We start from the raw sequence: 57,442 nt of genomic DNA, 5'->3' as shown, positions 1-57,442 counted from the left end.
CTAAAAACAATATCTTTGCTGTACCAAACTGGTTTATCAGCACGCCGCCCAGCGCTGCACCTGCCAGCGTCATGATGACACCATAGACTTTTGAGATGCTGGCCACTTCCTCTTTGCTGTAGCCCATATCGACGTAAAAGGCATTGGCCATCACGCCCATCACGATATCTGTTAACCGGTAGCAGGCAATCAGCGCCAGGATCAGTAGTGCCTGCCATTTATAGCGTTGGAAAAAGTCTATAAAAGGTGCGACCACGGCTTGGCGCAACCAGCCGAGCAAGCGCTGCCATGCTGAGCCCTGCTTGCTAATGTGCTGCTGCAGCTGTGTCACCGGCTCCTGACACACTAAGGTGGTGATAATACCCGGCACCATGCATAGTGCCATGACGAGATAAGCGTGCTGCCAGCCAGTCAGATCATAGCCCTCGGTGGCAGAAAACAGCGCTGCCAGCCACAAGGTGCCAGCCGATGCCAGGATCATTGCCAGCCGGTAGCCGGTTAAATAGGCGGCTGCCAGCGCGGCTTGCAGTTTTTCGGGTGCGCTTTCTATACGAAAAGCATCAACGTTAATATCCTGAGTCGCTGAAGCAAAGGCTAGCAGCACAGCAAAGGCTGCCATCAAGGCCAGGTTTTGTTGCGGATCAGTCATCGCCATACACATCACTGCCAGTAATACCGCCAGTTGTGAACTGAATAGCCAACTGCGCCGGCGTCCAAATTTGGCGTGCAACAGCGGAATTTTTAACTGGTCACACAGGGGGGACCACAACCACTTTACTGCGTAGGCCAGTGCTACCCAACTAAAATAGCCAATATCAGCACGGGAAACGCCAGCCTCGCGCAGCCAAAACGATAATACACCAAACACCAACATCAGCGGCAGGCCGCTGGAGAAACCCAATATGAAGATAGCCAGCACTCTGCGCTGGAAGTAAATCGTCAGGCTGCTAAGCCAGGAGAGGGCGTGTGACAAAATCGTATCTTATAAAGAATAATAATAACCGTAGCTTACCTGGCGTTGGCGCGCAGTCAACCGATTATGGCCGGATACCAACGCAGTCGGGTGGTGCAATACCCAAACCTTTAAGATAACAAATGCAGTCCTGAATGCTGCGTCTTAGCTTTTTGTCTTGCCGTAGCCGTTGCTCAGGCCAATATTCCAACTGGTGAATTAGATGCCAGAACACCTGCTCGCGCCGGCTACAAGGTTGCTGTGTGGTAATATGAAGCTGCGCCCATTCTTCCAGGGTGTCCCAGACAAACAGATGCAGTTCGCTGTGAGGTAAACGCCCGCGCAGATAACGCGAGATATAAAAAACCAGCTGCTGCGATTTATGCTCAATAAACATCTCTGACATAGTATGGCTTAACAGCACCCTATGGTTTGTTGTTAAGCCAAGTATAGCCGGTTTTATTGCTCTGGCAGGACGATAGCGGTTTTTAACAGCACCTTTTCTACAGGTACATTAGGCCAGCCTAATTCGACAGAAGTATCTGTTTGAATTGCCCTGATTTTTTCAATCACCTCTGTGCCTTCGGTGACGTAGCCAAATACCGCATATCCCCAGGTCCGGCCCGGATCTAAATGCGGATTATCTTTTAAATTAAAGTAGAACTGGCTGGTCGCGCTGTGCGGATCATTCAACCTGGCCATGGCAACTGTGTACAGCTGATTTTTCAGGCCATTACCTGACTCGTTAAAGATAGGCTTTAGCTCTTCTATTGGCTTGTAGTTGGCATCATAGCCTCCGCCCTGCAACACAAACTCCGGTTCCAGCCGGTGAAACAGCGTATTGTCATAGCGCTTATTCTTCACATAGCTTAAGAAATTATTCACGCTAATAGGCGCACGGCTGCGGTCCAGTTCAATAACGATATCGCCCTGCGATGTCATCAGTTTTACTTTGGGAAATAAATTGTTTGGCTGTACAAACTGGTCTGCCTGGCTGCAAAAAGCAGCCAGCGTCAGCAGCAGCGTAATAGCAAAACGCATATTACCCCCTAACTGCTGCGTGCCAGCTGGTATCTTGCAGTAGCTGCGCCAGTACCTGTTCGGTTAATACCCGCAGTTCGCGCTCTACAGCGGCAACATCCATTTTAAACGGAGCAGTAAAGCTGCTGTCACCCGAGTAAGTTTTGCTAAAGGTGCCCTGGTTGCTTTGAATAAACACGGTTAATGCCACCTGATTGGTTACCGCATGTTCCAGGGTGCGTTGCTCAACCAGCGCCTGCAGCTGAGCAATACGCACTGTCATTTGGGTGCTGCTGTTTGGGTTCAGACGTGCGCCTTGCTCCGTCAGCGCTGCGCTCAGCGTTTGCTCCAGCTGGGCGCGTACATCGTTACTGGTTTTAATTTGCTCTACTTTATCTGCGTTACGTAAGCGCAGCGTATAGCCTAACGGGCGCTCGTCCGACACGTTAAAAGCAAAACTGCTTTGTTGCAGCTGGTTAGACTGTGGCCAAAACACCTGAGGCGCCAGGATAAAGCCTGGGGTAGGGCTGCTGCAGCCGGTCAACAGCAATACAGCAATAAGTAAAGCGCGCATGGTTAACTCCTTTTTATCGTTTCTAGAATAACAAATTTCGGATCAGCAGCCAGTTGGCGACAATTACCAAACAAACGTTTCAGGCTGTCCTGATAGGCCAGATGCCGGTTAGCGACAATACGCAAGCGACCACCGGGCTTTAATACCCGCTTGGCGTCTATAAACATCTGGCTGGCAACGTGGCTGGTAATGGCCTGCTGCTGATGAAACGGCGGGTTACACAATACCCAGTCACAACTGTTGTCTGAGTGGCGGGTTAAACAATCATCCACCACAAAATGGCATTGGCTCAGCTGCTGTGGCAGGTTGTGCCCTATGCTCAATTTGGCCGACTCAACGGCCATATAAGACTCATCATAGCACCACAGCGACACGGCTTTTGTCTGGTTTAGCAGGGCAAGAGACAACACACCGTTACCACAGCCAAGATCTATTACGGTTTGGCCAGCCTGCAACGTCGGTAAATGCTGTAGGAAAAAGCGGGCACCCTGATCCAGCTTTTCCCGGCTAAACACATTGGCATGGTTAACTAGCGTAAACTGGCTCTGCTCCAGCGGCCATTGCAGCGGGAAGCTTTCCAGCTGGCGAGTTAATGCTGGGTCGAACTGACACTGAATTAAGCGACACTTTTTTACCGTCAGTGATGCTGACGCCGGCCCCAGCGTGTGATTAAAACGAGCTAGCACGTTACGGTTGATATCTTTGGCCTTGGCGCTGGCCAGGATAAGTGTTTGGGGGCTTACCACCTGTGCCAGTTGCTGCAAAACATACTGCAGGTAACTGTGGTTGTTTGGCAGTTTCAACAGCACGATATCGGGCTTGTCCGGATACGCCGCCAGGCTGGATTGCTGCTTAAAATGGCTGTTACCCAGCTGATTTTGTGCCCTGTTATGCTGGCTTGCCAGTTCGGCCAGCCAGGAATCGTTTACCTGCACCTGTGGATAATCTGACAGCGCGCAAGACAGCGCGCCAAAACTGTCGTTTATGATCAGTAACACGGGTTTGCGCTGGTGACAGTTACTAAACTGTGCCGCCGCCTCAAGCGTATGTGCTATTAACAGCTCGTCGGCGGCATCCCAGGCTTGTAAACTGCCGTTTGGCTGATTTAGCGGCCAGCGTTGTAATTGCCAGGTGCCGCTGGCACAGGTAAAAGTTGTATTCATCAGAACAAGGCCAAAGCAAGAAGATGTGCATTTTGACACGCCAGACCGATAGGGACAACCGACAAAGCCCAGCGCAGCAATTTAACCTGCCGGATGCGCGTATTCGTTTCTGGCCAAACTGGCTAGACGTGACTGAGGCGCAGCAGTTGCTTGACCAGCTACAACAGCAACTGGATTGGCAGCAAGACAGTATTATGATGTTTGGTAAACCGGTACTGATCCCCAGACGGCAGGTCTGGATGGGCGATGCGCACTGTGCCTACACCTACTCGGGTACCCGCTTTGAGCCGCAGCCATGGCAGCCAGAGCTGAAACAACTGGCGGCGCAGCTCAGTATGTTTTTGCAACAACCGTTTAATTGTGTGCTGCTGAATTTATACGCAGACGGGCAGCAGCATATGGGCTGGCATGCTGACAATGAACCTGAACTGGGGCATGATCCTGTTATTGCTTCGCTAAGCCTGGGCGCTAGCCGCCGCTTCGACCTTAAACATCGCCGGCAAGACTGGCAGCTGCAGTTGGCGTTGGCTGGTGGCAGCTTGCTGGTGATGGACGGCGGTTGTCAGCAACATTGGCTGCACCGCTTACCGAAACAAACTAAGGTACAGGATGCCCGGCTGAATCTGACCTTTCGTTATATTGCAGCGCCGTCTTAGACAAATTTATTTTTTACAGCAGTGCCAGCTCCTTAGCGTTGTTTATTTTGCTTGACAGCAAAACGGGCTGGCAACTTTAACCGGCCCATCTAGAGTTAAAAACAGGGATAAAAAAAGGATTAGGACTATGTTGATTCATACCGCTATTGAACAGAAGTTACTTAGTGCATTTGATCCTGTGTTCCTGGAGGTGGTAAACGAGAGCCACCTGCACAATGTAGCACCGGGCTCAGAGTCTCACTTTAAAGTGGTGATCGTTACCAAGCAATTTGACGGTATGCGCCTGTTGCAGCGTCATCGCGCCGTCAACGCTGTAGTGGCCTCAGAGCTAGCAGAGAAAATTCACGCACTAGCTCTGCACACCTACACGCCATCAGAATGGTACGAGTACTACGCCGAAAAACCGCCGGTATCGCCGCGCTGCTACGGTGGCAGCAAATTAGATAAAGCAGAAAAAGCGTCGGTATGACGCTTTTTTTTCGCACTAACGTCGCAAAATAACTGCGTATTCTCCGATAAAACCGCTGATCAGACCTGTTTTCTGCGGTAAAGTTTTACACTATCGCCAATTTTGTTCAGACAACAGCAGGAGCTGTCATGGTTATCCAACCGAAAATTCGTGGTTTTATTTGTACTAACGCCCATCCTGTCGGCTGTGCCGAACATGTAAAAGAACAAATTGAATACGTAAAACAGTTAGGTCCGGTAGCAAATGGGCCAAAAAACGTGTTAGTGATTGGTGCCTCTACCGGTTATGGTCTGGCTTCGCGTATTACCGCAGCTTTTGGCTCAGGCGCGAAAACTTTAGGTATCTTCTTTGAAAAAGAGCCTAGCGATAACAAAACCGCCTCAGCCGGTTGGTACAATACGGCAGCCTTCGAGCAGGCAGCAGATGCCGCGGGTCTGTGGAATAAGCACATCAATGGTGATGCGTTCACAGACGAGCTAAAAGCTCAGGCCATCGATATTATCCGTAGCGAAATGGGTAAAATTGACCTAGTGGTTTACAGCCTGGCAGCGCCACGGCGTAAAGATCCTGTTACCGGTGAGGTTTTCAGCTCGGTGCTAAAACCGATTGGTCAGGCCTACACGGCACGTACCTTAAACACCAGCAAACGCGAAATTGAAGAAGTATCAGTAGAGCCCGCCAACGATGAAGAAATTTACCACACGGTAAAAGTTATGGGCGGTGAAGACTGGGAACGCTGGCTGGATCAGTTAAACGCCGCCGGTGTACTGGCGGATAATTGCCAGACCGTCGCCTATACCTATATCGGCAAAGAGTTAACCTGGCCTATATACGGTAAAGCCACTATCGGTCGGGCAAAAGAAGATTTAGACCGCGCGGCTGCAGCGATCACCGCTAAATTAGTTGATAAAAAAGGCAAAGCCTATGTCGCATCGCTCAAGGCGCTGGTTACTCAGGCCAGTTCGGCCATTCCTATTATGCCGCTTTACATATCGCTACTGTATCGTGTGATGAAAGAAGAGGGCAGTCATGAGGGCTGTATCGAGCAGATCAACGGCTTGTTCCGTCAGGGGCTGTATAGCGCCAATCCGGTGATGGATGAGGCTGGCCGTTTACGCCAGGATGGTAAAGAGTTAAGCGAGCATATTCAGCAGGCGGTAAAAGATTTGTGGGGTCAGGTGACAACCGACACTATTGACAGCCTGACCGATTACAAAGGCTATCATAATGAATTTTTAAGATTATTTGGCTTTGGCTACAGCCATGTTGATTATGATGCCGATGTGTCACCTATGGTGCCACTGCGTCATATCGCCGGATAAAAATTTAAGCCGCCAACAGGCGGCTTTTGTTTAGCTGAAAATGGACTAAAGTTGACTACACTTTGTGCTAAAAGTTCGTTACAGTCGCGCCGTTTTTTATTCACGCCCGGTGGAGGTTATCACGGGGTAGATTGTTGGAAAATTTAGCTAACAGCATAGATAGCTAGCGGGTTTAATGCTAGAATCCGCGACTTTAATACGTGTATCTGGTGTAAAAATAACCAGCTGTGATGGCTGATAAAATAATACCGGATGCGCTGCGCACTAAGCAGCTGAAAAACTAGGCCCTGTTTCTTCCCAAAATAGTAGTGCAAGTACGTATGATAAAACTCAAAAAAGGCTTGGACATTCCCCTCGCGGGCAGTCCTAAACAAGAGATCAGTGCGGGCAATGCCATTACAACTGTCGCCGTTTTAGGCGAAGAGTTTCATGGTATGCGGCCGACAATGGCGGTTGAAGTTGGTGATACGGTAAAAAAAGGTCAGGTACTTTTCGAAGATAAGAAAAATCCGGGCGTTAAATTTACCGCGCCACTGGCTGGAACTGTGACTGAAATTAACCGCGGTGCTAAGCGTGTGCTGCAGTCAGTGGTGATTAAAGCGGCCGGCACGGATGCAGTGCAGTTTGCTAAATACTCTGCTGATCAGTTAGCCGGTTTAAGCCGCGAACAGCGGGTACAAAACCTCGTCGACTCTGGTCTGTGGGTCGCACTGCGTACCCGTCCATTCAGCCAGACGCCAGCCATTGACAGCACACCACGTGCCATTTTCGTTAACGCCATGGACACTAACCCGCTAGCGGCTGACCCGGCAGTGGTGATTGCGGCTGACAGCGAAGCCTTTACCCAGGGCTTAACAGTATTAGCTGGCTTAACAGACGGTAAGTTATACCTGAGCAAAAAAGCCGGCGTTGCCATTCCGACTGTAGCGCAGGCGCAAGTTGCTGAGTTTGATGGCCCTCACCCAGCAGGTCTGGTAGGTACGCATATCCATATGCTTGAGCCTGTCAGTGCGAAAAAAGTGGTGTGGCACATTGGTTACCAGGACGTTATTGCCATTGGTAAATTGTTTACTACAGGCGAACTTCACAGCGAGCGCGTTATCGCTTTAGCCGGCCCGGCAGTGAAAAACCCTCGTCTGGTGAAAACAGTGCTGGGCGCCTCTACGCAGGAGCTCACCGCAGGTGAACTGCAAGATGGCACCAACCGTATTATTTCAGGCTCTGTACTGGCTGGTGCTACGGCGCATGGTGTACACGGTTATGTTGGCCGTTACCACAATCAGGTGTCGGTACTGGCAGAAGGTACAGAGAAAGAGTTTATGGGCTGGATTGCACCAGGTGCCAAGAAGTTCTCGGTAACCCGCGCTTACTTGTCACATTTAAGCCCTAAACGCTTATTTAACATGACCACAACCACTAACGGCTCTGCCCGTGCCATGGTACCCATTGGTAACTATGAGCGCGTAATGCCACTGGATATCCTGCCAACCTTATTACTGCGTGACATGGTATCCGGAGACACTGACAGTGCGGTTTCGCTGGGTGTGCTGGAGCTGGATGAAGAAGATCTGGCGCTATGTACCTTTGTCTGTCCGGGTAAGTACGACTATGGCACGATCTTGCGCAACTGCCTGACGACCATTCAGAAGGAAGGCTAATCATGAGTTTAAAGCATTTTTTAGAGCGCATTGAGCCGTCATTCGAGAAAGGCGGCAAATATGAGAAGTGGTATGCGCTATATGAAGCTATTGCCACTGTACTTTATACGCCTGGTCTGGTGACGAAAAACGGTACTCACGTACGCGACAGTATCGATTTAAAGCGTATCATGATCTTCGTGTGGCTGGCGCTATTCCCGGCCCTGTTTTTCGGTATGTACAACATCGGTCATCAAGCGGTTATCGCGCTGCAGGCAGGTTTTGGTACACCAGACACCTGGCAGGTTGCCGTATATCACGCTTTGGGCGGTGAATTAACCGTTGACTCCGGCTGGGGCAGCAAAATGTGGTACGGCGCCGTCTGGTTCCTGCCTATTTATGCGGTGACCTTTATTGTCGGTGGCTTCTGGGAAGTGTTGTTTGCTTCAGTACGCAAGCATGAAGTTAACGAAGGTTTCTTTGTCAGCTCTATTCTGTTTGCCTTAATACTGCCAGCCACTATTCCGTTGTGGCAAGTGGCTTTGGGTATCACCTTCGGCGTGGTTGTGGCGAAGGAAGTGTTCGGCGGTACTGGCCGTAACTTCTTGAACCCAGCGTTAGCTGGCCGCGCTTTCCTGTTCTTCGCTTATCCGGCGCAAATCTCTGGTGATTCAGTATGGACAGTGGCTGACGGTTATTCAGGTGCGACTTGGCTAAGTAAAGCCGCCTCTGGCGATCTGGACTACAGTGCCAACATGGACCTGTGGTGGGATGCGTTCTACGGCTTTATTCCGGGTTCAGTGGGTGAAACCTCGGTGCTTGCGCTGTTAATCGGTGGCTTGGCACTGATTTATTTCCGCATTGCATCATGGCGTATTGTTGCCGGTGTGATGGTGGGTATGGTTCTGACAGCCTATCTGTTCAACGGTATTGGCTCTGAGTCTAATGCTATGTTCGCTATGCCGTGGCACTGGCATCTGGTACTGGGCGGTTTTGCTATCGGTATGTTCTTTATGGCAACCGATCCGGTATCAGCGTCTTTTACCAATCAGGGTAAGTGGGCTTACGGTATTTTAATTGGCTTTATGGTGGTGATGATCCGTGTGGCTAACCCGGCATACCCTGAGGGTATGATGTTAGCAATACTGTTCGCTAACCTGTTTGCGCCATTGTTCGATTTCTTCGTGGCTCAGGCCAATATCAAGCGGAGGCTGGCACGTAATGTCTAGTAATAACGATAGCATCAGCAAAACGCTGATTGTAGTCATCTCTTTATGTTTAGTGTGTGCGGTTATCGTATCCACTGCTGCCGTACAGTTGCGGCCGCAGCAAACGGCTAATAAGCTGCTCGACTCGCAGAAGAACGTGTTAGCGGTAACGGGCCTGTTAAGTGGCGGTAATGTGGCACAGCTATACAGCAAGCACATTGTTGAGCGGTTCGTTGATCTGGATAGCGGTGAATTTGTCGAAAAACCGGCAAATTACGATTACCGCAAGTTTATGAAAGATCCCAAAGAAAGTACCCGTTTAAGCGGAGAAGAGGATTTAGCTTCAATCAAGAGTCGGGCCAACGTAGCGCCAGTGTATCTGGCCTATGCCAACGGCGTTGAATCAGGTGAGCTTACTTCTATCGTACTGCCAATCCATGGTTACGGCTTATGGTCTACCATGCACGCCTTTTTAGCGTTAGGGCCGGATGGTACAACCATCCAGGGGCTGAACTACTATGAGCAGGGCGAAACAGCTGGCTTAGGCGGCGAAGTGCAAAACCCTAACTGGGTGAAGCAGTTTGAAGGTAAAAAGTTGTTAGATGCCTCTGGTGAACCTGCTATTAAAGTGCGTAAACCTGGTAATGCCAGCCCTGATTCAACTTACGAGGTTGATGGTTTATCAGGCGCCACCTTAACGGCTAATGGTGTGCAAAACACTTTTGATTTCTGGGCGGGTTCTAAAGGGTTTGCCCCTTTCCTGGCCAAAGTGCGTGACGGAGCATTAAACAATGGCTAATGCAAAAGAAATTAAAACCGTACTGTTTGGGCCGGTTTTTGCCAACAACCCTATCGCATTGCAGGTACTGGGTATTTGTTCTGCGCTGGCGGTAACCACTAAGATGGATAAAGCGCTGGTAATGTGTATTGCACTTACCCTGGTAACCGCGTTTTCCAACTTCTTTATTTCGTTAATCCGTAATCACATTCCATCCAGTGTGCGGATTATCGTACAAATGACCATTATTGCGTCCTTGGTAATCGTGGTAGACCAGCTGTTAAAAGCCTTCGCCTACGATGTTGCCAAAGAGCTGTCAGTATTCGTTGGTCTGATTATTACCAACTGTATCGTTATGGGCCGCGCTGAAGCCTTTGCTATGAAGAGCAAGCCTGGTATCAGCTTCCTGGACGGTATCGGTAATGGCTTGGGTTATAGCGTGGTACTGATGACAGTAGCCTTTATCCGTGAACTGGGCGGTTCCGGTACGGTGTTTGGCGTAGAAATACTGCCACTGGTAAAAGACGGTGGCTGGTATCAGCCAATGGGCCTGCTATTAATGCCGCCGAGCGCCTTTATTATCATCGCCGCCTTTATCTGGATACTGCGCACCTTCCGTACTGAACAAGTCGAGAAGGCATAAGGAGCTATAGATGGAACATTATTTAAGCTTGTTTGTTCGCGCCGTATTTATTGAAAACCTGGCGCTGTCGTTTTTCCTCGGTATGTGTACTTTCCTGGCCGTGTCCAAGAAAGTAACTACAGCCTTCGGTTTAGGCGTTGCCGTTATCGTGGTATTAGGTATTTCGGTACCGGTGAACAATCTGGTTTACCAAAACTTACTGGCACCGGGTGCACTGGCTTGGGCTGGTTTTCCTGAAGCCGATTTAAGTTTCCTTGGTTTCTTAACCTATATCGGTGTTATTGCAGCCTTGGTACAAATCCTGGAAATGACGCTGGATAAGTTTTTCCCGGCACTGTACAACGCTTTAGGTATCTTCCTGCCGTTAATTACGGTGAACTGCGCCATCTTCGGTGCCGTAGCCTTTATGGTTGAGCGGGATTACAACTTTGGCGAGAGCGTGGTGTTTGGCCTGGGCAGTGGTATTGGCTGGGCACTGGCAATTACCTTGCTGGCAGCTGTACGTGAGAAGTTAAAATATGCAGACATTCCACACGGTTTACGTGGTCTGGGTATTACCTTCTTAATAGTGGGTTTGATGGGCTTTGGCTTTATGTCATTCTCTGGTGTATCACTGTAAGGGGGAAGGGAACACAAGATGGAAAATCTAGATATTATTCTTGGCGTTGCTATGTTCACTCTGGTGGTGCTGGCCCTGGTTATCATTATTTTGGTGGCCAAATCTAAGCTGGTAGCATCAGGCGACATTACGATCAGCATCAATGGCGATCCTAGCAAAGCCATCAAAACCAAAGCCGGCGGCAAACTGTTGGGCGCCTTAGCTGACAACGGTATCTTCTTATCGTCAGCCTGTGGTGGTGGTGGTTCTTGCGGCCAGTGTCGTGTGCATGTGCACTCAGGTGGCGGTGAAATTCTGCCGACTGAATTGGGCCACATTACCAAAGGCGAAGCCCGCGAAGGTTGCCGCCTATCCTGTCAGGTAAACGTAAAATCTGACATGGAAATTGAAGTTGAAGAAGAAATCTTCGGCATCAAAAAGTGGGACTGTACTGTTATCTCTAATGATAACAAAGCGACCTTTATTAAAGAGCTGAAGCTGCAAATTCCTGACGGCGAGTCAGTACCGTTCCGTGCTGGTGGCTACATTCAGATTGAAGCACCGGCGCACCATGTGAAGTACAAGGACTTTGATATCCCTGCGCAATTCCGTGGTGACTGGGAGCGCTTTAACTTCTTTAGCCTTGAGTCTAAAGTAGACGAGGAGACCATCCGCGCTTACTCAATGGCCAACTATCCGGAAGAAGAAGGCATTATTATGCTGAACGTGCGTATTGCTACGCCGCCGCCAAATAACCTGAGCCTGCCTTGCGGTAAAATGTCCTCCTTTATCTGGAGCCTGAAAGAAGGCGATAAAGTAACCATTTCAGGCCCGTTTGGTGAGTTCTTCGCTAAAGATACTGATGCAGAGATGGTATTTATCGGTGGTGGTGCTGGTATGGCGCCCATGCGCTCACACATTTTCGACCAGCTGCGCCGGTTAAAATCAAAGCGTAAAATCACCTTCTGGTACGGTGCCCGCTCTAAACGCGAAATGTTCTATGTTGAAGATTTCGACATGCTGGCAGCAGAGAATGAAAACTTTGAGTGGCATGTAGCACTGTCGGACCCTCAGCCAGAGGACAACTGGACAGGTTACACTGGTTTTATTCATAACGTGATTTATGAAAACTACCTGAAGAACCACAAAGCACCGGAAGACTGCGAGTTCTATATGTGCGGTCCACCGATGATGAACAAAGCGGTTATCAATATGCTCAAAGACTTAGGCGTAGAAGATGACAACATCCTGTTAGACGACTTCGGCGGCTAACATAGTAAAACACCGCAGGGGCTCCTAACAGGCGCCCCTGCTGCTATCAGGAACCGCTATGCACGTTGTTTCTTTCCTGAAAATCTGGCTGGCCAATATTGCGCTGGCCGTTTTAGTTTCCTGTACCCCGGCGAAACCGGCTAACCAGCAATATCAGTTGGACGGTAACACCATGGGCACTTACTACGTAGTGAAGTTTTATAGCGACACTGCACCGGATTTAACCGCGCTTAGGCAGCGCATCGATACCGAGCTGGAGCTGGTTAACAATTTAATGTCGACCTACCGGCCAGAGTCTGAATTGATGCGCTTTAACCGTCACACGGACAACAGTGCCTTCGCTATTTCAGCGCAAACCCGTACTGTGATTGCCGAAGCGCTGCGAATTGCCGAGCAAACCGGCGGGGTGCTGGATGTTACGGTCGGCCCTTTGGTTGAACTGTGGGGTTTTGGTGCACGTGGCCGTATTGAGCATGCACCTGATGACGCTGTAATTGCACAAACCCGTACCTGGGTCGGCTATGACAAGTTACACCTGACCGAGGCCGGTTTAAGCAAAGACATTGCCCAATTGGCAGTCGATTTATCACCGATCGCTAAAGGTTATGGTGTCGATCAGGTCGCTGAAGTACTGGAGCAGCAGGGCATTACTGATTATCTGGTGGAAATTGGCGGTGAAATGCGCTTAAAAGGCGTAAAAGCTGAAAAGCAACCATGGAAGATCGCCATAGAGAAACCGGTAAGCGCCGAGCGAGCCGTGCAGCGTATACTGCTGCCGGGCGATATGGGCGTGGCAACATCGGGTGATTATCGCAACTATTTTGAAGAAGATGGCGTGCGCTACTCGCATTTGCTCGACCCGCGTACCGGTAAGCCGATTACAAATCGCACCGTATCTGTCACAGTATTACATCCGTCCTGTATGACAGCAGATGGTTACGCCACTGCATTAAATGTTATGGCTGCGCAGGAAGCACTGGCTTTTGCTGAGCAGCATCAACTGGCGGTGTTAATCGTGACAAAAACTGATGAAGGTTTTAACGAGTTAACCTCTTCAGCCATGCTGCCTTATCTGGCCGAATAACGGAGTTGTTATGAGTATTTTCTTACTAACCTTTGGTTTGTTTTTGCTGGTCGTGGTTGCTATGGCAATTGGCTATCTGGTGCAGCGTAAAACCATTGCAGGTAGTTGCGGCGGCTTGGGCGAGATGGGCATAGAGAAAGCCTGTGACTGTGATAAGCCGTGCGAAAAACGGCAAAAGCGTCTTGAGAAAGAAAAATTTTGGCAACAGAACAAAATTATCTAAGCTCACCGGGTTACTTTCTTTATCCAAAGCTGGCGTCTTGCCAGCTTTTCACTTTTCAGGAGACAGGCGTTGCTGGATAAATGGTTTTTACTGAGTGCACGCGGCAGTTCGGTCAAACGCGAGATGATGGCCGGGCTGACGACCTTTATGGCGATGTCTTATGTACTGTTTGTTAACCCTGCTATGCTGGCACAAACGGGTATGGATCAGGGTGCCGTCTTTGTTGCTACTTGCTTAGCGGCGGCGCTCGGCTGTTTGTTAATGGGTTTGTTGGCTAACCTGCCAGTAGCACTGGCACCGGGCATGGGGCTAAACGCGTTTTTTACTTATGTTATCGTGCTGGAGCAAGGGCATAGCTGGCAAACGGCGCTGGCCTGTGTGTTTTTTTCTGGCTGTCTGTTTTTATTGCTGAGCATTTTTAAAATACGCGAGTGGATTATTAACAGCATCCCATTGCCGCTGAAAATGGGTATTGCCGCCGGTATTGGTATGTTTCTGGCACTGATAGCGCTTAAAACCGCCAATATTATTGTCGCCAGCCCGGCCACACTGGTGACTTTGGGCGACTTACATAACCCGCAAGTGGTGCTGGCACTTTTTGGCTTTTTCGTTATTTTTGCACTGGTCCACCGTGGCTGGCATGCCGCAGTGCTAATCAGTATCGGGCTGGTGACCCTAGGTGCCTGGTATCTGGGTGACACCCGCTTTAGCGGCATTATTGCCACACCGCCATCCCTGGCACCCACGTTTATGCAGCTAGATTTTGCCGCTGCGCTGCAACTTAGCATGTTGCCGGTGATCTTAAGTTTGCTGTTTCTTGACCTGTTCGATACTTCGGGCACTCTGGTGGCGGTAAGTCATAAAGCTGGCTTAATGCAACAAGATGGCAAAGTGCCTGATTTAAACAAAGCCCTGATTGCCGATAGCAGCGCCACTATCACTGGCGCCATGTTAGGCACATCAACCACCACCAGCTATGTTGAGAGTACCAGTGGTGTTGCAGCGGGCGGCCGTACTGGCTTAATGGCGGTGGTTACCGGTTTGTTATTTCTGGCAGCATTATGGTTTTCGCCGCTGGCCGCTATGGTGCCAACTTATGCCACCGCCGGCGCGCTATTGTATGTGGCGACGCTGATGCTGGGTAGTTTACAGCATGTCGAGTGGGACGAAGTGATCCAGGCGGTACCGGTCAGCGTTGTGTTGGTGATGATGCCACTGACCTTTTCCATCTCTGATGGTATAGGCATGGGGTTTATCAGTTACGCTGTGCTATGTTTAGTCACCGGTAACCTACACCGCACCACGCTCAGCGTTTGGTTGCTGACCCTGGTGTTTCTGGCCAAATTTATTTGGGGATAAGCTGAATGAAATTACAACTGTTTACTACGCTGGCGTTGCTATTGGCTGTGGCACCGCTGCACGCTGATCGCTTTAAAGACGTGCAGGTGCAAGACACCAAACTGACGGAAAACCTGTATATGCTGACCGGTGCTGGCGGCAATATGGCTACCGTTATTGCCGGTGAAAAGGTGCTGTTGGTCGATAGCCAGTATGCTGAACTGGCCGATAAAATTAAAGCCAAGCTTACTGAGCTGGGGGCAGGCTCTGGCGTTACTACCCTGGTCAACACACACCTGCACGGTGACCATGTTGGCGGTAATAGCCAGCTGGCAGCTGGCGTCGATATTATTGCTCATCACAATGTGTTAAGCCGCCTGGCGCAGGATAGCAAGTTTCCACGTAATGGCCTGCCAACCATTACCTTTAAAGAGCAGCTTAAGCTGAATCTGGGCGGTCAAACCATCCGGCTGGATTACCTGCCACCCAGCCATACTGATGGCGACATAGTGGTATGGTTTGAGGAAGCCAACGTAGTGCATTTCGGCGACTTGTTATTTGAAGGTCGTTTTCCGTTTATCGATACCAACAATGGTGGATCGGTAAAGGGGTATATCGAGAACACCCGTCAGCTGATTGGTATGCTTAATGAACAAACCCGTGTTATCCCAGGCCACGGCCAGCTTACCGATAAAGCCGGTGTGCAGCGCTCGCTGGACATGATGCAGGCCACCCTGGCCATAGTGCAGGGTTATAAAGCCGCAGGCATGACTGAGCAGCAGGCGGTAGAAAAAGGTTTGGGTGAGCAATGGAAAAGCTGGCACTGGAATTTTATAACCGAAGAGCGCTGGATTAAGACACTTTATCAGGCTGATGTAAACTAGCACTTGTCGGCATGTACTGTGCTGGTTATGCTGTATGGCATGATAAGGGCAGGGCGCAAGCCCGCTGCTGCGCAGGACACGGATGAGGCTACGCGAAACGCTTGTTGCTTATATGCTGCCATTACTGGTATTGCCGGTAATGGCTTTTGGTTATATTGCTTACCAGTTCAGTAAGCAATATTGGCAACAGCAGGCCTATTATGGCGCAGAGAAAGCTCTCAGCCAGCAGCAATTGCAGCTGACCAGCTTTTTGCAGTTACAACAGGCCCGCTTAGCCATGCTGGCGCAGAACCCGCTGTTAGCAGAGTATGTCCAGCAAGCTGAAGACAGTCAGCTTAGCGTCTTGCAACAACAATTCCGCCAGTTTGCCAGTGCTGATAGAAACGTGGTGTCGGTCAAATTATTGAACCTAAACGGTGATTATCAGTTGCAGGTACCACACCGGACAGACTACTCCAGCATTCCAAACCGGTTTCGTAATGAATATTTTTCTCAGCTGCAAGCTCAGGTAGAGGAGGCCAGCTACTTTCTGGCGCAAGACACCGACAGCAAAAGTCAGCAATTGTTTTTTGCCCACAAACTCTATGCCGGTAGTGTTAATGAATCACGCCGTTTATGGGGTTACCTAGTGGTGGTGGTTAGCCCCAAACCACTCGCTGACGTTGTCAGCTACCGGCATACGCCCAACAGCGTGACGTTATTAATCAGCAAGGCGGCCGCTATTACTTATGCCGACAACCCAGCGTTAATTGGCAGTGCCTTTGCACCGACCAATTTTCGTGCTATCCAGCAAAGTATTGATGCTGACAGCTTCAGTGACGTGATTTTGCTCGGGCAGAGCCGTTTACTGTTGGGCAAAAGTTTGCCCGGCGCCTATCAGCTGTTATACGGCATAGACGAGCAGGAGCTGTTGCAACAACAGCGCACTTTATCTTTGGTGATCTTGCTGCTGACGTTATTAATGTGCGCTACGTTACCGCTGTTAGTCTATTGGCTGTTGATCCGCAATATTTTTGCGCCGATAAAACAGCTTACGGCGGCCAAGACAGCGGTCGGGCGCGGCGACTTATCGACCTTGCTGGAAGTAACAAAGCAGGACGAACTGGGGGACATGTTTGCTGCTTTTAATGTGATGGTGCGCCAGCTCAGAGTGTATCGCGAGCGCGAACGCGCCTATAAACAGCAACTGGAAGATAAAGTACTGCGACGCACGCAAGATCTGGCCCGCGCCAACGACGACTTAGCCGCCGCTAATCAGGAGCTTATTCTGGCGCGCGAAGCGGCCGAGCAAGCCAACCGACTAAAAAGTGTGTTTTTAGCCAATATGAGTCACGAGATCCGCACGCCGCTGACGGCCATTATTGGTTTCTCCGAGCAGGCGTTAAATGAGCCGGATCACCAAAAGCTGCACAACTATCTGCAACGGGTGTTAAAAAGCGGCGACCATTTGCTCGGATTGATTAACGATATTCTCGATTTGTCGAAAATTGAGGCAGAAAAACTGGAGCTGGAGCGTGAAGCGTTCGATGTGCTTAACGTCATTGAAGATGTATTCCTGTTAACCCGCAGTCAGGCTGAGGCCAAAGGCATACAGTGTTTACTGCAGCTGAATTTTCCCCTGCCACGCCAGCTGTATAATGATGCGCTGCGTTTTCGCCAGGTGTTGTTAAACCTGACCAGTAACTCGGTGAAGTTTACCCAAAAAGGTAAAATAGTGATCAGTGTCAGCTTTGATGTCCTGACACAACAGCTCAGCATCAAAGTAAAAGACAGCGGTATTGGCATGACACCTGATGAACTAAGCCGTATCTTCCAGCCCTTTGTCCAGGCAGATGCCACAGTAACCCGTCATTTTGGTGGTACGGGTCTTGGGCTTTGTATCTCGAAAAAGCTGATGCAACAAATGGATGGCGATATTCAGGTAGAGAGTGTTAAAGGTATCGGCAGCTGTTTTGAACTGCAGTTCGACTGTTCGCGCCAGCACCCGGAATTAGTCGATGACTTAGCTAACATCCCCGCGTTGCCTGCGACACCTGCCGTTGCTACAGAGCAAGCGCCGCTACACATATTGGTTGCAGAAGACAACCCGGATAACCAGTTGCTGCTACAACTGATGCTGGAAAAGGCTAACGCCAGCTGTGTGATGGTAGAAAACGGCCATAAGGCGGTTGAGCGTGCGCTGGCAGAGGATTTTGACCTCATTTTTATGGACATGCAAATGCCGTTAATGGGCGGTGAAGAGGCAACCAGACTGATCCGCCATGCCGGTATCGAAACACCGGTTATTGCTGTTACGGCTAACGTGATGTCTGAAGATTCAGAGCGTTATCGTCAGGCGGGCTGTCAGGGCTTACTGGCAAAACCTGTGATGCACGCCCAGTTAGTGGCTATACTGAGCAAATACGGCAAATCAACAACAACTGATGTGGATAAGCTTACGCAACAATTGGCGCAGGATCCGCAAATGCTGGCACTAAAGCAACAATTTACAGCGCAATTGCCGGCGTTGCTACAAGAGCTGCAGCAGGCTTTTGCCAATACAGACTGGCATAGCCTTGCTTATGCTGCCCACAGTTTAAAAGGCAGTGCTGGCAGCATGGGGTATCCGTTATTAACAGAGCTGGCCGGCCAGCTCGAAGTCAGTGCCCGGCAGCAACTCAGTGAGGCCTGTGCCACTTTACTGCGGCAGATGCAGCAGAGTGTTGCTAAGGGTGACGAATAACTAACGCCGGCCAGGGAGTTTTATGTCAGCACAGCAACGTTTGTTACAGCTTTTACAGTATAAAATTCAGCATGATGAGTTGCTGCTACCCACCTTGCCTGATGTCGCATTAAAAGTGCGTGAGCGCTCTTCTGAGCCCGATATCAGCCTTGCCGAGATGGCTGATGTGATAGCGCAGGATCCGGCGTTAGCTGCGCGCATGATCAAAGTGGCCAACAGTGCCTTTATGGGCCGCTCAATCAAAGTGACGTCACTTAGCCAGGCGGTTACCCGCATTGGCCTTAGTCAAATCCGTAATATTGCTATTGCTATGGCGCTTGAGCAGGTGTTTGTTTCTAAACATAAACAAGTACAACAGCATCTGGACCAACTGTGGCAATTGAGTGTTCAAACGGCTTGTGTGGCCACCGCCTGTCTTAGTGTTTATCAAACGGTGGAGCCGCGCAGTGGTCTGAGTAAAGATGTGCTTAATTTGATGGCACTGGTACATAATATCGGCGCTTTGCCAATTATCAGTGAAGCAGAGCGTGAAACGGAGTTGCTGGGCGACCCGCGTTTTTTACTGCATTTAGCCAACAGCCTGGCCAAAGACGTTAGCCTTCGTATTATGTATGCCTGGGGCTTTGCACAGGAGTTTTATCAGGTAAGCCAAAGCTGGCAAAAATTGCAGCCGGATAACCCTGGGCCAGGTTATGCCGATTTTATTCGGCTGGCCGTGATTGCCCGTGACGGCTATGCCGATAAAGCACTGCAGCAGCGTTTACTGGACTACTATGTGTCTATTAACCTGGTGCCGCAGTCGCAGTTTATGCAACATCCTGATATCCGGCAGGTTTATCAGGATGTGCAAAACGTGTTTCGTTAAAACCGCATTATTCTGCGGTGCTGTTTAGTTGCTGCTGTATGGCGTTTAGTGCCTGGTTTACTGTGCTGGCCATCAGCAGTAAGTCGGCATCCAGCCTGGCTAGCAAATCATCCCAACCCAGCTCGTCGTTTTGCCCGGTCAGCAGTTCATGAAACTTCAGCCGCTTCAATGCGCCCTCGTCGGTGACAGCCAGTGACAACCGGTCAGGCTGTTCCAGGCCAATACTGGTTACCAGTTTATGTTGCAGATGGCTTTGTACTTCGTCGGCACTGAGTAAATGGTTACTAAATTTGACCTTGGCGCCTTCTTCATCCGGTGCTTTTAACTCAGCATCTGCACCCAGGCTAAAACCTTGCGGCAGTGCCTGATTTTGCAGCCATAACTGTAAGTGGGTGGTCAGTTTAGTGTTGTCAAGCCAGGGCAGGGCAGGTAAAGAGCCTAGCGCCTTGCGCAATAGTGCCAGCACATCTTCTGCTTTGCTGGCACTGCCGCTATTAATGACCAGCCATTGATGTTCCGGATCATAGTAACCCTGGGTCAAGGTTGAACGACTAAAGGCGCGCGGCAATAAGCTCAGTTGTAATTCTTCTTTCAGGCTTTGTTTTTCTTTACGGCTTAGTGGCCGGCCTTTTTCCTGCTCCATCGCTTCCAGTTTTGGCTGCATCTCTTCATTGATGACAGCCGCGGGCAGGATTTTTTCCTGGCGTTTAACGGCAAAAAACAGCAGATGCTGACAGGCATGACAATACTGCTTCGCACTGGCATGCAACGGGAAACTAAAGCCGGTTTTTACTGCTTCCTGAGCGCTTAACGGGCTGAATTTAAACTCAGCCAGCGCTTGTTCCCATACCGAAAGGTCGGTGCTCAGTGGCGCGCTGAGCTTATACACACGAACATTTTTAAACCACATAATCTACTCTACTTCAAACATCCTGTTGCGGAGTATAGCGTGGATCAGGCCGTAGGTTTGAGCTTTTTTGGAAAGCAAATATGGTAGTGGAGACCTTTGCCCGGCTCACTGCTAACACTAATGCTACCGCCCAGTGTTTGCCTTACCAGGTTGTAGGTAATGTGAGTGCCAAGGCCGCTGCCGCCCTGGTCGCGTTTGGTGGTAAAAAACGGATGAAACAGCTTTTCCAGTTGCTCCTGCGCCAGGCCTTTACCGTTGTCGCTGTATTTGATGTCGACGTTTTCATCTTCATCCAGCACTGTAATGCGGATAAGCCCGTTGTCCATATCTTCAAAACCGTGGATCAGTGAGTTCATTAACAGGTTAGTGAAGATCTGCGAGATGGCGCCAGCCGGGCAGCTTAGCATAATGTTGTCCGGGCAATTCACCTCTACCTGGTGATGTGTCTTTTTAAAGTTGGGTTGTAACGAGCGTATCACCTCGTGCAGGTATTCTGACAAATTGATGGTTCGCACGGCTTCACTGGTTTGATCGACTGCGATTTGCTTAAAGCTGGCAATAAGCTCCGATGCCCGTACCAGGTTAGATTGCAATAGCTCAGTACCCTGTGTCGCTTCTTCAATAAAATGTTCCAGTGTTTTGGGTGTCAGTGTTTTGTCTTTGTAGGCTTGTTCCAGCGTTTGCAGCTTTTCCGCCAGGAAACTGGTTGCCGTAACGCCTATGCCCACCGGTGTATTCACTTCGTGGGTGATACCGGCCACCAAACCACCCAACGCAGCCATTTTCTCTGATTGCACCAAGCGGTCTTGTGCCTGTTTTAAATCATCAACAATTTTTTCCAGTTCGCTTTGTTTGGTGCGAAGGGCATCTTCGGTATGGCGACGGCGTTCAATTTCTTCGCGCAGGCTTTGTTGTTTTACTTCCAGCTCTTGTTTTTGCTGTTGTAAGTCCATCATTGCCTGGCTGAGGCCGGACGTTTTACGCGCCACTTCCTGCTCTAGCATCAGGTTTTGCTGGTCTAGCTTTTCATTTGACAGCATCAGTTGTTTTTGCGTGGTTTCCAGTTGGGTTTTGTAATCCTGCACCCGGCCAATCAGCCGGTTAAAGGCATCCGCCATCACGCTTAGCTCTGAGCTGTCGCCATGCTGTATTTCCACTTTAGCGCCTTCAAGTTGATCCAGCTCTAAATCTTCAATCTGCTGTGTCAGCTCAGTTAAAGGTACGGTAAGCTGTTTACGAAACGCCAGCAAAAACAGGATGATCAAAAAGGTGGTTTTGAGCATGGCATTACCCACCAGGAAGTAAATGCCCACTTTTATCCGGTCAATCACCACAGCGCGACTGGAAAATAAGGTAACATCACCCACCTGGGTGGCCCGGCCGGAAAACTCAAAAATGAGCGGGAAGGTATAACCAAAAATACCGGATTGCTGCTCCGTTAAACGCACGCCTTCACGAACCAGTTGTGTGCTAAAGCGTTCCTGAATATTGATATACAAACCTAGCTGGGTAATCACAGCGCCACTGTCATCGCGTACAATAATGCCTTCAATCGCCGGTATCGCCAGCAGACCATCGGCAATTATCATTGCTTGCTGGGTATTAAGCTCCCAAATAGCCCGCGTCAGGCTGCCAGAAAAAGTTTGCTGCAGTGTTTCCAGCTCACCATTAATGTGGTTTTTGGTATTAAAGTATTCTGCAACAATTTGGCCCAAAGTAACGATAAAGGTCAGAATAAAATACACTGACAAAACCTTGGTTAACAGCTTACGGGACAAGCTTTTCTGCTGCATGAAATAACCTTGTGTGGCAACAATATTATGAGTGTTATTGCACTACCATAACCAATAACCGGCAGTTTGCAAATAGCTCTGGGGGTTCTGAGCTATTTATAGCGCAGATATTGCTTTATAGTGACGGTCTGTATATATTTTTTAGCCAACTTTGGCCCCAACGACAACAACAACACAGGCTATAGTACATGGCGTTAACGGTTTTAATATGTGACGACTCTTTGTTGGCACGTAACCAATTAAAGAAGGCGTTGCCGGCAGATTTTGATGCCAGTATCGTCACTGCAACAAATGGTTTAGAGGCACTGGCCGTGCTGCAATCGCAGGAGATTGGCCTGGTGTTTTTAGATCTGACCATGCCCGAGCTTGATGGTGTCGGCGTGCTTGAAGCCATCAAAGCGCAACAACTGGATTGCCTCGTGATCGTGGTCTCTGCTGATATCCAACCGGAAATGCAAAAGCGGGTAATGGATTTAGGGGCACTGGCCTTTATTCAAAAACCGGCCAATGCCGACAAACTGGCTGCGGTGCTGCACAAGTATGGTTTGATATGACAACACTGCATTTCACGGAAGAACAGCGCGATTGCCTGCAGGAGCTGGTGAATGTTGCTATGGGTCAGGCTAGTGACAAACTGGCGCGTTATCTGGAGACCATGGTGCACCTGCAAGTGCCAGCGATAAAACTGGTTGATACCCAGCACTTGCCTGAACATTTTGCTAACCGTTATCAGCAGCAAAGTGTCAGCCTGATAAGCCTGGGCTTTTTTGGTGACCAGGGCCTGCGTGGCGAAACCATTATGCTTTACCAGTTAGCCAATGTCGGTGTGCTGACTAAACTGCTGGGTTACAGCGACGATGACAGCTCAGAAGCTGAAATGCTGACTGACATCAGTTCGGTGCTCACTACCACTTTCTTAAATGGCCTGGCTGAGCAGCTGGACAACAGCTTCTCTTATGCTGCACCCCGCATTTTGTCCAGCCGTGATGAGCATTTCGCTGATAAGCTGGCCGCGACGGCTCAGCAATGGCAACTGGCGCTGCAGGTCGATATCCGCTATCAACTGACGGACTACAGTTTTCACTGTGACATGATTTTACTGATCCCCGGCGAAGCTGTGCTGCGCTTGCGCCAGATGCTGGATCAGATCCTGGCGGATTTTTAATGCCGTTAGAGGGATTATTGCAGCCGTTACTGTCGCAGCTAAATTCCGGGGTAGTGCTACTGGACGCTGAGCTAAAGCTGGTGTTTATCAATCAGTTTATTGCCCGGCGAGCTGACCTTCAGCCAGACGATGTTAAAGGTAAAAGCCTGTTCGAGGTGTTTAGCGACTTGCCGCAAGCCTGGCTGCAACGCAAACTGCAAGGCGTATTAAGTTTGCAGGTCCCCGCGTTTAGCAGCTGGGAGCAGCGACAGTACATTTTTAAATTACCGCATTTGCGCCCGCTTAGTAGCGACAGTGCTTACATGGCGCAAAATTGCAGTATGTTACCGCTCACTGCGCCTGACACGGGTGAGCGCTACATCTGTATTTTGGTGGAAGATGCCACCGATGCTTACGTCTACCAGCAGCAGTTACAGCAAAGTGTCGCGCGATTACAACTGGCAAACCGTACCGACGGCCTGACCGGGGTGTTTAACCGCAGTTACTGGCAACAGCAACTGGGCTATGAGATCCAGCGGGCTGAGCGGTACCAGCATCCGTTGTCGTTGCTGTTATTTGATTTAGACAAATTTAAGCAATTAAACGATCACTATGGCCATTTGGGCGGTGATGCAGTGTTAATCGAAGTATCGCGCTTAGTAGCGGCTTTGTTGCGTGATACTGATCTCCTTGGACGTTACGGTGGGGAAGAGTTTGGTATTATTCTGCCCGAAACCGATTTAACCGGCGCCATGCAAGTCGCTCAACGGCTTTGCAGTGCAGTAGCCGCGCACAGCATTAGCTTTGAGCAGCAGCAGCTTACTGCCACAATCAGTGTCGGTGTTGCCAGCTTCAGCAGCGGTGTTATCAGCGATCAGCTGATCCAGCAAGCGGATGAAGCGTTATACAGTGCAAAACGGCAAGGCCGCAATCAGGCTGTTGCCTGGCATGATGGCCATAGTGCTTACCTTAAAAAGGTAAAGTGACCGCACAGAAAATTTAGCCATTGACAGACGTCTATAAGTCTGTGCATAGTGTTGGCGATGAAAATAACAACGACAGTCCTCACCACCATTATTATTACCACCAGCCCTGCGGGGTAGGAGGTCGGCGGTGTGTTGTCTGTAAAAAAGACCCGTGACCTCAAACGTCACGGGTCTTTTTTTTGGCTTGGTATTACAAAGCCGGCATAACAACAAGCAAGCGTCACGGTAACGGAATATTACAGATACTTAATGCGCAAGGAGTAATACATGAGGGTGCTAAAATTTGGCGGCTCGTCGCTGGCATCGGTCGAACGTTTCGTCAGCGTTGCCACTGTAGTGCAGCAGCAAGCCGCCGATGATACAATTTGTCTGGTGTTGTCGGCGCCGCAGGGAGTAACCAATACCTTGGTTGAGCTGACCGATCTGGCCTATCTGGGCTCAGACTTTGCTGCACTGCTCAATCAGTTATCAACGCGCTACCAGACACTGGCCACAGAGGCTGCAACCTTGTTCCCCGAGGCAGATTTGGCAGGACTTGAGCAAGTGATGACATCTCAGCTGGCGCAACTGCAAAACCAACTGACCGGTATTGCGCTGCTGCGCCACTGTCCTGATCATATCAAGGCGCAAATTCTCGGTTTAGGCGAGCAGTTTAGCGTCGCATTGATGACGGCCCTGTTAAACGCTAAGCAGTTGCCGGCACTGGCGCTGGACGCGGTGACCCTGGTGAAAAGCACGGGTGATTATTTAAACGCCAGTGCCGATATTGCCGGCTGTGAGCAGACGCTGCCACAGGCGATTGCCGCCAGGCCTGCCAAGGTCTATGTGATTGCCGGTTTTGTCTCCAGCAATGCCGCCGGTGAAACCTGTTTGCTTGGCCGCAACGGTTCAGATTACTCTGCTGCTATTGTGGCGGCGGCCATCCGCGCGGCAGCCTGTGAAATCTGGACTGATGTTGATGGTGTGTACAGTGCCGATCCGCGTCAGGTCAAAAATGCCAAGCTAATCGATCGTTTGTCTTATGATGAAGCGATGGAGCTGTCGTACTTTGGCGCCAAGGTGTTACACCCAAAAACCATAGGCCCGCTGGCACGTTACAACATTCCCTGTTACATCAAAAATACCCTTAACCCGGTAGCGCCGGGCACCTGTATCGATAACACCGGCGGTGGTGATGCGCTGGTAAAAGGTATCTCCAGTTTGGAGCATCTGGCGCTTATCACAGTGTCGGGGCCGGGTTTAAAAGGTGTGGTGGGTATGGCCAGCCGAGTGTTTGCCTCTATGGCACGCGCACAGATTTCGGTCAGTCTGATTACCCAGTCCTCGTCTGAGTTTAGTATCAGTTTTTGTGTACCTCAGCTGCATTTGGCTGCGGCGAAAAAAGCCCTGCAGCAAGAGTTTGAACTGGAGCTGCAAACCGGTTTACTGCGCGAGCTGACCATTTTGTCGGATATGGCTATTGTTAGTTTGGTCGGCGATGGTATGCGCCAGCACCGTGGTGTAGCGGCGAAGTTTTTTGCCTCATTGGCGCAGGCCAGGGTGAACGTGGTGGCCATAGCGCAAGACAGCAGTGAGCGCTCTATCTCCGCTGTAGTAGAGCAAAGTGCCTGTAAAAACGCCGTGAAGGTGTGTCATGAAAACTTCTTCAGCCATGTGCCTAGTATTGATGTATTTCTGGTCGGCTGTGGTGTAGTGGGCAGTGAGCTGTTGGCGCAAATACAGCGCCAGCAAAGCTTTTTACAGCAGCGCCATGTCAGGTTAACGGTGTACGGTATCGCTAACAGCAAAACCTGTTTACTCAATGGTGAAGGCATTGCCTTAGCCGACTGGCAGGCGCAGTTGCAACAGGCACAAGGCAGTTTCTCTGTTGCTCAGCTAAGTCAGTTTGTGCAGCAGCAGCACCTGACTAATCCGGTGCTGGTCGATTGCACCAGCTCAGAGCAGGTCGCCGCACAGTATGCCGACTTTCTCGCGGCAGGTTTTCATGTGGTGACACCAAACAAAAAAGCCAATACGGCTAGTTACAGCTATTACCAGCAGCTGCGCGCCCTGGCACAGCAAAACCGGCGCCGCTTTTTGTACGAAACCACAGTAGGCGCTGGCTTACCGGTCATCGATACCTTGCAGGGGCTGCTTAATGCCGGTGATGAATTGTTAGCGTTTGAAGGCATTTTATCCGGCTCCTTATCCTATATTTTTGGTGAGCTGGAGCAGGGCGTGGCCTTGTCAGAAGTGACGAAAAAAGCCAAAGCACTAGGCTTTACCGAACCCGACCCACGCGATGATCTCTCCGGTATGGACGTGGCGCGTAAGTTACTGATCCTGGCGCGCGAAGCCGGCATGACGTTGGAGCTAAGCGATGTGGAGGTCGAGTCAGTGCTACCGTTAGGCTTTGCTAACGAGGCCAGCACGGAGCAGTTTATGGCAAAATTACCTGAGCTTGACCAGGCTTTTAGTCAGCGTGTGAGCCAAGCCAAAGCTGAAGGTAAGGTGCTTCGGTATATTGGTGAAATCAGCGGTGGTAAATGTAAGGTCGCCATTAAGGCACTGGCCGCCGAGCACCCTCTGGCCAAAGTGAAAGACGGTGAAAACGCACTGGCAATTCATACCCGTTATTATCAGCCTATTCCTTTTGTACTGCGCGGTTACGGCGCGGGTGCGGCGGTAACTTCAGCTGGGGTGTTTAGCGACATTATGCGTACTCTTGGCTGGCAGCAACAGGTGTAATAACGATGCAAGCAGAATTCGTTTATGAAAAACGCTACTATGCGCCGGCGTCTACCGGCAACTTTTCGGTTGGCTTTGATTTACTCGGCGCCGCCTTTGAACCACTAAACGGCGAACTGTTTGGTGATGTGCTGGATATTATTGCACCAAGCGACACGCTGGAGCTGGAAATAGTAGGCCGTTACCGGCACCAGCTGCCGGCAGATAGCAGCACTAATCTGGTGTTACTGTGTTTTGCGGCCTTTGAGCAAAAGCTGGGCCGGGTGTTACCTAAGCTGGCGCTTCGGCTGCACAAAAACCTGCCGGTTGGCAGCGGGCTTGGCTCCAGTGCTTGCTCTATCGTGGTGGCCTGTTATGCCTTTAATGATTACTTTGGCAAACCACTGTCGGATGCTGAACTATTAACACTGATGGCTGAGGCTGAGGGCAGTGTCAGTGGCAGCGTGCATTATGACAACGTGGCGCCGTCTTTTTTTGGCGGCCTACAGCTGATGTTGCCGCAAAGTGCGCGTATCTGTCGCAGCCTGCCATGGTTTGAACACTGGCGGGTGGTACTAAGTTACCCCGGCACTGTGCTGTCAACCAAGGCGTCGCGGGCAGTGCTGCCACAACAGCTTAGCCTGGCGCACAGCATTAACTTTGCCGGCATGCTAAGCCGTTTTGTCAGTGCGCTGTATGCTGCTGACGAGGCAGATGCGGTTGCGGCACTGCAGGATCTGGTGGCAGAGCCGGCGCGCACAGCACTTATCCCAGAGTTACCTCAGTTACGCAGCGCGCTTGAAGAGCTGGGTGTTTTACACCTGGGCATCTCTGGTGCCGGGCCAACCTTATTTGCCTTGTGCGCCGATGATACGCAGGCGCAACTTGCTGCGGAATATTTATCACGGCATTATGAAAAAAATCAGGACGCGACCACGCAAATTTGTCGCTTGTCATTAGCCGGCGCCCGGGCGCTGTAGGAAGATTACCCATGTTGTTAACCAATATAAAAGTACCGCAAGAGCAGGTGAGTTTTTTACAAGCCGTGCGGCAAGGATTAGGGGCTGAGCAGGGCTTATTTTTCCCCACCCAGTGGCCTAAGCTGGATATCGATGCGTTGTTAGCTATGCCTTTTGTGGCGCGTAGCAGCGCCATTTTACAGGCGCTGATTGGCGATGAGTTGAGTGCTGCTGATGTCAATGCCATGGTCAGGAACGCCTTTACCTTTGCGGCACCGCTGGCCAGTGTTGCCGACGATATCAGCTGTCTTGAGCTGTTTCACGGCCCGACCCTGGCGTTTAAAGACTTTGGTGGCCGCTTTATGGCGCAGGCCCTGGCTAAAGCGCAAGGGGAGAAGAAGACCACTATTGTTACTGCGACTTCGGGTGACACCGGTGCGGCCGTCGCACACGCGTTTTACCGTCAACCAGGCGTGAAGGTGGTAATCCTGTTTCCGAAAGGCAAAATAAGCCCGTTGCAGGAAAAGCTGTTTACCACGCTGGGGGAGAACATCACGACGCTGGCGGTAGACGGTGATTTTGACCAGTGTCAGGCGCTGGTAAAACAGGTCTTTGACGATAAACCTCTGGTGCAGCAGTTGGGTATTAACTCGGCTAATTCCATTAATATCAGTCGGTTATTTGCTCAGGTGTGTTATTACTTTGAAGCTGTAGCGCAGGTGCCGGTAGACAAACGCCAGCAGGTGGTGATCGCTGTGCCAAGCGGTAACTTTGGTAATTTAACCGCCGGCTTAATTGCTAAAGCCATGGGCTTGCCAATCAAGCGGATGGTTGCCGCTACCAACAGCAACGATACGGTACCACGCTATTGGCGCAGCGGTGACTGGCAGCCTAAAACCACGGTGGCGACCTTATCTAATGCCATGGATGTGGCCGCGCCAAATAACTGGCCACGGGTAGAGGCACTGCTGGCGCAGGGCGCTATTCGCCGGGATGCCATTGAAGCTGTGATGGTGGATGAAGACGACACCGTATTAGGCGTAAGACTATTGAATCAGCTGGGCTATTTAAGTGAACCGCATGCGGCCGTGGCTTACAAAGCGTTAAAGCGCAGCCTGCAAAGTGGCGAGTACGGTATCTTCCTTGGCACTGCGCATCCGGCCAAGTTTAAAGAGCAGGTAGAAAACATCCTCGGTACACCGATAGCTCTGCCAGAAGCCTTAGCCCGCTGCGCGGCAGAGCAGAGCCTGAGCAAAGATTTGCCGGCCGATTTTACCGCGCTTAAGCATGAGCTGTTAACGCTGGAGCAGGCCTGATGTCCTGGCAGCAACTACTGGGGCCGGAGAAAAACCAGCCCTATTTTGTTGATACGCTTAACCAGGTAAAACAAGCCCGGCTGGCCGGCCAGGTGATTTATCCGCCTGAGGCCGATGTGTTTAACGCCTTTAAACTCACCGAGCTTGATAACCTGAAAGTCGTGTTATTGGGGCAAGACCCATACCACGGGCCAAATCAGGCGCATGGGCTGGCATTTTCAGTGCGTAAAGGTGTGCGGGTGCCGCCGTCATTACAAAACATGTATAAAGAGCTGGCGTTGGAGTATCCGGACTTTCAGATCCCTCAGCATGGCTGTCTGGAAGACTGGGCTAAACAGGGGGTGCTGCTGCTCAATACGGTTTTGACAGTGGTGGCGACGCAGGCCAACTCGCACCGGCATTTAGGCTGGGAGCGTTTTACCGATCAGGTTATAGCTCAGATCAACAGCCATTGTAGCGGTATCGTGTTTTTACTCTGGGGCTCACATGCGCAAAAGAAAGGCCGGCTGATCGATCGTCAGCGCCACTTTGTATTGGAAGCACCGCATCCGTCACCGCTCTCAGCCCACCGCGGTTTTCTCGGTTGTGGTCATTTTAAGCAGGCGAACGAACTGCTGGTTAAGCAGGGCAAGGCCCCGATTAACTGGCAGCTTAGCTAGGCGATGTAAACAAAAAACGCCCACTGTTGCCAGTGGGCGTTTCTTTAAAGTTCGATATCAGCCAGTTCCGGCTCTATCGTCCAGTCAATGTCGCTCAGCTCCTTTTTCAGGCGCTGGCGCTCTTTCAGTTGTTCAATTTCGCGCCATTTACGCTTCGCGGCCCGCGGTTTGGCGGCCGGGCGTTCCAACATGTTCAGTAAGTCTTCGAAGCTTTCCATAATAATGCCTCTCTGAGTGTTGTTGTTGTTGTTATTTTCAACAAAGGGTTTACCACACTTTGCCTGAAAATAAAACAACTAAGTGACAACACTATGACAGGTCGGCGCTGCTTAAGACTTTTTTTGCTGCAAGAATGCCGCAATTAACGCCCGGGTCGAACTGTCCACAGTGCTGGCATCTTTGCCCGCCAGCGCCTGATAAATCGGGCCTGACAGCTGTTTGCCCAGTTCTACGCCCCATTGATCGAACGAATTAATGCCCCACAACACGCCCTGGCAAAATACCTTGTGCTCGTATAGTGCAATTAACGCACCTAAATAATAGGGCGACAGCTCAGGCAGCAACAACGTATTACTGGGCTTATTACCCGGCGACACCTTGTGTGGCGCCAGTGCCTGCGCGTCTTGTTGGCTCATGCCGGCGGCGATACATTCAGCGGTCGCTTCAACCAGGGTTTTTCCCTGCATCAGTGCCTGCGATTGTGCAAAGCAATGGGCCGCCAAACGCTGATGCTGATCACTTAGTGTGTGCGCCGCTTTAAGTGGCAGAATAAAATCGGCCGGTACCGTTAAGGCACTTTGATGCAGTAACTGATGGTAAGCATGCTGACCGTTAGTGCCGGCATCGCCCCAAATCACCGGTGCAGTAGCATAAGGCAGTGATGCTCCCTCAGTGTCAACCGCCTTGCCATTAGATTCCATATCCAGTTGTTGCACATAAGAAGGCAGCAGGCGCAAATAATGGCTGTAGGGCAGTAACGCCTGCGCCTGACAACCAAAGCCATTAATATACCAAATGCCGAGCAGCGCCAGTGTTAATGGCATATTGTCGCGCAGCGGCGCATTGATAAAGTGCTCATCCATCGCTTCGGCGCCTTTGAGTAACTGCGCAAACTGCGCGTTACCTATCATCAGCGCCACCGGCAGGCCAATGGCAGACCACAGCGAGTAACGCCCGCCTACCCAGTCCCACATTGGCAGGATATGCTCTGGCACTATGCCAAAATCAGCCGCGGCCTGGATATTGGATGAGGTGGCCCAAAAATGCCGGGCAATAGCGCTGCTGTCTGCACCCTGCTCAGTAAACCAGTTACGCAGCGCCAGGGCGTTTTGTTTGGTTTCTTCGGTACCGAACGATTTTGACGCCACAAACACCAGGGTGGTTTGTGGGCGTAGCGGTTTAATCACATCGCTTACCACAGCGCCGTCGATATTGCCGGCAAAGTGCAGTCGCACCGGGCTGCAATGGTAGGGCTTTAGCGCCTCTACGGCCATTTGCGGGCCCAATAATGAGCCACCAATACCCACCCAAATCACATCAGTAATGCGCTCGCCGCTATAGCCATTGTATTGCCCCGTATGCAGCTGATTGACCAGCGCTGTCATTTTTTCGCGACAATCTGAAATTTCCGCGCCGACAGCTTCACCGTCTAAGCTCAGGCCAGTAACCTCGCTTTTGCGCAGCATCATGTGCCAGACTGCGCGCTGTTCAGTGTGGTTAATTTTCTCGCCAGCCAGCATTGCAGCAAGCCGCTGCTTAAGCGGGCTTGCTGCGGCAAGTTGTTGTAGCACCTGCCAGCTTGACTCATCAATCAGGTTTTTTGAGTAGTCCAGTGTAATGCCGCAAGCACTGTGGCGATAACGGCTGGCTCGGTCGGGATCAGTGGCAAAGGCCTGTCGTAATGACAACTGTTGCTCGCTGGCAAGCGCTGCCAGCCCCTCAAGGGTAACACCGGACATAGTCGACTCCTGTAACGGTTAAAATTTATAACGCCTGCTTGATCAGTTGCTCCAGCTTACGCTGGTCAATGGCAAATTTACGGATCCCTTCTGCCAGCTTCTCTGTCGCCATGGCATCCTCATTCAGTGCCCAACGAAATTCGGTTTCGCTAAGCTGCGCTGGTGGTGGCGTTTTGCTGCCATCGTCACGCAGATGCACTGTGAGCTCGCCCTGCATTTGGCTGAGTTCAGCCAGTAGTGCCGGGCTGATGGTTAAGCGGTCGCAGCCGGCCAGTGCCAGTACTTCACCGGTATTGCGGAAACTGGCACCCATCACCACAGTATTAAAGCTATGTTGTTTGTAAAAGCGGTAAATTTCACGCACTGACAACACACCAGGGTCGGTTTCACTGCTGTAGTCCTGGCCGGTACTGGCTTTGTACCAGTCGAGAATGCGGCCTACAAAAGGCGAAATTAAATACACGCCGGCCTCAGCACAGGCACGGGCTTGTGCCATATGAAACAGTAACGTCAGGTTACATTGAATACCTTGCTGCTCCAGTAACCTTGCGGCTTGAATGCCTTCCCAGGTAGAGGCAATCTTGATCAGAATGCGATCAGTGCCTACGCCGTTTTCCTGATATAACGCCACTAATTGTTTGGCTTTGGCGACGGTAGCATCGGTGTCAAATGACAAACGGGCATCAACTTCTGTCGACACCCGGCCAGGCACCAATTTGCTGATAGCCGTACCGACATCGACAGCAAATTTATCTGAGGCTAATGCTAGCTGGGCGGCGCTGTCACTGGCATGCTGTTTAGCGTAAGCGACAGCACCCTGTAACATGGGCTTCGCAAAATCCAACTGGCTGGCATTTAACAGCAAGCTGGGGTTAGTTGTGGCATCTACCGGGCGAAACTGCTCAATGGCAGTCAGGTCACCGCTGTCTACTACAACAGTCGTGACCGCTTTTAATTGGCTAAGTAAGTCGCTCATATTGTTTTATTACCATATTTTTGCTCACATTCTAGTGATGCAGGGTTAAATAAGCAATTAATGTAGGAATATTACAACAAAATTCACGTTCGCCACATTAAGCTGGCGTAATTTGCATTGCAAGGCGCAAAGTAAGTTACTATATTGCCAAATTTACCGGACAGGGTGGTCCGGTTCTGTTTCAGATTAACTTATATTTAGACGTAACCTAGCACAGGATCACGATGATCTACCCAGCCAGCTTCTATAAAAGTAAAAAACTGCTGTTAATCGAAGACTGCGAGCCGGTGCGTGCCTCTATTAAAGGCATGCTACAGCAAATTGGTTTCGAAGATATTACCACTGTTAGTGATGCGGTGCAGGCTATGCCACTGGCAAAACAGGATAATTTCGACGTTATTCTGGCTGATTTCGATTTAGGTCCGGGTAAAGATGCCTTGCAGTTTTTCACCGAGTTATCGCAACAGGCGCTGTTAAGGCTGGGCTGCTGTTTTATCTTGATGAGTGCAGAGCCTCGCCGCTTGCCGGTACTGGGTGTATTGCAAGGGGCCCCTGATGCCTTTATTTTAAAGCCGTTCTCTTACGTTGAGCTGGAAAAGCGGCTGGCTAAAGCCTGGAGCATCCGCAGTAAATTGCGTAAGGCTTATCAGGCGCTGCGTGATAAAGATTACACCAATGCGCAGCTGGAGTTGGATCAGCTGATTAATGCGATGAACTCCGCCTCATTACCGGCGCTGAGGATTATGGCAGAAGTGCTGCTGCAGCAGGGCAGTTATGACGCTGCATTAAAACTGTACCAGCAGGTCATTCAACAACGTGAATTCAGTTGGGCGTTGTTAGGGCGGGCTGTGGCATTACTGCAGCAGGATCAACATACAGCCGCTGAAGCACAGTTATTACCCCTTACCGAACAAGACGATGCCCGGCCAGAAGCGCTGGAATGGCTGGCGTGTTTATATCTGCGTCAGCAGCAATTTGATTTGGCCAATCAACTGCTGACCGAGCTGTTGCGTTTGCAGCCTAATCATTTTGCGGCACACCAGGCTAAAGTCGCGGTCTTGCTGTTACAACAGCAGAGTGAAAGTGCGGAAAAGTATTTACAAAAACTTATCCAACAGTACCGCTTTTCTGGTTTTGATCAGGCTGATTATTATTTTGACCTGTGCCGTGTGTTGCTGCAGCAAGCTCAGCAAGCCAGTATGGCCGCACTGGCGCCGCTGCTGAAAAAAGCCAGCGATGCGTTAGCCTCAATGCCACAGAAATTACAAACCGATAATAGTGATATCGAGCACAGTCTGCTCAAAGCCAGAATTCAGCTATTAAAAGGCCATATTGCGGATGCTAAACAGCAGTTTAGCCAGCTGTTGATGCCGGCTGATACGGCTAAACCGGCCCTGCAGTTAGATTACGCCCGCTTAGCTTTTGCACTGGGTGAGGTGAAAGAAGCCGACAGCTGCCTAAACCGGCTTAAGCAGTATCAGCGCTTGGGGACTGATCTGCACGGCTGCTGCATGCGTTTAATCACTCAGCACGCACTGCAGCAGGAGCTGGCGCTGCGTGAGAAAATTGCCCGCTGGAACCAGCAAGGCATGGCGCTGGCACAAAACGGTGAGGCCAAAGCAGCATTGTTGGAGTTAAGACAGGCCTTTTTAGTGATGCCGTGCAATGCTTCATTGGTGCTGAATATGTTACAGGCACTTAGTCAGATACCGGCAGACAAGGCCCTGCTGCCGCTTGCAAAAGCTGTGCTGACCGCCTTGGAGTTCAGTACTAAAACAGCTGCCAACCAGCAGCGGCTTGCACAATTGTTACCGCAGTTACCCAAGCTGTACCTTGATTAACCTTAAGTTGTTACAGGAAAGCCCATGTTGTTGCTTGTCTCGCCGGCGAAAGATCTCGATTATCAACCGCTGACTAAAACCCTAGCCGTCACTCAACCGGCTTTGCTGGATCATAGCCACCAGCTGGCCGCGATTTGCAAAACCCTGACACCAGCCGATTTAAGTAGTCTGATGCATATCAGCGATAAACTGGCAGGGTTAAACGCGGCCCGTTTTGCCCAGTGGCAGCCGCCGTTTACCGAGCAAAATGCCAAAGCCGCGCTGTTTGCCTTTAATGGCGATGTGTATCAGGGGCTGGATGCCGCAAGCTTAACCGATGACGATATTGCTTTTGCCCAGCAGCATTTACGTATTTTAAGCGGCTTGTATGGAGTGCTGCGCCCGCTGGATTTAATGCAGCCGTACCGGCTGGAAATGGGCACTAAGCTGGCCAATGCTAAAGGCAAAGATTTATATGCCTTCTGGCAGGACACTGTTACACCCGTGCTAAACCAGCAGTTGGCCACGTTGAATACTGACGTCGTGGTCAACCTGGCGTCGCAGGAATATTTTAAAGCGGTGCAGCCGAAGCAGTTAACAGGCCGTGTGATTACGCCGGTATTTAAAGATTTTAAAAACGGCCAGTACAAAATCATCAGCTTTTTTGCCAAAAAAGCCCGTGGCCTGATGGCGCGTTATATCATTCAGCAGCGACTGACCAGCAGCGAGCAGCTAACGCAGTTTGATTTAGCCGGTTATCAGTACAGCCCTGAGCAATCGTCTGCCAACGAGCTGGTATTTTTACGCCACAGCGCTGAATAAGCGCTGCGGCCGCGGCGGATTTTTTGTTACAATACGCGCTTTGCTTGCCTAGCCTAACAGCGGTATACCAGATGAAATTTCCCGGCCTGCGTAAAATTAAACACTACTTTCCGGTGTCTCAGCCTAAGCCTCAGCTCCCCAGCTTCGAGGTGAGGCCGAAACTGGATACCTATATCGTTGGCCTGGATCAAACTATTGTTGATGTGGTGGCCAGCGTCAGTGATGAATTTCTGCAAAAATACGCCATCGGCAAAGGCTTATCGAATCTGGTTGAGCACGGTAAGGCTAACCAGATTTATCAGGAGCTGGTGGCACATAACGCCATCTCCGATCATTTTGCCGGCGGTACCATCGGCAATACTATTCACAATTATTCTGTGCTGGCCGACGATAAATCGGTGCTGCTGGGGGTCATGTCAGCCAATATTGCGCTTGGCTCACCGGCCTATCATTATGTCTGTCATACCAGCTCTAAAGTAGACATGAACCACCTGCAGGGGGTCGCCGGCGACATAGGCCGTGGCATTACCATGATTACCCCTGATGGTGAGCGCACCTTTGTGATTGACCCCAGTGATATGGACCAACTTAGCCCGGAGTATATTCCCACCGATATTATTGCCGGTGCAGCTGCTTTTGTTGTTAGTGCTTATCCGCTTCGGGCGGTTGGCCAGCCTATTCAGCAGGCGATGTTAAAAGCGCTTAGCGATGCCAAAACGCATCAGGTGCCGGTCGTCATGAGCCTGGGCACCCGCCATCTGGTAGAGGAAAACCGTGAGCAAATTTTGCGTACCATTCACGATTACGTTAACGTACTGGCGATGAACGAGCTGGAAGCCCAGGCGCTGACCGGCTTTGCCGATCCGCTAAAAGCCGCCGAGGCGATCCTTGAGCACACCGACATGGTGCTGATCACTGCCGGGCCGGATGGCTTATATTTGTGCGGCCACACCGATGACAGTGTAAAGCGCGAAAGCAGTAACCCAATTAAGTCAGCCAGTCTGGCCGATTTTAACCAGTACGAGTTTAGCCGGCCCATGCTGCGGGCGCATTGCGACAAACCACTAAAAGTGTACTCGCACATTGACCCTTATTTAGGTGGCCCTGAGCGCATTATGAACACCAATGGTGCCGGTGATGGGGCCTTATCAGCTATTTTGCATGATATGGCAGCGAATCATTACCATAAGCAGGTGCAGCCGTTATCGGGCAAGCACGAGCAGCCTTATTTGGCCTATTCGTCCTTTGCGCAAATTTGTAAATACGCTAACCGGGTCAGTTATGAAATTCTGGTGCAGAACGCACCGCGTCTGTCCAAAGGCTTGCCTGAGCGCGAAGATAGCCTGGAAGAGGCTTACTGGGAGAGATAGTCTCTGAGCTGACGCTGCGCACAGCGCTAAGCTGGTTTCGCTGCTTCATTGGGCAATCCCGCTGTGCTCGCCACAGCAACTCGCAAGCCATCCCTGGCTTGCTCAGACACTCTGTGGCTGCGCATCGGGACGCCCACCTGCGCAGCTCTGACAGTGCTGTTTGTTAACTCTGAAATACGCTATCTAATAAACGGAAGCTGCCGGCATCGGCGTCCAGCTGTACCCGGCCACCTACCGGCACAATAAACTGCTGTTTAATATGGCCAATCATGGCGCCGCGATAGGCCGGAATGTTCAGCGGTTTTATATGGTCATCAAAGATCTGATCCATCGTCAGCCAGCCATAGCCGCCACTGGGGCGACAGGCAGTGCATTCACCAAAGATAAAACCGGCAATTTTATCCAGCGCGCCCATCAACTTTAACGTGCTTAGCATACGGTCGACCCGGTACGGCGCTTCTTCCACATCTTCTAAAAATAATATTTTACCGCTAAAGTCGGGCAAATAAGGTGAACCAGCCAGCGCTGTTAATACCGTTAAATTGCCGCCAATCAACTCGCCCTGCACCTTGCCGCCATTAATGGTGATGGTGCGGTTTTGCCGTGGTACCAGTTCATCTTTAGCGTCCAGTACATTTTGATACTGCATCAGCTCACGGTCGAAAAACAGCCGCTGAAACTGATCGGCGTTAAAGCTGTTCCAGCTGCCGGTACCATTAGGGCCATGAAAGGTGACTAAACCGGTTTGCGCATGAATGGCGTTATGTAAGGCAGTAATGTCAGAGTAACCCAGCAACACTTTCGGGTTTTTCCTGATCAAATCGTAGTCTAGCAGTGGCAGCAAGCGGGCGGCGCCCGAGCCGCCGCGCAGACAAATAATGGCTTTTACGTCCTTGTCGGCAAACATGGCGTTAATGTCGCTGGCGCGCTCGGCGTCTGTGCCGGCTAAATGGCCGCGGCGGGCTGCTAAGTGTTTGCCGGTTTTTACTTTAAAGCCCAGTGCCTGCATCACTTCCTGCGCTATCTGCAGATCCAGTGCTTCGTCAGTGGCTTTAGACGGGCTAACCAGGGCTACGGTATCGCCTTTATTCAGTGCCTGCGGCAGCAAGCGCGTCCCGCTTACCGGCGCAGCGGCCAGCACTGAACTGCAGCCTGCCAGCGGCAACATAGCAGCGGTAAGGGCACAGGTTTTAATAAATTGGCGTTTATCCATCGGGCGCTCCGGTTATTGCAATAAATAAATTATTCACACTACCAATAGCATTGTTACTAAAAAATTCCAAGCGCCCTAAGTGAAAATGCCGTCAACTATCGATAGACGGCGATGGCAAAGCTTTGATTAACCCGCGGCTTTCTTGGCGGGCTTTTTACTGCCGGCTTTTTTTGCCGCTACTTTGCCCGGTTTTTTCTTTTTCACCGGCACTTTGGCTTCTTTATTTTTTGGCCGTAGGCTATCTACCACGCGCCGTTTCAGCTTTTGTTCGGTATAGCGCTCTACTTTGGCCAGTATCGCCATATCGTGTGCTTCGACCAGCGATATAGCCGTGCCTTTTTTACCGGCGCGGCCGGTGCGGCCAATCCGGTGTACATATACATCGGCACTGCGCGGCATATCAAAGTTAATCACATGGCTAATATCATCAATATCTAAACCGCGTGCCGCCACATCGGTAGCCAGTAAAATATTCACCCTGCCGCTGCTAAAACGCTCTACCGCCTGCATGCGTTTATCCTGTGGCATTTCGCCCTGTAACCAGCCACAGCGCAGGCCGGCTGTTTCCAGCTGGCCGGTTAAACTGGCCAGGCGTTCACGAGTTTTCACAAACACTATGGCTTTGCTGACATCGTCTTGCTTTAACAGATGAATAAGCAGCGCCAGTTTATGCTGGGCATCATCGGCCAGGTGTACCCACTGCAGAATTTTGGCTTTTTCTTTGCGTGACGGTATGGCTTCTAACCGCTCAGGCTCTTTTAACGCATGGCCGGCAAACCGTTCCAGGTTATTGCCCTCTAAGGTGGCGGAAAATAAGAAGGTTTGGCGGCGACGGCGCGCTTCCAGCACTATGCGGTTCATCTCGCCAATAAAGCCCATGTCCAGCATACGGTCGGCTTCATCCAGAACAAGCACTTCTACCTCATCGGCCTGAAAGCTTTCTTCGTCCAGGTATTCGGTTAAGCGGCCCGGCGTGGCAACTAAAATATCGTTGTTTTTCTCCAGCGTGTCTTTGTGACTGCCGTAGTTAATGCCGCCGGTAATCACGCCGACATTCAGGCTGGTAAACTGGGTAAAGTGTTTAAACTCGTCATACACCTGATACGCCAGCTCGCGCGTTGGCGTCATAACCAATACGCGGGCAAAGCCTGGGTCTTTGCGGCCAAAATCGAGTAAGTACTGAATAGCCGGCAGCACAAAAGCTAGGGTTTTACCGGTACCGGTAGGCGCACTGGCCAGAATGTCTTTACCGTCCAGCGCCAGCGGGATCGCCATTTCCTGGATCAAAGTGGGTTTGTCATAACCGCGTAAACTAATGGCGCGGTTAATGTCATCGTCCAGTTGAAAATCTGCGAATGTTGTCATGGTGTCCTCAGCCTGATTGCCTGTACGGTGACACCCGGCCCGCTTCGCCGTAAACTGGCGGCGGAGGTAATGATGTCAGCCGGTTTTCAATGTAAAAAATTCTATGTTGCCCATGATCAGTGCGCGATGAAAGTGGGCACTGATGGTTTACTGCTGGGCGCCTTTGCACCGCTGCCTGCACCGGGCAGCGCTATGCTGGATATTGGTGCCGGCTCGGGCTTAGTCAGCCTGATGCTGGCACAGCGCAGCCAGGGGCTAAACCCGATTGATGCGATAGAGCTGGACCATGCTGCCGCTTGCCAGGCAACTGCCAACGTGGCTGCCAGCCCATGGCCGCATGCGGTGCAGCTGATAAAGGGCGATATTCTAACCTATCAGCCGGGCAAACGTTACCGCTTAATTGTATCTAACCCGCCGTTTTTTCAGCAATCACTGCTATCAAAGGATGCCAGGCGCAGCCAGGCCCGTCATACCAGCAGTTTGCCCCTGCCCAAACTGCTGCAAAAAGCGGTTGAATTGCTAGACGAGGAGGGGGGATTCAGCCTGGTGTTACCGTTTAGCGAAGGTGAGCTACTGCTCAGATTGGCGACAGACCAAGGCTGGTATCTGGCACAGCGCTGCGAGGTAAAAAGCAAAGCTGACAAGCCGGTGCAGCGTTTGCTGTTAAGTTTAGGTCGCACGCCTTGTCAGGCGCAGTTGTCTCAGCTGATTATTCATCAGGAAGACGGCAACTATAGTGACCTGTACCGCACACTGCTTAAAGATTTTTATCTGAAGTTCTGACATAGCCGCCTATCTTCGGCGGCCATGTCAGTCGGGAACACTTAAAACAGCCGCCGGCGCACTGACACCATAACCAATATCAAACCCAGTATAAACAACGCTGAAGGTTCGCTAACGGTGGTGCTATTGCCAGTGGGGTCCAATGCATAAAGCGAAAAATGGGATAAGCCAGCGTTTTGCCCGCCATTAGTCATCAGAGTTTGGCCAAAGTTAAAGCCCCCCTCAAATACATAGGGTCTTAAGCCTGTACCAACGGTGGCGCTATCAATTTCCATACTTTGGAGTGTGAAGTTGTAAGTAATAAAGTTTGTACCGGCCTTAAATACCATCGCAAACTGGGTAAAGAAATTATCGCCCAGCAGCGGGGCCACTAACTCGGGAACGTCAAAGAAAGGTGTCAAGTACCAGTTGCCGTTGGTGCTGTTGCAATTTGCATCGCCACTATCACCAGAGCCATCGGTATCACAGCGAAGACCAAAGTCTAACAGCAGGCCAAAATCAATCACGCCACCTAATTTACCAAAGTCTTTTTCCCAGGTGGATGTTTGTTTATTTTCTTCAAACTTACCCAAATAAATCCAACCAGGATCTACGGCAAGATTTTCATCAGCCAGTGCCTGTAACTCGGGTTTGAAAGCACCATCTATCCACCACTCGTTTAAGCCGGAGGTGAGCGCCGGGTCGCTTTTACCGCCAGATTGCGGCTGGCCGTTAAAGAGACCATCCCCTCGATACCCAAGATTCAGGGTTGGTAGTGGCATATCATTACCCGAATAGCCACCGAGGCAGCCTGCGGCATAGCGGGTATTGGTGTTTTCATTGACAAAACTGGTTTCGTTAGCACCATATTGTTTAGACGAGCTAACCCAGGCCTGACCGGTGTTGCCAGCTAAATTTGTTGCACCGTTGTCATAACAATCTTGAATAACAGTGGCCTGCGCCGGCACATGCAGTAACAATGCGCATACAACAACAAGCATCCATGTGATAAAACGCATACCAAACTCCTTAGGTTGATTTTCTGCTAGTTTGTTATGCACTAAATGTGCCGTCAGCGCATTTGTTAACAAACTCAGCATGTTAACAAAATTAACCTAAGTGCCTGAGCAAGCTTATGTAAATTATATTGACGATTGCTAAATTACAGCCGCTCAGCTATCTCGGTAAGAATTTGGCTTACCCAGGCATTTAACCTCTCGTCGGTTTGCTCGTACTGGTTTTCATCGTCCAGCGCCAGGCCAACAAAATGTTTGCCATCTTCGGTTACGGCTTTAGAGGCGATAAAGTCATAACCCTCTGTCGGCCAAAAGCCAATTCGGACTGGCTGTTGCGGTGCTATGGTGTCGTGCAGCATGCCCACGGCATCGATAAACCACTCGGCATAGCCAATCTGGTCACCCATGCCATAAATGGCAATAATTTTGCCCTGCAAGTTTACGCCGCTAATGTCGTCCCAGCGTGCTTCCCAATCTTCTTGTATTTCACCAAAATCCCAGGTCGATAAGCCTAAAATAAGCACGTCATAGTTGGCCATTTTGCTCAGCGGCACCTGCTTAATGTTATTAAGCTCTACCGTGTCTGCACCAATCAGGGCCTGTATTTTTTCAGCCACTATTTCGGTATAGCAGGTGGTCGAGCCATAAAATAAACCGATTTTCATGCTGTGCTCACAACAATGTCTGGACAATCAAAAGGGCACACAGTGTAGCAGAACTGCCGCAGCGGCAAAATGCCGGCTTTGCCAAAGTGTGGCGCTGCGTTACCATAACGGCAGATTTATCAGGATGGCTTATGGTTGTAGTGACAAAGCAGAACATGCTGGCAGATAGCGAGCAAACACTCATCCGCACGTTTTTAGATCAGCTATGGCTGGACAACGGTGTCAGTGAGCACACGCTAAGTGCCTATGGCACAGATTTAACCAAGTTTGCGCTGTTTTTAGCCCGGCAGCAGCACAGTTTAGTCAGCTGCGACAGTGAGCTGCTGAACCACTATTTGGCCACGCGCACCGACAACGGCTTTAACCCGCGCAGTACTTCGCGTGCGCTAAGCAGCCTGCGCCGCTTTTACGGCTATTTGCATCAGCAGGGGGCTATTGCGAACAACCCACTGGCCAGTGTGCAAAACCCCAAATTGGGCCAAAGCCTGCCCAAGACCTTGTCCGAGCAGGACGTTGAGGCGCTGCTTAATGCCCCTGATATCAGTGACCCTATTCAGTTTCGCGATAAAGCTATGCTGGAGCTGTTGTATGCCAGTGGCCTTAGGGTGACCGAATTAGTGAGTTTAAGCATGCAACAAATTAACCTGCAGCACGGTCTGGTAAGGGTAGTAGGTAAGGGGCAAAAAGAGCGACTGGTACCGATGGGTGAGGAAGCGGCGCATTGGCTGTTGCGTTACCTGCGTGAAGCGCGCGCGTTGCTGCTTGGCGCCCAGCAACAGGATGTGGTGTTTCCCAGTAGCCGGTTGCAGCAAATGACGCGGCAAACCTTCTGGCACCGCATTAAGTTTTATGCCAAAGTAGCGCACATTCAGGCGCCGCTGTCGCCACACACGCTGCGCCATGCCTTTGCCACGCATTTACTGAATCACGGTGCCGATTTACGCGTAGTGCAAATGTTGTTGGGACACAGCGATTTATCGACAACACAAATTTATACTCATGTTGCCAAAGCCAGGTTGCAAAGCTTACACCGGCAACATCACCCGCGCCCCTAGGCGCTGTTACAGGAAATGTTATGAAAAAGTACGTATTAGCGTTATGCAGTCTGGGTTTTATCGCCAGTGCCAGTGCCCAGTTAAAAGCGCCGGAGGCCGATTACGAGCAGGTGCGCCAGCAATTTAGCCAGCTAAATTTAACGGTAAAAGCGGTGTCTGAAGCGCCGCTGGATGGCTTATTGCAGGTATTTACTAACCGTGGTTTGTTTTTTACCTCCAGCGATGGCCGCTATTTTATTGAAGGTAATATTTACGACTTAACCAACAAAGTGCTGGTAAACGACGAGCAAATGCGGCCTTACATTCAAAAAACTATCGAAGCCAATAAAGCCGGTGTTATTGAATACAAAGCCAAAAACGAGCAGTACGTGATTAATGTGTTTACCGACCCAACCTGTGGTTATTGCCGCAAGCTGCATAACGAAATGAAAGACTACAATAACGCTGGCATCACTGTGCGTTATCTGGCATTCCCACGCGGTGGTATGGGCTCTGAAACCTATCTGCAAATGCAGCATATCTGGTGCAGCAAAGACAGCCGCGCTGCAATGGATGCGGCCAAAGCCGGTGACGAGGTCAAGCCAGCGATGTGTAGCAACCCGGTAAAAGCGCAGTATGAGCTGGGCCAATCGTTTGGTATTAATGGCACGCCAGCCATAGTATTACCCAGTGGCCGGCTGATCCCGGGCTACCAACCAGCGAAAGCCTTACTGGCACAGTTACAGGCGGAATAATCAGCCCTTATGTCTGTTGTTAACCGTTTTATACAGCGCCGGGCTTTACCCGGCGTTTTACCCTCATTAGAGGGGATAACCCACCCGGTGCTGCAGCGGCTCTATGCCAGTCGGGGGGTGAGCCGCGCTGCCGAGCTTGACCGCAGTGCCGCCAGCTTATTGCCCTTCACGGCGCTAAAAGATATCGATAAAGCCGTCGCCTTATTGCTTGAAGCGCTACAACAGCAGCAGCAACTGGTTATTGTCGGTGACTTTGACGCTGATGGCGCCACCAGCACGGCGGTGCTGTTAACCGGCTTAAAGGCGTTGGGGTTTAAACGGGTTGAATACCTGGTGCCGAACCGTTTCGAATACGGTTATGGCTTAACACCAGAAATGGCTGAGCTTGCGGTAGCACAGGGCGCAGAGCTCATTATTACCGTTGATAACGGCATCTCGGCCCTTGACGGTATCGCGCTGGCGAAAAAGGCTGGTGTGAAGGTATTGGTAACCGACCACCATTTAGCTGGCAGCGAATTACCGGCGGCCGATGCGATAGTAAACCCTAACCAACCGGGCTGCAGCTTTCCCAGCAAAGCATTGGCCGGTGTGGGGGTGGCGTTTTATGTTTTGCTGGCGCTGCGCGCCGCACTGCGTGAGCAGGGCTATTTTACCGCAGCACAAGCCGAGCCCAATTTAGCCGAACTGCTGGATTTAGTCGCGCTGGGCACGGTGGCTGACGTGGTGCCGCTGGATGCCAACAACCGTATTTTGGTGCACCAGGGCTTAATGCGGATCCGTAGCGGCAAATGCCGGCCGGGTATTCAGGCCTTAATCGATGTGGCCAATCGCAATGCACAAAAACTGACTGCCAGTGATTTTGGTTTTGCCCTGGCACCGAGGCTAAACGCCGCTGGCCGTTTAGATGATATGTCGCTGGGCATAAGTTGCCTGTTGGCACCTGATATTAATTTGGCGCGGCAATATGCCGCAGAGCTCGACAGTTTAAATGTTGAACGCCGGGCCATAGAGCAGAGCATGCAAACCGAGGCGCAGGCGTTTTTAAGCCAGCTGTCGTTTGACGGCAGTGAACTGCCCGAATGCTTATGCTTGTACCGCCACGACTGGCATCAGGGCGTCATTGGTATTTTAGCCGGCCGGATTAAAGAGCAGTTCCATCGCCCGACAATAGTGTTTGCCCAGGGTGATGAGGGCGAGCTAAAAGGTTCTGCCCGTTCGATTAACGGCTTGCATATCCGCGATTTACTGGAAGAAATTTCCACCCAGTACCCGGGCCTGATTAAAAAATTTGGCGGCCATGCCATGGCGGCCGGTTTAACCATCAGTGCCGAGCGGTTAGACACTTTTAAGCTGGCGCTTAATTTAACGGCGAAAAAGCATTTAACACCCGAGCAGTTAACAGCAGTGATTTACACCGACGGCGAGCTGCCGTCCGAGTGTTTCGATTTGAGCTTCAGCCAGCTGTTGCAAAACGCCGGCCCCTGGGGGCAAGCCTTTCCCGAGCCGGTGTTTGACGGTGAATTTAGCCTGATAAATCAGAAAATGCTGGCCGACCGGCACTTAAAAATGATGCTGCAGCTGCCCAATGGCAATCTGGTTGATGCGATTTGGTTTAATGCCGACAACAAAGCCTGGCCTAATGTGAATGTGCAAAAAGTGCAACTGGCCTATCAGCTGGATATAAACGAATATCGCGACAAGCAAAGTTTGCAGCTGATTGTGCGGCATATGCAGGCGCTGTAACAGACTGCTTGCCTGAACCAGACAAGGCTGCTACACCTTAGAGTGATATTGTTAATACTATCTGTAGCGGCAGCGCGGGCTAAAACGTGACAATTTGGCAGCAAGAGGACAGCGATGGTGAACAGCAGGCAGGGGCAGCAATTACTGGCGTTGCAAGCACAGATTCTGGCCTCGCCACTGTTGTTTGCCAAAGAGACGGCAGTTGCCTGGCATTTTATCACCGAACAAATTAGTCGGGCGCTGTATGCTGACAGAGTGAGTATTTGGTTGTTTCTGCAGCCTGACGAATTGCAGTGTATTGATTTGTATCAGTACGACAGCAAAAGTCATGTTGCAGGTGGCTCGCTGCAGCGCAGTCAATTCCCGGCGTACTTTAGTGCTTTAGCGCAATACTCCCTTATCGCGGCGACAGATGCTGCTACTCACCCGGCCACGGCAGAGTTTAAGCATAACTATTTGCGTAGCTCGGGCGTGCGCTCGATGTTGGATGTCGTCATTCAATCTGAGCTGGGGCTTACCGGCGTTATTTGCATTGAGCAAGTCAGCGCAGCGCGGCAATGGAACGTAGACGAGCAACATTTTGCCGCGGCAATGGCCTCAGTCTCAAGCACTGTGCATACTTTTAGCCAGCATCTGAAGTTACAGCAAGAATATCAGCTGGTGCTGGAGCGGCAAGAAATGGCCAGCCGCAATGCACGCATCGGTTTTTGGGAGGCTAATATCAGCACCGGCAGTTTGTGGTGGTCGCCAATGGTATACGATATTTTTGGCCTTGACCCGCAACGCTATGTGCCAAACGTAGCGTTATTCTATCGCTGCGTTCATCCGGATGATCTAGACCTGGTGCGACGCAGTGAAGACAATGCTAAACACAGCGGTGAGCATAACGTCGTGCACCGTATAGTGTTACCCGACGGGCGCCTGCGTTGGGTGCATGAGGTGGCCAAATGGACAACACCAACAACCAATCAACCAGCCAGGCTGATTGGCTCAGTGCAGGATGTTACCTTGCAGCAACAGAGCTTGTGTGAGCTGCAGCAATTTTTCGCCTTATCACGCGATATTTTGTGTATTGCCAATACCAATGGTTACTTTGAACGGGTGAACTCGGCCTTTAGCCGGGTTACCGGTTATAGTGAAGCCGAGCTGCTCAACCGGCCTTTTACGGACTTTATACATCCAGACGATCTTATTGATACCGAGAGCGAGGTTGCGCAGCAGCAACAGGGAGAGGTGACCTCTGGCTTTTGTAATCGCTATAAACATAAAAATGGCCATTACGTTACCTTACAGTGGTCGTCGGTGTTAGACCCTGCCACCGGCAAAATGTATGGCTCGGCCCAGGATATTACTGAGCGGCAGCAGTTAGAGCGGATTAAAAGTGAGTTTGTCTCGACCGTTAGCCATGAGCTGCGCACACCGCTGACGTCAATCAATGGCGCGTTGGCATTGGTTGTATCGGGTTGTTTGGGTGAGCTGCCGCCACAGATTGCGCAGTTGCTGCAGCTGGCCAAGAATAACTGCCAGCGCCTAAGCCGGTTGATTAACGACTTGCTGGATATCGAAAAGTTGTCCGCCGGTATGATGCAATTTGTGTTGCAACCTTATTCCGTGCTCGCGCTGGTACAGCAAAGTGTGGCCGACAACAGCCACTATGGCCAGGAGCGGGGTATTACGCTGGTATTAAATTGTGCCGGCGTAAATGAGCAGTTAACAATTAATGTCGATAGTCTGCGTTTCGCTCAGGTGTTGGCAAACTTACTGTCTAATGCGATTAAGTTTTCACCCGATGCCGGTGTTGTGACTGTGGCGATTGAGCGCCAGGCCGCGCGGGTTCGTATTAGTGTTACTGACACTGGCCCAGGCATAGACGACAGTTTCAAACAGGCCATTTTTCAGCGTTTTTCTCAGGCTGATAGCAGTGACACCCGGCAAAAAGGCGGCACCGGTCTGGGTTTGGCGTTATCAAAACAGCTCACTGAAACCATGCAGGGTAGCATTGGTTTTAGCTCGACACCTGGTGTTGGCGCTTGCTTTTATGTCGATTTTCCGCTGTCGTCAGACAACGTTGTGTCAGAGGAGTGAGGTAAACTAAACCAGAATAAGCTGCCGCCATCGTCTGTTGTCCGGTATCCGACATCGCCGCCTAATCGCTCAATAATGCGTTTAACAATCGACAATCCCAAACCATGGCCATCGGCACTTTGTGGGGCGAAACGCTGAAACACACCGAACAAGCCAGCTTGTTGTTCTGGGGTTAGCGCGCTGCCATTATCACGGATCCAGAATACCAGCATACCGTCTGGCGCTTTGTCGGCACCCAGCTCAATCAGCGGCGGGCGGCCACCGTATTTAATCGCGTTTGACAAGTAATTTACCCAAACTTCTTCGATCCATTGCGGGTAGCCGATGGCGGTTGGCCAAGTACTAGGTGTTGTAATCTCGGCGTTATGGTGGCTGGCAAAATCGGCCAGTCGCTGCTGGGCGTGCTGCACCAACAAGGCCATATCCAGTGCCTGCAGCGGTAAATGTTGTTGTTCGCGCATACTGGCCAATAATAGCAGTGCATTAATAATATCGTTCATTTTGCGTGAGGTGCTATCGATAGTGCTCAGTGCTGCCTGCTTTTGCTCTGCGGATAATTCAATAAAAGAAGCATTGAGCAAGCGGCTCATGCCAATTAAGCTGGTTAATGGATGTTTTAAGTCATGCGCCACGGTGTGGGCATAAGCATCGAGTTCTTCATTTTGTTTGGCCAATTCGCTGGATTGTTGCTGTAGTAGCTCGTTTTTATGCTGCAAATCGATGGTGCGCAGTGCTACCTGTTGCTCTAGCTGAGCCTTGTGGTCATGTAGTTGTTGCTCAGTTTCGTTGCGCTTAGTTAATTCATGTTTTATGCGTCGCTGTAGTCTGTTTATGGCATCAACTACCAGGTCCAGTTCGTCGTAACGTGTAGCCCGTTGTAGTGTTAGCGGTTGCTCTAACTGGTTCAGGTTCAATTGGCTGGCAAACTCAGCCATGGCGCGCAGATGGCGGCTGACTGCAAAACGGAAAATAACCAACATCAGCATGGCGCTGAGCAGTAAAGCACTCAGTGTCACCATGGCAATATTGCGGCTTTGTTGCCATAAATGCTGCAAAATACCCTCGGACATCAGATCAACCTTCAAGGTACCAACCGGGTATTGCTCGCCGTCAATCTGATAGTAAACCGGGTAATGTTTGCTAACCATTGCCTGGTTAAACTGTGGATGTTGCCGGATGAACTGCTGTTGCAGTTCATCAGTAAGACGTACAGCGCCAACATGCTCAAGTTGGGCAATGCCGTCCAACAAGGTATGAATTCGATGGCTATCTACTTCCCACAAGCCAGCTGCCAGGCTTGGCAGATAGCTTTTCTCAATAGTGGTAAATTGCTGCTGTGCGGCGTCGATATTGTGACGATAAACGCTGTAACTGAGGGCTGCCGTCAGCAATATAGACAGCAACAAAACTGCCAACACCATCGCTACCACTATACGGGTGGCCAGGCTGTGGCGCAGTACTTTAGTGGGTTGACTGTCAGGCATTAGTATCCAAGCTCCGGATTAAACCACAGGCTATGATTGTTTAACGGCGTATCCGGATGTAAAAACGGATTTTCAAGTCGGATAATGCGGCGTTCAGTTAGTCTGGCCTGTGCTATGGCATCAGCAAAATGCTGCAAAAATAATTGCTGCATACTGCCGTCAGCCATCGCTTGACGCAGGCCCTGTTCAATTGCCTGTGCCAGTTGTGGCCGGCTGGGATGAACAAAATAATATAGTGGAGCCGGGTAATGCAGTACCAAATTATCGGCGATAGTTAACCGGTAACTGGCCTTGCTATGAAGTTCAGACGGTATTTCGGTTAGCGAGCGGGGAAAGTAATCAACCCGGCCTAACTGCAGCATGGCAAACATGCCGGCATAAAAAGTACTGGGTATCACATCAAATTGGTTATGCTGCAATATGGCAAAGTCCGGCCAGTCATGGCCCTGTACGGCACGCAGCCCCTGCAATTGCTCAGAGGTTGTAATGTTTTTAAAACGTTCACTGTCTTGCTGGCGAATTAACAGTAAGCGCCAGCCCAGCAACCCGCGGTCTATCGGGATCCGTACCGGCAACAATTTCTCTTCCCGTTCCACACTTGTGAAAGTCCAGACCACATCCATACCATTGCCGCTTTCCAGTTGGCGTAACGTGCGCCATTGTGCCTGATCCCGCTTGCTGGGTATGGGGTGATAATGGCTGCCGGCTTTTTCTAATGCCAGGTGCAATAACGCTATGGGATAATGACCGCGTGGATCGTCCAGCATCGTGGCTGGCCAGGAATAAATAACCGCGTCAGCGCTGCAGCGCAGTGCGGTAAACAGTAGCAGGAAAGCTAAACATTTCTGCACGGCACCAGAGGAGTGCAGCATACATTATCTCTTTTGGGCATGTGCCACAGAGCATAGCGGCAGAACACTCTGGCGCGCAAGTTAATCACCTAATTATAGTGGTCAGTGGTGTGGATGGAAAAATCCGCACCAGATGGCTGCACGTCCTGCGATAATTTTGTTACAATCGCCGCCTATTTTTTATCGCAACCCAAAGGTTACGGCTAGCAGCATGTTTGAAGTGAATCCGGTGTACAACAGCATTAAAGATTTAACTGAACGCACGAACGTGCTTCGGGGGTATCTTTGACTATGATGGCAAAAAAGAGCGCCTAGAAGAAGTTTCGCGCGAGCTGGAAGACTCGGCCATCTGGAATACGCCGGATAAAGCCCAGGCACTGGGCAAAGAGCGCTCTGCATTGGAGCAGGTAGTTGGCACTATCGATAAGTTAGACCGCGGCCTGGAAGACGTTGAAGGCCTGGTGGAGCTGGCGGTAGAGGCCGAAGATGAAGCCACCTTTGAAGAAGCCAAAGCAGAGCTGGCCGATTTAGATAAACAGTTAAGCTTGCTCGAGTTTCGCCGCATGTTCTCCGGCAAGCACGATCAGAACGACTGCTACCTGGATATTCAGGCCGGCTCGGGCGGTACCGAAGCCCAGGACTGGGCCAGCATGTTAATGCGCATGTACCTGCGCTGGGGCGAAGATAAAGGCTTTAAACCAGAAATTTATGAAGTGACCGACGGTGATGTCGCTGGCATTAAAGGCTGTACCATTAAATTCACTGGTGAATATGCTTATGGCTGGCTGCGTACCGAAACCGGCGTGCACCGTTTAGTGCGTAAGAGCCCGTTTGATAGCGGTAACCGCCGTCACACCTCGTTTGCTTCGGTATTTGTCTCGCCGGAAATTGACGACGATATCGAAATTGAAATTAACCCGGCCGATTTACGCATCGACACCTACCGTGCGTCAGGCGCCGGTGGTCAGCACGTAAACCGCACGGACTCGGCGGTACGTATTACGCATATTCCAACCAATATTGTGGTGCAGTGTCAGAACGACCGTTCACAGCATAAAAACCGTGACAATGCCTACAAGCAACTGCGCGCTAAACTGTACGAGTTTGAGCTGCAAAAGCAAAATGCGGAAAAACAAGCGTTGGAAGACACCAAGTCAGATATCGGCTGGGGCAGCCAAATCCGCTCTTATGTGCTGGATGACTCGCGCATTAAAGATTTACGTACCGGTATCGAAACCCGTAACACCCAGTCGGTGTTAGACGGCGATCTGGACAAATTTATCGAAGCCAGCTTAAAAGCCGGTTTGTAAGCGCAGCAGTAAAGACTTAACTAAAACTTCGACTTCAATCAGGAAACACACTATGTCTGACCAACAGCACCAACACGACGAAATTCAGGACGTAAACAAACTGATTGCAGAGCGAAAACATAAGCTGGCACAACTGCGCGAAGACGGCTTTATGTTCCCGAACGATTTTCGCCGTGAGCATATCTCTGATGAAGTCTTAGCTAAGTATAACGACTTAAGCAAAGAAGAGTTAGAAGCGCAGAAAATTGAAGTCAGCCTGGGCGGCCGTATGATGACGCGCCGCATTATGGGTAAAGCCAGCTTCACTACTTTGCAAGACATGGGCGGCAAGTTCCAGGTATACGTCGCGCGCGACAGCCTGCCAGAAGGCCTGTACAACGACCAGTTTAAAAAGTGGGACCTAGGCGACATCTTAGGTGTGAAAGGCCACTTATTTAAAACCCAGACTGGCGAGCTGACGGTGTGGGCAACGGAAATTCGCTTATTAACCAAAGCCCTGCGGCCGTTGCCGGATAAATTCCACGGTTTAACCGATAACGAAGCGCGTTACCGTCAGCGTTATTTAGACCTCATCTCAAACGAGCAGTCACGCCACACCTTTTTAGTGCGCAGTAAAACTGTGGCTTACATTCGTAAGTTCTTCAACGAAGAAGGCTTTTTGGAAGTCGAAACGCCGATGCTGCAGGCTATTCCAGGCGGTGCCTCAGCGCGTCCGTTTGAAACCCACCACAATGCACTGGATATGCAGATGTTCCTGCGTATTGCACCCGAGCTGTATTTAAAGCGTTTAGTCGTCGGTGGCTTTGAAAAAGTGTTCGAGCTTAACCGTAACTTCCGTAACGAGGGCGTATCTACGCGCCACAACCCGGAATTTACCATGCTCGAGTTCTACTGGGCGTACGCTGATTACAACGACCTGATGGATTTAACCGAAAAGTTATTCCGCGGTTTAGCGCAGCATGTACTGGGCAGCACCGAAGTGCCGTATCAGGGCGAAGTGTTCGACTTTGGCAAACCGTTCGCGCGTATGTCGGTTACCGAATCGATTCTGCACTACAACCCACAGATTACCAAAGAGCAGCTGGCCACGCGTGAGTCGGTCGCCGCACTGGCCAAAACACTGGGTATTGAAGTAAAAGACAACTATGGCCACGGCCGTATTTTAATGGAAGTGTTTGACGAGCTGGTCGAAACCAAGCTGCGCCACCCCACCTTTATTACCGAGTACCCGGCCGAAGTGTCGCCATTGGCACGTCGTAACGACCATAACCCGGACATTACCGACCGTTTTGAATTCTTTATCGGCGGCCGCGAGCTGGGTAACGGCTTTAGCGAGCTTAACGACGCTGAAGATCAGGCCGAGCGCTTCCGCGAACAGGTGGCACAAAAAGACGCCGGTGACGATGAAGCCATGTTCTACGATGACGACTTTGTTACCGCGCTGGAGCACGGTTTACCGCCAACAGCCGGTCAGGGTATCGGTATCGACCGTCTGGTGATGTTACTGGCCGACGCGGCTTCAATTCGCGATGTTATCCTGTTCCCGCATATGCGTTTACACCACGATAAGTAAGTTCTTACTTACTGATCTGAAAAAGCCAGACCTTGTGTCTGGCTTTTTTGTTTTTAGCGCTTTACACAGGCGGTTTAAGGGGGGCGGAAAACATGTGCCATCGGGATAAATTACAGCTGATTAAATAAACAGTAATCGGGTATGAGTTTTTTATCGACAACTTGCGGGCTTAAAGCCCGTATTTTGCAGAGCATAAATTGCTACAAGATAAAAATGCTTGATTTACATTCTACTAGCGAAATAGACTGGGGCTAAATTTGGAACTTGCGGGATCTAAAACGCGCAACTCGCGGGTTCTGGTCCTTTGAATAAGCTGTTAACTTTACGGAAGATCGATGCACCCTCAAGCTCCGCTTAAATTTTGCTATGAGGCCCTTACAAATAGGGGCACAAGCTATTATCGCTGGTGGGTTATAAGTACAGTGTTACTTGTTCTTGCTGCATTTGTTGGTGTTACTGCTTTTGAAATGGCTGAATGGTTATTATTTTTAACCTTTGGTCTTGCTGGTATGGCAATGATTATCGCAACGTTAAGGCTTTTCTTGGTGAAGCTCTTTGAAGAGCATGCGGATGCAAATAACCTGCTCTCTAGTTATTTTCCTTCACTACTGGGCAACCGGAGCCTGGAACTAGTTTGTAAAATAACAAATGCCGTTTATTACGCGGTGTTTTATCTTTGTTGTTACCTCTTGTTGGCTGCTATTTTTTTGTTCCCGCTGTATCTAGTTGTAGAGTATGCAAAAAGTTAACAAGGCAAGTCAGCATCGCACCTTTGGTGCTGGACTCGCTAACGCTCGCCGCTGCTTGCGGCGTTATACGTTTAGGAAGGATTCATGCGTTACATTTTGGTTTTAGTTTTTCTTTTCATAACCAGTGGCAAAGCCCTTGCCGATGAGTCAGTCACAATTTTTGTAAAGGAAACCAGCTATTCAATAAACACCTCGGATGAAGAGCTGAATTCAGCAGAATTGGAAAGCAAGCTGAAACAACTTAAGTTTTCATTGGTAACGTTAGACGTTGATTATTGTGCGGGGCCAGTTATGGTTGCTGAGGTTTATGTAGCACTTGCAAATGCCAACCCTTCAGTTAAAGACGTGCACCTAAAAACAAGTGGCCGCCATGAACAAAGCAAATGCAAAAACGTATAACAAATTGCTAAATTTCGTTCCGGCCACAAACAGCATGGCCTCCACGGGACTGCCTACGCTACGCTGCGGCAGCCCATTAGCAAAGCGTTATATGTATTTGGAGCTTCGATGAGAATTACTGGCTATAAACGGAAGGATACCGAAGTTGAAGGATTGATTGAGATGGAATCAATAGCCATAGTTGCAGATGCAAAAAAACTGAAGGCTATAGCATCTTTCCTAAACTCAGCTGCCGAAGAGATGGATAAAATGGGCAGTGATTTTGATCACGCCCACCTTATGGATAAATGGAGCGAGTGGGATGCATCATTTCCTGATGTTCAAGTTGTCAGCACAAAATACATATAACAAGGCGCATCACGCGCAGCCTGCGGCTGCTGGGACGTCAAACGCTAACGCGTTTTTCCGCCCGTGTGCTTTGCGTTATGCAAAAGGAAATCGAAGTTCATGAGTGAAGTAGTATTTATTTTAGGGGCTGGAGCATCAAAAGATTGCGGTGCACCTCTAATGAACGATTTTCTGGATACAGCATCTCGCTTGCTCAGCACAAATGAAGTCTCAGGAAAAAATGAGGACTTCGAGCGGGTATTTCGAGCAATATCATCTCTACAAGCTGTGCATTCTAAATCTCAGCTTGACCTTAATAATATAGAGTCGATATTCACGGCTTTAGAGATCGCAAACATATTAAAGAAATTACCAGGATTCAAGCCGGAGGAAATACCTCTTGCAATTGCTTCACTAAAAGAACTCATCGTAGTTACGCTCGAACGAACCATAGATTTCCCAACAAAAGGTCGACATATCCTGCCACCTAGAAGTTATGAGAAATTTTCCGAACTGTTAGTTTACTTAAAGAAAGAAGCTCACCCTGCGAAAAATCCAGCAGTCATTACCTTTAATTATGATATTGCACTTGATGTAGCCATGCACCGTAGCGGCCTAGGTCCTGTTTATGGGTTCGGGCCGTCAGTGAACACGCATTATCCAGTTCATCTACTAAAGCTCCATGGCTCACTAAACTGGGCGGTTCGCTCGGATTCTGGATCTGTTCAACCCTTAACACTGCAAGAGTATTTTTCTAAATACAGTTACAACGGATATGAGGAAAACGGCTCCTGCAAAATTCCTATCGGAAGTCAACTACAAGAATACTACTCAAAGCATACGGACGTTAAAGTGAACGCAGAGCCTGTGATTGTGCCTCCTGCATGGAATAAAGCTGACTATCATCAGCTTCTTGCTACCATTTGGGGTACAACTGCTAAAGAGTTAGAAGAAGCAGAGTATATTTTCATCATCGGTTACTCCTTGCCTGAAACAGACGCATTTTTTCGTTTGCTATATGGGCTGGGTACTGTCGGCGAAAAGCCACTTAAGAAAGTAGTTGTATACAACCCAGATACTTCAGGTGTTACCGAAAATCGCTTTAAGCAAATGATGGGACCGGGTGCACTGGCAAGATTTGAATATAAGCCAATGATGTTTTCTGAATCTATCGCAGATATCAGAAGCTTCTTTCCTCAGCGCCGATAATGCATAACAAATCAATTAACTACGCGCCTTCGGCGCCGGACGCGCTAAAGCGCGCCGGTTATTGAGGCGTTATGCATGATCGAGGTATTGAAGTGACATTCTGGAAAGTGATTTTTTGGCTGCTAGCTCTGATAACTGCTAAAGATGCTGTCGGGCTTCTATTTTCTGGTAACGCCGCGCCAATGGACTTACTTGGTTTAGCTGTTGGCGCTTTCCTATTAATTCCGTATTACGGCTACGCCTACCAAGTTGCAATAGGTTGGAAGTTATTTTGGCAAATTGGCTTTGCCATCGTTTGCTTAATCGACGCTTATGTTTGGATTCCCGCTGGCAAGGCTTCTATCGACTATATGTTAACAAATCCAGATTTTGTGTCTTTTATCCTGTTTGGTTTGGGTATCGGTATTGCATTTTTAATGCTCATACCGCCATTTAGGTATGCGTTCAAATCAAACAACATTTGGTTAAATCATGCATAACAAGGCGCATCACGTGCAGCCTGTGGCTGCTGGGACGTCAAACGCTAACGCGTTTTTCCGCCCGTGTGCTTTGCGTTATACGTAAAGGTGGTTATGGAGTTTAAATTCGACGAACAGTCATTTCGAATGTTCCACTATCTGACCATACCACTGAGTGGTGTTATTGCTATCATAATTGCCATATTGAGCAAAGAATTTCAGCTTAACCCACTAGTTTTTATTTTGTTATTTTCACCTTTTGTAATGCATGCCGTTAAATTTAAAGGTTTAAATCATAGAATTGAAGAGCGTAAATCTGAAAAGGTTTCGATTGATAACGGGAAAGTCTTTTATACAAAAGAGTCTAGCGGCTATAAATTTGAGCGCAGTTTGAATGATGTAATAAGTGTCAAACATAAAAGGACATTCTTCATCCCAGTGGTTGTAGTTCGATTTACCAATAATGAAGAGTTTAAATTCTATTGGTTTAGAGAGCCTGAAAAACTTTGCGAGGCTTTAAAAAGTGGTAGCGTATAACAAGCGCAGTCACAATCGGCCACCGTGTGGCCTGGACCTCAACCGCTGCGCGGTTTTCGGCCTGTGCTGCGAGCGTTATACAAAGGGGACAGTTCAGTGAAGTCGATTTGGTTCTTAATTCTTTTTTCTTTCGTTTGGCAGGTGCATGCTGATAGTTGTGAGCCGAAAATGTCAGAGGAACAAGAAAAATTTATTTATGCTAACTTAGCTAAGTTGTCTTTTGATCAACAACTTTCTTTTGTAAACTTTCTAGCTATTACCCGAAAAAAAGCTTTTGAGGAAGGCGCATTAAATACCTTGTCTTCAATAGACGATGAAATGTCTGTAATCATTCATTCGATAATAATATTTGCTAATTCCAACGAATATATTGAAAAAACTGCCGTGTTAGAGGCGCTGGATTTATTTTTGAATGGTTTCAATTACTACCCGCTTACCTGGACTACGGACATGACTGACTCAATAAATAATAAAATTAATGAGCTAAAGAAGAATGTATAACAAGCGCAGTCACAATCGGCCACTGCGTGGCCTGGACCTCAACCGCTGCGCTGGTTTCGGCCTGTGCTGCGAGCGTTATACGCCTTTTGAATTACGGAGTAATCAATGAGAAAAGCATGGAATTTTGAAGTAAAAGGCCATTCTATAAAAGTGGTTAATAGCTGGCTTCATGGTATGAAACTTTATGTCGATGGTGATTTTAAAGATCATGACCGCAGCTTTTTTGTTTTCGGTGGTGAGGTGATGCTTTCAACCAACTTAGGTGAAGTGGGTATATTGGAAATTGAACCTAGAGCTTTCGTTACTGTAGAAATTGATGTGTACCTTGCAAGCGATGGTAAGCGGCAACCAGTATTCAGTTCAACAAAACGCTTGTCTTTAAGTCAGCAGAGAGAGATTCGTTAAAAACGTATAACAAACTAATTTTATCGCCAGCAAAAAACGCTGGCTGCGACGTCAATCCGCCGCGCGGGTTTCGGCCTGTGCTGCGGGCGTTAGGTTACCGAGTTACCCATGATCAGTAGACACCTTCTATAGTTAGGTATCGTACCTGACACTGAGGTGCAAGATGGCCAGACA

At 50.0% G+C, this 57,442-nt stretch carries 56 protein-coding genes (1 of these 56 cut by a window edge); 40 read left to right on the top strand and 16 right to left on the bottom strand.

Annotated features, from left to right (window positions below; genetic code table 11):
- The 5 genes from ABGI61_RS03265 to ABGI61_RS03245 form a co-directional block, all read right to left on the bottom strand.
- A protein-coding gene (locus ABGI61_RS03265; RefSeq protein WP_347596824.1) for an AmpG family muropeptide MFS transporter crosses the window boundary here: on the bottom strand, positions 1-973 show its 5' portion. The gene continues 362 nt to the left of window position 1, outside the view; the window shows 973 of its 1,335 coding nt (coding positions 1-973); the start codon lies at positions 971-973; its stop codon lies beyond the left edge, outside the window.
- Between the two features lie 64 nt (positions 974-1,037).
- Positions 1,038-1,358, bottom strand: a complete 321-nt coding sequence (locus ABGI61_RS03260; protein ID WP_347596821.1) for a hypothetical protein — start codon at positions 1,356-1,358, stop codon at positions 1,038-1,040.
- A gap of 53 nt (positions 1,359-1,411) precedes the next feature.
- Positions 1,412-1,993 carry a peptidylprolyl isomerase gene (locus ABGI61_RS03255; RefSeq protein ID WP_347596818.1) on the bottom strand — a complete coding sequence of 194 codons (582 nt, stop codon included), beginning with the start codon at positions 1,991-1,993 and terminating at the stop codon, positions 1,412-1,414.
- Between the two features lies 1 nt (position 1,994).
- Entirely contained in the window at positions 1,995-2,546 is a 552-nt protein-coding gene (locus tag ABGI61_RS03250) for a YajG family lipoprotein (protein WP_347596815.1), read from the bottom strand.
- Between the two features lie 2 nt (positions 2,547-2,548).
- Positions 2,549-3,709: a methyltransferase gene (locus ABGI61_RS03245; protein WP_347596812.1), complete on the bottom strand. Its 1,161-nt coding sequence runs from the start codon at positions 3,707-3,709 to the stop codon at positions 2,549-2,551.
- Between the two features lie 23 nt (positions 3,710-3,732).
- Between ABGI61_RS03245 and ABGI61_RS03240 the strand changes: the two genes are divergently transcribed.
- The 15 genes from ABGI61_RS03240 to ABGI61_RS03170 all read left to right on the top strand — a co-directional run bounded on the left by ABGI61_RS03240 (position 3,733) and on the right by ABGI61_RS03170 (position 19,408).
- Positions 3,733-4,365: an alpha-ketoglutarate-dependent dioxygenase AlkB family protein gene (locus tag ABGI61_RS03240; RefSeq protein ID WP_347596809.1), complete on the top strand. Its 633-nt coding sequence runs from the start codon at positions 3,733-3,735 to the stop codon at positions 4,363-4,365.
- Between the two features lie 127 nt (positions 4,366-4,492).
- On the top strand, positions 4,493-4,834 hold the full coding sequence (locus ABGI61_RS03235; protein ID WP_040551375.1) for a BolA family protein: 342 nt from the start codon (positions 4,493-4,495) through the stop codon (positions 4,832-4,834).
- A 128-nt stretch (positions 4,835-4,962) separates the two neighbouring features.
- Positions 4,963-6,156, top strand: coding sequence for an enoyl-ACP reductase FabV (gene fabV / locus ABGI61_RS03230; RefSeq protein ID WP_347596806.1), 1,194 nt, complete (start codon positions 4,963-4,965; stop codon positions 6,154-6,156).
- A gap of 320 nt (positions 6,157-6,476) precedes the next feature.
- Positions 6,477-7,814 carry a Na(+)-translocating NADH-quinone reductase subunit A gene (locus tag ABGI61_RS03225; RefSeq protein ID WP_347596803.1) on the top strand — a complete coding sequence of 446 codons (1,338 nt, stop codon included), beginning with the start codon at positions 6,477-6,479 and terminating at the stop codon, positions 7,812-7,814.
- A 2-nt stretch (positions 7,815-7,816) separates the two neighbouring features.
- Positions 7,817-9,022 (top strand): NADH:ubiquinone reductase (Na(+)-transporting) subunit B, encoded by a 1,206-nt coding sequence (locus tag ABGI61_RS03220; protein ID WP_347596800.1) that lies wholly within the window; start codon positions 7,817-7,819, stop codon positions 9,020-9,022.
- A complete protein-coding gene (locus tag ABGI61_RS03215) occupies positions 9,015-9,800 on the top strand; it encodes a Na(+)-translocating NADH-quinone reductase subunit C (protein WP_347596797.1) in 786 nt (261 codons plus the stop codon). The genes ABGI61_RS03220 and ABGI61_RS03215 overlap by 8 nt, the downstream gene beginning before the upstream one ends.
- Positions 9,793-10,422, top strand: coding sequence for an NADH:ubiquinone reductase (Na(+)-transporting) subunit D (locus ABGI61_RS03210; protein ID WP_008217960.1), 630 nt, complete (start codon positions 9,793-9,795; stop codon positions 10,420-10,422). Before ABGI61_RS03215 ends, ABGI61_RS03210 begins: the two co-directional genes overlap by 8 nt.
- Before the next feature lie 10 nt (positions 10,423-10,432).
- Complete coding sequence (gene nqrE, locus ABGI61_RS03205; protein ID WP_347596794.1) at positions 10,433-11,041, top strand: NADH:ubiquinone reductase (Na(+)-transporting) subunit E; 609 nt, start codon at positions 10,433-10,435, stop codon at positions 11,039-11,041.
- 18 nt (positions 11,042-11,059) lie between these two features.
- Positions 11,060-12,292 carry an NADH:ubiquinone reductase (Na(+)-transporting) subunit F gene (gene nqrF / locus ABGI61_RS03200; protein WP_347596791.1) on the top strand — a complete coding sequence of 411 codons (1,233 nt, stop codon included), beginning with the start codon at positions 11,060-11,062 and terminating at the stop codon, positions 12,290-12,292.
- A 58-nt stretch (positions 12,293-12,350) separates the two neighbouring features.
- Positions 12,351-13,376 carry an FAD:protein FMN transferase gene (locus ABGI61_RS03195; RefSeq protein ID WP_347596789.1) on the top strand — a complete coding sequence of 342 codons (1,026 nt, stop codon included), beginning with the start codon at positions 12,351-12,353 and terminating at the stop codon, positions 13,374-13,376.
- A 10-nt stretch (positions 13,377-13,386) separates the two neighbouring features.
- A complete protein-coding gene (gene nqrM, locus ABGI61_RS03190) occupies positions 13,387-13,599 on the top strand; it encodes a (Na+)-NQR maturation NqrM (protein WP_347596786.1) in 213 nt (70 codons plus the stop codon).
- A 69-nt stretch (positions 13,600-13,668) separates the two neighbouring features.
- Positions 13,669-14,958, top strand: a complete 1,290-nt coding sequence (locus ABGI61_RS03185; RefSeq protein WP_347596783.1) for an NCS2 family permease — start codon at positions 13,669-13,671, stop codon at positions 14,956-14,958.
- Between the two features lie 5 nt (positions 14,959-14,963).
- Complete coding sequence (locus tag ABGI61_RS03180; RefSeq protein WP_347596780.1) at positions 14,964-15,821, top strand: MBL fold metallo-hydrolase; 858 nt, start codon at positions 14,964-14,966, stop codon at positions 15,819-15,821.
- An 82-nt stretch (positions 15,822-15,903) separates the two neighbouring features.
- Positions 15,904-18,543, top strand: a complete 2,640-nt coding sequence (locus ABGI61_RS03175; RefSeq protein ID WP_347596777.1) for a hybrid sensor histidine kinase/response regulator — start codon at positions 15,904-15,906, stop codon at positions 18,541-18,543.
- Between the two features lie 22 nt (positions 18,544-18,565).
- On the top strand, positions 18,566-19,408 hold the full coding sequence (locus ABGI61_RS03170; RefSeq protein ID WP_347596774.1) for an HDOD domain-containing protein: 843 nt from the start codon (positions 18,566-18,568) through the stop codon (positions 19,406-19,408).
- A 7-nt stretch (positions 19,409-19,415) separates the two neighbouring features.
- Here ABGI61_RS03170 and ABGI61_RS03165 read toward each other — a convergent pair whose 3' ends face one another.
- The gene (locus ABGI61_RS03165; protein WP_347596771.1) at positions 19,416-20,318 is read right to left on the bottom strand and encodes a recombination-associated protein RdgC; all 903 of its coding nucleotides are present in this window, start codon (positions 20,316-20,318) and stop codon (positions 19,416-19,418) included.
- A gap of 44 nt (positions 20,319-20,362) precedes the next feature.
- Complete coding sequence (locus ABGI61_RS03160) at positions 20,363-22,111, bottom strand: sensor histidine kinase (protein WP_347596768.1); 1,749 nt, start codon at positions 22,109-22,111, stop codon at positions 20,363-20,365.
- Positions 22,112-22,299: 188 nt separating this feature from the next.
- Between ABGI61_RS03160 and ABGI61_RS03155 the strand changes: the two genes are divergently transcribed.
- The 7 genes from ABGI61_RS03155 to ung all read left to right on the top strand — a co-directional run bounded on the left by ABGI61_RS03155 (position 22,300) and on the right by ung (position 29,881).
- Entirely contained in the window at positions 22,300-22,665 is a 366-nt protein-coding gene (locus tag ABGI61_RS03155) for a response regulator (RefSeq protein ID WP_347596765.1), read from the top strand.
- Positions 22,662-23,276 carry a chemotaxis protein gene (locus ABGI61_RS03150; protein WP_347596762.1) on the top strand — a complete coding sequence of 205 codons (615 nt, stop codon included), beginning with the start codon at positions 22,662-22,664 and terminating at the stop codon, positions 23,274-23,276. The genes ABGI61_RS03155 and ABGI61_RS03150 overlap by 4 nt, the downstream gene beginning before the upstream one ends.
- Complete coding sequence (locus ABGI61_RS03145) at positions 23,276-24,241, top strand: sensor domain-containing diguanylate cyclase (RefSeq protein WP_347596759.1); 966 nt, start codon at positions 23,276-23,278, stop codon at positions 24,239-24,241. Before ABGI61_RS03150 ends, ABGI61_RS03145 begins: the two co-directional genes overlap by 1 nt.
- Before the next feature lie 267 nt (positions 24,242-24,508).
- The gene (gene thrA / locus ABGI61_RS03140) at positions 24,509-26,968 is read left to right on the top strand and encodes a bifunctional aspartate kinase/homoserine dehydrogenase I (RefSeq protein ID WP_347596756.1); all 2,460 of its coding nucleotides are present in this window, start codon (positions 24,509-24,511) and stop codon (positions 26,966-26,968) included.
- Between the two features lie 5 nt (positions 26,969-26,973).
- Positions 26,974-27,927, top strand: a complete 954-nt coding sequence (gene thrB / locus ABGI61_RS03135; RefSeq protein WP_347596753.1) for a homoserine kinase — start codon at positions 26,974-26,976, stop codon at positions 27,925-27,927.
- 11 nt (positions 27,928-27,938) lie between these two features.
- On the top strand, positions 27,939-29,222 hold the full coding sequence (gene thrC / locus ABGI61_RS03130) for a threonine synthase (protein WP_347596750.1): 1,284 nt from the start codon (positions 27,939-27,941) through the stop codon (positions 29,220-29,222).
- On the top strand, positions 29,222-29,881 hold the full coding sequence (gene ung / locus ABGI61_RS03125; RefSeq protein WP_347596748.1) for a uracil-DNA glycosylase: 660 nt from the start codon (positions 29,222-29,224) through the stop codon (positions 29,879-29,881). The genes thrC and ung overlap by 1 nt, the downstream gene beginning before the upstream one ends.
- A 44-nt stretch (positions 29,882-29,925) precedes the next feature.
- Here the strand turns inward: ung and ABGI61_RS03120 are convergent, their stop codons facing one another.
- From ABGI61_RS03120 to tal, 3 genes are all read right to left on the bottom strand, one after another.
- Positions 29,926-30,099, bottom strand: coding sequence for a DUF3545 family protein (locus ABGI61_RS03120; RefSeq protein ID WP_081502255.1), 174 nt, complete (start codon positions 30,097-30,099; stop codon positions 29,926-29,928).
- 111 nt (positions 30,100-30,210) lie between these two features.
- Complete coding sequence (gene pgi / locus ABGI61_RS03115) at positions 30,211-31,839, bottom strand: glucose-6-phosphate isomerase (protein WP_347596745.1); 1,629 nt, start codon at positions 31,837-31,839, stop codon at positions 30,211-30,213.
- Between the two features lie 25 nt (positions 31,840-31,864).
- The gene (gene tal, locus ABGI61_RS03110) at positions 31,865-32,815 is read right to left on the bottom strand and encodes a transaldolase (protein WP_347596742.1); all 951 of its coding nucleotides are present in this window, start codon (positions 32,813-32,815) and stop codon (positions 31,865-31,867) included.
- Between the two features lie 224 nt (positions 32,816-33,039).
- Between tal and ABGI61_RS03105 the strand changes: the two genes are divergently transcribed.
- From ABGI61_RS03105 to ABGI61_RS03095, 3 genes are all read left to right on the top strand, one after another.
- Positions 33,040-34,656: a tetratricopeptide repeat protein gene (locus tag ABGI61_RS03105; protein ID WP_347596739.1), complete on the top strand. Its 1,617-nt coding sequence runs from the start codon at positions 33,040-33,042 to the stop codon at positions 34,654-34,656.
- Positions 34,657-34,680: 24 nt separating this feature from the next.
- Positions 34,681-35,457 carry a peroxide stress protein YaaA gene (gene yaaA, locus ABGI61_RS03100; protein ID WP_347596736.1) on the top strand — a complete coding sequence of 259 codons (777 nt, stop codon included), beginning with the start codon at positions 34,681-34,683 and terminating at the stop codon, positions 35,455-35,457.
- 71 nt (positions 35,458-35,528) lie between these two features.
- Positions 35,529-36,827 (top strand): inosine/guanosine kinase, encoded by a 1,299-nt coding sequence (locus ABGI61_RS03095; RefSeq protein WP_347596733.1) that lies wholly within the window; start codon positions 35,529-35,531, stop codon positions 36,825-36,827.
- A gap of 163 nt (positions 36,828-36,990) precedes the next feature.
- Here the strand turns inward: ABGI61_RS03095 and ABGI61_RS03090 are convergent, their stop codons facing one another.
- Both ABGI61_RS03090 and srmB read right to left on the bottom strand, forming a co-directional pair.
- Positions 36,991-38,040, bottom strand: coding sequence for a S66 peptidase family protein (locus ABGI61_RS03090; protein ID WP_347596730.1), 1,050 nt, complete (start codon positions 38,038-38,040; stop codon positions 36,991-36,993).
- Between the two features lie 126 nt (positions 38,041-38,166).
- Positions 38,167-39,405 (bottom strand): ATP-dependent RNA helicase SrmB, encoded by a 1,239-nt coding sequence (gene srmB, locus ABGI61_RS03085; RefSeq protein WP_347596727.1) that lies wholly within the window; start codon positions 39,403-39,405, stop codon positions 38,167-38,169.
- A gap of 69 nt (positions 39,406-39,474) precedes the next feature.
- Here srmB and ABGI61_RS03080 point away from each other — a divergent pair, with 69 nt between their 5' ends.
- Complete coding sequence (locus tag ABGI61_RS03080; protein WP_347596724.1) at positions 39,475-40,188, top strand: tRNA1(Val) (adenine(37)-N6)-methyltransferase; 714 nt, start codon at positions 39,475-39,477, stop codon at positions 40,186-40,188.
- A gap of 41 nt (positions 40,189-40,229) precedes the next feature.
- On the opposite strand, the gene ABGI61_RS03075 is transcribed toward ABGI61_RS03080, so the two are convergent.
- Together ABGI61_RS03075 and fldB are read right to left on the bottom strand one after the other, a co-directional pair.
- Positions 40,230-41,186, bottom strand: a complete 957-nt coding sequence (locus ABGI61_RS03075; protein WP_347596721.1) for a hypothetical protein — start codon at positions 41,184-41,186, stop codon at positions 40,230-40,232.
- A gap of 143 nt (positions 41,187-41,329) precedes the next feature.
- Positions 41,330-41,848, bottom strand: a complete 519-nt coding sequence (gene fldB / locus ABGI61_RS03070) for a flavodoxin FldB (RefSeq protein WP_347596718.1) — start codon at positions 41,846-41,848, stop codon at positions 41,330-41,332.
- A 131-nt stretch (positions 41,849-41,979) separates the two neighbouring features.
- Here fldB and xerD point away from each other — a divergent pair, with 131 nt between their 5' ends.
- The 4 genes from xerD (at position 41,980) to ABGI61_RS03050 (ending at position 47,465) form a co-directional block, all read left to right on the top strand.
- Positions 41,980-42,903: a site-specific tyrosine recombinase XerD gene (gene xerD / locus ABGI61_RS03065; protein ID WP_440590622.1), complete on the top strand. Its 924-nt coding sequence runs from the start codon at positions 41,980-41,982 to the stop codon at positions 42,901-42,903.
- Between the two features lie 20 nt (positions 42,904-42,923).
- Positions 42,924-43,637, top strand: coding sequence for a bifunctional protein-disulfide isomerase/oxidoreductase DsbC (gene dsbC, locus ABGI61_RS03060; RefSeq protein ID WP_347596715.1), 714 nt, complete (start codon positions 42,924-42,926; stop codon positions 43,635-43,637).
- 9 nt (positions 43,638-43,646) lie between these two features.
- On the top strand, positions 43,647-45,380 hold the full coding sequence (gene recJ / locus ABGI61_RS03055) for a single-stranded-DNA-specific exonuclease RecJ (protein ID WP_347596712.1): 1,734 nt from the start codon (positions 43,647-43,649) through the stop codon (positions 45,378-45,380).
- Between the two features lie 114 nt (positions 45,381-45,494).
- A complete protein-coding gene (locus ABGI61_RS03050) occupies positions 45,495-47,465 on the top strand; it encodes an ATP-binding protein (RefSeq protein WP_347596709.1) in 1,971 nt (656 codons plus the stop codon).
- Here ABGI61_RS03050 and ABGI61_RS03045 read toward each other — a convergent pair.
- Positions 47,417-48,949, bottom strand: a complete 1,533-nt coding sequence (locus ABGI61_RS03045; RefSeq protein ID WP_347596706.1) for a sensor histidine kinase — start codon at positions 48,947-48,949, stop codon at positions 47,417-47,419. The two genes, ABGI61_RS03050 and ABGI61_RS03045, sit on opposite strands and share 49 nt — an antisense overlap.
- Positions 48,949-49,821, bottom strand: a complete 873-nt coding sequence (locus ABGI61_RS03040) for a substrate-binding periplasmic protein (RefSeq protein WP_347596703.1) — start codon at positions 49,819-49,821, stop codon at positions 48,949-48,951. Before ABGI61_RS03040 ends, ABGI61_RS03045 begins: the two co-directional genes overlap by 1 nt.
- Before the next feature lie 190 nt (positions 49,822-50,011).
- On the opposite strand from ABGI61_RS03040, the gene prfB reads away from it, so the two are divergent.
- The 10 genes from prfB (at position 50,012) to ABGI61_RS02990 (ending at position 57,268) form a co-directional block, all read left to right on the top strand.
- Positions 50,012-51,110 (top strand): peptide chain release factor 2 gene (gene prfB, locus ABGI61_RS03035; RefSeq protein WP_347596700.1). Its coding sequence is split into 2 segments (ribosomal slippage): positions 50,012-50,086 and positions 50,088-51,110, totalling 1,098 coding nucleotides; the frame shifts between segments, so codons are not numbered across the junction.
- Between the two features lie 52 nt (positions 51,111-51,162).
- Positions 51,163-52,683 (top strand): lysine--tRNA ligase, encoded by a 1,521-nt coding sequence (lysS, locus tag ABGI61_RS03030; RefSeq protein ID WP_347596697.1) that lies wholly within the window; start codon positions 51,163-51,165, stop codon positions 52,681-52,683.
- Between the two features lie 335 nt (positions 52,684-53,018).
- The gene (locus ABGI61_RS03025) at positions 53,019-53,432 is read left to right on the top strand and encodes a hypothetical protein (RefSeq protein WP_347596694.1); all 414 of its coding nucleotides are present in this window, start codon (positions 53,019-53,021) and stop codon (positions 53,430-53,432) included.
- 84 nt (positions 53,433-53,516) lie between these two features.
- A complete protein-coding gene (locus ABGI61_RS03020) occupies positions 53,517-53,831 on the top strand; it encodes a hypothetical protein (protein WP_347596691.1) in 315 nt (104 codons plus the stop codon).
- Between the two features lie 108 nt (positions 53,832-53,939).
- Positions 53,940-54,179, top strand: a complete 240-nt coding sequence (locus ABGI61_RS03015; protein ID WP_347596688.1) for an Imm32 family immunity protein — start codon at positions 53,940-53,942, stop codon at positions 54,177-54,179.
- A gap of 99 nt (positions 54,180-54,278) precedes the next feature.
- Positions 54,279-55,367, top strand: coding sequence for an SIR2 family protein (locus ABGI61_RS03010; RefSeq protein WP_347596685.1), 1,089 nt, complete (start codon positions 54,279-54,281; stop codon positions 55,365-55,367).
- Between the two features lie 71 nt (positions 55,368-55,438).
- On the top strand, positions 55,439-55,846 hold the full coding sequence (locus tag ABGI61_RS03005; protein WP_347596682.1) for a hypothetical protein: 408 nt from the start codon (positions 55,439-55,441) through the stop codon (positions 55,844-55,846).
- A gap of 93 nt (positions 55,847-55,939) precedes the next feature.
- Positions 55,940-56,362 carry a hypothetical protein gene (locus tag ABGI61_RS03000; RefSeq protein WP_347596679.1) on the top strand — a complete coding sequence of 141 codons (423 nt, stop codon included), beginning with the start codon at positions 55,940-55,942 and terminating at the stop codon, positions 56,360-56,362.
- A gap of 96 nt (positions 56,363-56,458) precedes the next feature.
- Positions 56,459-56,863, top strand: coding sequence for a hypothetical protein (locus tag ABGI61_RS02995; protein WP_347596676.1), 405 nt, complete (start codon positions 56,459-56,461; stop codon positions 56,861-56,863).
- 105 nt (positions 56,864-56,968) lie between these two features.
- Entirely contained in the window at positions 56,969-57,268 is a 300-nt protein-coding gene (locus tag ABGI61_RS02990) for a hypothetical protein (RefSeq protein WP_347596673.1), read from the top strand.
- Positions 57,269-57,442: the final 174 nt, after the last annotated feature.

It is taken from the genome of Rheinheimera fenheensis (assembly GCF_039871805.1).
Classification (GTDB): Bacteria; Pseudomonadota; Gammaproteobacteria; order Enterobacterales; family Alteromonadaceae; genus Alishewanella; species Alishewanella fenheensis.
This window is presented reverse-complemented; position numbering and strand designations above follow the sequence as displayed.

Coding starts and splice junctions, on each gene's coding strand:
- ABGI61_RS03260 (WP_347596821.1), bottom strand. CDS start 1,358: ATGTCAGAGATGTTTATTGAGCATAAATCGCAGCAGCTGGTTTTTTAT.
- ABGI61_RS03255 (WP_347596818.1), bottom strand. CDS start 1,993: ATGCGTTTTGCTATTACGCTGCTGCTGACGCTGGCTGCTTTTTGCAGC.
- ABGI61_RS03250 (WP_347596815.1), bottom strand. CDS start 2,546: ATGCGCGCTTTACTTATTGCTGTATTGCTGTTGACCGGCTGCAGCAGC.
- ABGI61_RS03245 (WP_347596812.1), bottom strand. CDS start 3,709: ATGAATACAACTTTTACCTGTGCCAGCGGCACCTGGCAATTACAACGC.
- ABGI61_RS03240 (WP_347596809.1), top strand. CDS start 3,733: ATGTGCATTTTGACACGCCAGACCGATAGGGACAACCGACAAAGCCCA.
- ABGI61_RS03235 (WP_040551375.1), top strand. CDS start 4,493: ATGTTGATTCATACCGCTATTGAACAGAAGTTACTTAGTGCATTTGAT.
- fabV (WP_347596806.1), top strand. CDS start 4,963: ATGGTTATCCAACCGAAAATTCGTGGTTTTATTTGTACTAACGCCCAT.
- ABGI61_RS03225 (WP_347596803.1), top strand. CDS start 6,477: ATGATAAAACTCAAAAAAGGCTTGGACATTCCCCTCGCGGGCAGTCCT.
- ABGI61_RS03220 (WP_347596800.1), top strand. CDS start 7,817: ATGAGTTTAAAGCATTTTTTAGAGCGCATTGAGCCGTCATTCGAGAAA.
- ABGI61_RS03215 (WP_347596797.1), top strand. CDS start 9,015: ATGTCTAGTAATAACGATAGCATCAGCAAAACGCTGATTGTAGTCATC.
- ABGI61_RS03210 (WP_008217960.1), top strand. CDS start 9,793: ATGGCTAATGCAAAAGAAATTAAAACCGTACTGTTTGGGCCGGTTTTT.
- nqrE (WP_347596794.1), top strand. CDS start 10,433: ATGGAACATTATTTAAGCTTGTTTGTTCGCGCCGTATTTATTGAAAAC.
- nqrF (WP_347596791.1), top strand. CDS start 11,060: ATGGAAAATCTAGATATTATTCTTGGCGTTGCTATGTTCACTCTGGTG.
- ABGI61_RS03195 (WP_347596789.1), top strand. CDS start 12,351: ATGCACGTTGTTTCTTTCCTGAAAATCTGGCTGGCCAATATTGCGCTG.
- nqrM (WP_347596786.1), top strand. CDS start 13,387: ATGAGTATTTTCTTACTAACCTTTGGTTTGTTTTTGCTGGTCGTGGTT.
- ABGI61_RS03180 (WP_347596780.1), top strand. CDS start 14,964: ATGAAATTACAACTGTTTACTACGCTGGCGTTGCTATTGGCTGTGGCA.
- ABGI61_RS03175 (WP_347596777.1), top strand. CDS start 15,904: ATGAGGCTACGCGAAACGCTTGTTGCTTATATGCTGCCATTACTGGTA.
- ABGI61_RS03170 (WP_347596774.1), top strand. CDS start 18,566: ATGTCAGCACAGCAACGTTTGTTACAGCTTTTACAGTATAAAATTCAG.
- ABGI61_RS03165 (WP_347596771.1), bottom strand. CDS start 20,318: ATGTGGTTTAAAAATGTTCGTGTGTATAAGCTCAGCGCGCCACTGAGC.
- ABGI61_RS03160 (WP_347596768.1), bottom strand. CDS start 22,111: ATGCAGCAGAAAAGCTTGTCCCGTAAGCTGTTAACCAAGGTTTTGTCA.
- ABGI61_RS03155 (WP_347596765.1), top strand. CDS start 22,300: ATGGCGTTAACGGTTTTAATATGTGACGACTCTTTGTTGGCACGTAAC.
- ABGI61_RS03150 (WP_347596762.1), top strand. CDS start 22,662: ATGACAACACTGCATTTCACGGAAGAACAGCGCGATTGCCTGCAGGAG.
- ABGI61_RS03145 (WP_347596759.1), top strand. CDS start 23,276: ATGCCGTTAGAGGGATTATTGCAGCCGTTACTGTCGCAGCTAAATTCC.
- thrA (WP_347596756.1), top strand. CDS start 24,509: ATGAGGGTGCTAAAATTTGGCGGCTCGTCGCTGGCATCGGTCGAACGT.
- thrB (WP_347596753.1), top strand. CDS start 26,974: ATGCAAGCAGAATTCGTTTATGAAAAACGCTACTATGCGCCGGCGTCT.
- thrC (WP_347596750.1), top strand. CDS start 27,939: ATGTTGTTAACCAATATAAAAGTACCGCAAGAGCAGGTGAGTTTTTTA.
- ung (WP_347596748.1), top strand. CDS start 29,222: ATGTCCTGGCAGCAACTACTGGGGCCGGAGAAAAACCAGCCCTATTTT.
- ABGI61_RS03120 (WP_081502255.1), bottom strand. CDS start 30,099: ATGGAAAGCTTCGAAGACTTACTGAACATGTTGGAACGCCCGGCCGCC.
- pgi (WP_347596745.1), bottom strand. CDS start 31,839: ATGTCCGGTGTTACCCTTGAGGGGCTGGCAGCGCTTGCCAGCGAGCAA.
- tal (WP_347596742.1), bottom strand. CDS start 32,815: ATGAGCGACTTACTTAGCCAATTAAAAGCGGTCACGACTGTTGTAGTA.
- ABGI61_RS03105 (WP_347596739.1), top strand. CDS start 33,040: ATGATCTACCCAGCCAGCTTCTATAAAAGTAAAAAACTGCTGTTAATC.
- yaaA (WP_347596736.1), top strand. CDS start 34,681: ATGTTGTTGCTTGTCTCGCCGGCGAAAGATCTCGATTATCAACCGCTG.
- ABGI61_RS03095 (WP_347596733.1), top strand. CDS start 35,529: ATGAAATTTCCCGGCCTGCGTAAAATTAAACACTACTTTCCGGTGTCT.
- ABGI61_RS03090 (WP_347596730.1), bottom strand. CDS start 38,040: ATGGATAAACGCCAATTTATTAAAACCTGTGCCCTTACCGCTGCTATG.
- srmB (WP_347596727.1), bottom strand. CDS start 39,405: ATGACAACATTCGCAGATTTTCAACTGGACGATGACATTAACCGCGCC.
- ABGI61_RS03080 (WP_347596724.1), top strand. CDS start 39,475: ATGATGTCAGCCGGTTTTCAATGTAAAAAATTCTATGTTGCCCATGAT.
- ABGI61_RS03075 (WP_347596721.1), bottom strand. CDS start 41,186: ATGCGTTTTATCACATGGATGCTTGTTGTTGTATGCGCATTGTTACTG.
- fldB (WP_347596718.1), bottom strand. CDS start 41,848: ATGAAAATCGGTTTATTTTATGGCTCGACCACCTGCTATACCGAAATA.
- xerD (WP_440590622.1), top strand. CDS start 41,980: ATGGTTGTAGTGACAAAGCAGAACATGCTGGCAGATAGCGAGCAAACA.
- dsbC (WP_347596715.1), top strand. CDS start 42,924: ATGAAAAAGTACGTATTAGCGTTATGCAGTCTGGGTTTTATCGCCAGT.
- recJ (WP_347596712.1), top strand. CDS start 43,647: ATGTCTGTTGTTAACCGTTTTATACAGCGCCGGGCTTTACCCGGCGTT.
- ABGI61_RS03050 (WP_347596709.1), top strand. CDS start 45,495: ATGGTGAACAGCAGGCAGGGGCAGCAATTACTGGCGTTGCAAGCACAG.
- ABGI61_RS03045 (WP_347596706.1), bottom strand. CDS start 48,949: ATGCCTGACAGTCAACCCACTAAAGTACTGCGCCACAGCCTGGCCACC.
- ABGI61_RS03040 (WP_347596703.1), bottom strand. CDS start 49,821: ATGCTGCACTCCTCTGGTGCCGTGCAGAAATGTTTAGCTTTCCTGCTA.
- lysS (WP_347596697.1), top strand. CDS start 51,163: ATGTCTGACCAACAGCACCAACACGACGAAATTCAGGACGTAAACAAA.
- ABGI61_RS03025 (WP_347596694.1), top strand. CDS start 53,019: ATGCACCCTCAAGCTCCGCTTAAATTTTGCTATGAGGCCCTTACAAAT.
- ABGI61_RS03020 (WP_347596691.1), top strand. CDS start 53,517: ATGCGTTACATTTTGGTTTTAGTTTTTCTTTTCATAACCAGTGGCAAA.
- ABGI61_RS03015 (WP_347596688.1), top strand. CDS start 53,940: ATGAGAATTACTGGCTATAAACGGAAGGATACCGAAGTTGAAGGATTG.
- ABGI61_RS03010 (WP_347596685.1), top strand. CDS start 54,279: ATGAGTGAAGTAGTATTTATTTTAGGGGCTGGAGCATCAAAAGATTGC.
- ABGI61_RS03005 (WP_347596682.1), top strand. CDS start 55,439: ATGCATGATCGAGGTATTGAAGTGACATTCTGGAAAGTGATTTTTTGG.
- ABGI61_RS03000 (WP_347596679.1), top strand. CDS start 55,940: ATGGAGTTTAAATTCGACGAACAGTCATTTCGAATGTTCCACTATCTG.
- ABGI61_RS02990 (WP_347596673.1), top strand. CDS start 56,969: ATGAGAAAAGCATGGAATTTTGAAGTAAAAGGCCATTCTATAAAAGTG.